The sequence below is a fragment of the Gillisia lutea genome (assembly GCF_021568705.1).
GTDB lineage: Bacteria > Bacteroidota > Bacteroidia > Flavobacteriales > Flavobacteriaceae > Gillisia > Gillisia lutea.
Genome location: NZ_JAKGTH010000006.1, coordinates 807,400 through 865,070 on the forward strand (window position 1 = coordinate 807,400; position 57,671 = coordinate 865,070).

Annotated in this window: 37 protein-coding genes and 3 tRNA genes (2 of these 40 only partly in view); 33 read left to right on the forward strand and 7 right to left on the reverse strand. The window is 36.5% G+C overall.

Translation table 11 applies throughout. The features are described from left to right. Positions 1 to 301: the 3' portion of an RIP metalloprotease RseP gene (gene rseP, locus L1I30_RS03715; protein ID WP_236132904.1), read on the forward strand. Its footprint begins 1,016 nt before the window's first position; the window shows 301 of its 1,317 coding nt (coding positions 1,017-1,317); the start codon falls outside the window, past its left edge; it ends in the stop codon at positions 299 to 301. 154 nt (positions 302 to 455) lie between these two features. On the opposite strand, the gene L1I30_RS03720 is transcribed toward rseP, so the two are convergent. The 3 genes from L1I30_RS03720 to L1I30_RS03730 all read right to left on the reverse strand — a co-directional run bounded on the left by L1I30_RS03720 (position 456) and on the right by L1I30_RS03730 (position 991). Continuing rightward, positions 456 to 737: a GIY-YIG nuclease family protein gene (locus L1I30_RS03720; RefSeq protein ID WP_236132905.1), complete on the reverse strand. Its 282-nt coding sequence runs from the start codon at positions 735 to 737 to the stop codon at positions 456 to 458. Positions 738 to 789: 52 nt separating this feature from the next. Further along, positions 790 to 863: transfer RNA gene (locus L1I30_RS03725), tRNA-Asn, on the reverse strand. A 54-nt stretch (positions 864 to 917) separates the two neighbouring features. After that, positions 918 to 991 (reverse strand) — tRNA-Asn (locus L1I30_RS03730). Positions 992 to 1,326: 335 nt separating this feature from the next. On the opposite strand from L1I30_RS03730, the gene L1I30_RS03735 reads away from it, so the two are divergent. The 3 genes from L1I30_RS03735 (at position 1,327) to L1I30_RS03745 (ending at position 5,039) form a co-directional block, all read left to right on the forward strand. Then, positions 1,327 to 2,730 (forward strand): nicotinate phosphoribosyltransferase, encoded by a 1,404-nt coding sequence (locus tag L1I30_RS03735; protein WP_236132906.1) that lies wholly within the window; start codon positions 1,327 to 1,329, stop codon positions 2,728 to 2,730. Position 2,731: 1 nt separating this feature from the next. Further along, entirely contained in the window at positions 2,732 to 3,340 is a 609-nt protein-coding gene (pncA, locus tag L1I30_RS03740; RefSeq protein WP_236132907.1) for a bifunctional nicotinamidase/pyrazinamidase, read from the forward strand. 145 nt (positions 3,341 to 3,485) lie between these two features. After that, complete coding sequence (locus L1I30_RS03745; protein ID WP_236132908.1) at positions 3,486 to 5,039, forward strand: M20/M25/M40 family metallo-hydrolase; 1,554 nt, start codon at positions 3,486 to 3,488, stop codon at positions 5,037 to 5,039. 66 nt (positions 5,040 to 5,105) lie between these two features. On the opposite strand, the gene L1I30_RS03750 is transcribed toward L1I30_RS03745, so the two are convergent. After that, positions 5,106 to 5,441, reverse strand: a complete 336-nt coding sequence (locus L1I30_RS03750) for a hypothetical protein (RefSeq protein ID WP_236132909.1) — start codon at positions 5,439 to 5,441, stop codon at positions 5,106 to 5,108. Between the two features lie 34 nt (positions 5,442 to 5,475). Further along, the gene (locus L1I30_RS03755; RefSeq protein WP_236132910.1) at positions 5,476 to 6,390 is read right to left on the reverse strand and encodes a DUF1028 domain-containing protein; all 915 of its coding nucleotides are present in this window, start codon (positions 6,388 to 6,390) and stop codon (positions 5,476 to 5,478) included. Positions 6,391 to 6,631: 241 nt separating this feature from the next. Here L1I30_RS03755 and L1I30_RS03760 point away from each other — a divergent pair. The 20 genes from L1I30_RS03760 (at position 6,632) to L1I30_RS03855 (ending at position 37,170) form a co-directional block, all read left to right on the forward strand. Further along, positions 6,632 to 6,703 (forward strand) — tRNA-Arg (locus L1I30_RS03760). Positions 6,704 to 7,044: 341 nt separating this feature from the next. After that, the gene (locus L1I30_RS03765) at positions 7,045 to 7,647 is read left to right on the forward strand and encodes an RNA polymerase sigma factor (protein WP_236132911.1); all 603 of its coding nucleotides are present in this window, start codon (positions 7,045 to 7,047) and stop codon (positions 7,645 to 7,647) included. Positions 7,648 to 7,804: 157 nt separating this feature from the next. Next, positions 7,805 to 8,986, forward strand: coding sequence for a FecR family protein (locus L1I30_RS03770; RefSeq protein WP_236132912.1), 1,182 nt, complete (start codon positions 7,805 to 7,807; stop codon positions 8,984 to 8,986). 218 nt (positions 8,987 to 9,204) lie between these two features. After that, the gene (locus L1I30_RS03775) at positions 9,205 to 12,579 is read left to right on the forward strand and encodes a SusC/RagA family TonB-linked outer membrane protein (RefSeq protein WP_236132913.1); all 3,375 of its coding nucleotides are present in this window, start codon (positions 9,205 to 9,207) and stop codon (positions 12,577 to 12,579) included. Between the two features lie 10 nt (positions 12,580 to 12,589). Further along, positions 12,590 to 14,053 (forward strand): RagB/SusD family nutrient uptake outer membrane protein, encoded by a 1,464-nt coding sequence (locus L1I30_RS03780; protein ID WP_236132914.1) that lies wholly within the window; start codon positions 12,590 to 12,592, stop codon positions 14,051 to 14,053. 18 nt (positions 14,054 to 14,071) lie between these two features. After that, a complete protein-coding gene (locus L1I30_RS03785; RefSeq protein WP_236132915.1) occupies positions 14,072 to 14,824 on the forward strand; it encodes a DUF4843 domain-containing protein in 753 nt (250 codons plus the stop codon). 67 nt (positions 14,825 to 14,891) lie between these two features. Continuing rightward, a complete protein-coding gene (locus L1I30_RS03790; protein ID WP_236132916.1) occupies positions 14,892 to 16,442 on the forward strand; it encodes a PKD-like family lipoprotein in 1,551 nt (516 codons plus the stop codon). A gap of 167 nt (positions 16,443 to 16,609) precedes the next feature. After that, positions 16,610 to 18,877, forward strand: a complete 2,268-nt coding sequence (locus L1I30_RS03795) for a DUF4350 domain-containing protein (RefSeq protein ID WP_236132917.1) — start codon at positions 16,610 to 16,612, stop codon at positions 18,875 to 18,877. A gap of 25 nt (positions 18,878 to 18,902) precedes the next feature. After that, entirely contained in the window at positions 18,903 to 19,868 is a 966-nt protein-coding gene (locus L1I30_RS03800; RefSeq protein WP_236132918.1) for an ABC transporter ATP-binding protein, read from the forward strand. Between the two features lie 12 nt (positions 19,869 to 19,880). After that, positions 19,881 to 22,145 (forward strand): Gldg family protein, encoded by a 2,265-nt coding sequence (locus tag L1I30_RS03805; protein ID WP_236132919.1) that lies wholly within the window; start codon positions 19,881 to 19,883, stop codon positions 22,143 to 22,145. A 74-nt stretch (positions 22,146 to 22,219) separates the two neighbouring features. After that, complete coding sequence (locus L1I30_RS03810; protein WP_236132920.1) at positions 22,220 to 25,036, forward strand: M16 family metallopeptidase; 2,817 nt, start codon at positions 22,220 to 22,222, stop codon at positions 25,034 to 25,036. Between the two features lie 324 nt (positions 25,037 to 25,360). Beyond that, a complete protein-coding gene (locus tag L1I30_RS03815; protein ID WP_236132921.1) occupies positions 25,361 to 25,945 on the forward strand; it encodes an RNA polymerase sigma-70 factor in 585 nt (194 codons plus the stop codon). Positions 25,946 to 26,037: 92 nt separating this feature from the next. Further along, the gene (locus L1I30_RS03820; RefSeq protein WP_236132922.1) at positions 26,038 to 26,976 is read left to right on the forward strand and encodes a FecR family protein; all 939 of its coding nucleotides are present in this window, start codon (positions 26,038 to 26,040) and stop codon (positions 26,974 to 26,976) included. A gap of 159 nt (positions 26,977 to 27,135) precedes the next feature. Beyond that, the gene (locus L1I30_RS03825) at positions 27,136 to 30,501 is read left to right on the forward strand and encodes a SusC/RagA family TonB-linked outer membrane protein (protein WP_308444042.1); all 3,366 of its coding nucleotides are present in this window, start codon (positions 27,136 to 27,138) and stop codon (positions 30,499 to 30,501) included. Between the two features lie 11 nt (positions 30,502 to 30,512). After that, entirely contained in the window at positions 30,513 to 31,946 is a 1,434-nt protein-coding gene (locus tag L1I30_RS03830) for a SusD/RagB family nutrient-binding outer membrane lipoprotein (RefSeq protein WP_236132924.1), read from the forward strand. A gap of 8 nt (positions 31,947 to 31,954) precedes the next feature. After that, entirely contained in the window at positions 31,955 to 33,529 is a 1,575-nt protein-coding gene (locus tag L1I30_RS03835) for a calcineurin-like phosphoesterase C-terminal domain-containing protein (protein WP_236132925.1), read from the forward strand. A 71-nt stretch (positions 33,530 to 33,600) separates the two neighbouring features. Continuing rightward, entirely contained in the window at positions 33,601 to 34,509 is a 909-nt protein-coding gene (locus L1I30_RS03840; protein WP_236132926.1) for a glycerophosphodiester phosphodiesterase family protein, read from the forward strand. Between the two features lie 134 nt (positions 34,510 to 34,643). Beyond that, a complete protein-coding gene (locus L1I30_RS03845; protein ID WP_236132927.1) occupies positions 34,644 to 35,213 on the forward strand; it encodes a lipid-binding SYLF domain-containing protein in 570 nt (189 codons plus the stop codon). 162 nt (positions 35,214 to 35,375) lie between these two features. Then, on the forward strand, positions 35,376 to 36,389 hold the full coding sequence (locus tag L1I30_RS03850) for a LacI family DNA-binding transcriptional regulator (protein ID WP_236132928.1): 1,014 nt from the start codon (positions 35,376 to 35,378) through the stop codon (positions 36,387 to 36,389). 106 nt (positions 36,390 to 36,495) lie between these two features. Continuing rightward, positions 36,496 to 37,170, forward strand: a complete 675-nt coding sequence (locus L1I30_RS03855) for a haloacid dehalogenase type II (RefSeq protein ID WP_236132929.1) — start codon at positions 36,496 to 36,498, stop codon at positions 37,168 to 37,170. 26 nt (positions 37,171 to 37,196) lie between these two features. On the opposite strand, the gene L1I30_RS03860 is transcribed toward L1I30_RS03855, so the two are convergent. Then, positions 37,197 to 38,570 (reverse strand): FAD-containing oxidoreductase, encoded by a 1,374-nt coding sequence (locus L1I30_RS03860; RefSeq protein ID WP_236132930.1) that lies wholly within the window; start codon positions 38,568 to 38,570, stop codon positions 37,197 to 37,199. Between the two features lie 13 nt (positions 38,571 to 38,583). After that, positions 38,584 to 42,195 carry a metallophosphatase gene (locus tag L1I30_RS03865; RefSeq protein WP_236132931.1) on the reverse strand — a complete coding sequence of 1,204 codons (3,612 nt, stop codon included), beginning with the start codon at positions 42,193 to 42,195 and terminating at the stop codon, positions 38,584 to 38,586. Between the two features lie 352 nt (positions 42,196 to 42,547). Between L1I30_RS03865 and L1I30_RS03870 the strand changes: the two genes are divergently transcribed. The 9 genes from L1I30_RS03870 to L1I30_RS03910 form a co-directional block, all read left to right on the forward strand. Continuing rightward, positions 42,548 to 45,331, forward strand: coding sequence for a triple tyrosine motif-containing protein (locus L1I30_RS03870; protein WP_236132932.1), 2,784 nt, complete (start codon positions 42,548 to 42,550; stop codon positions 45,329 to 45,331). A gap of 254 nt (positions 45,332 to 45,585) precedes the next feature. Beyond that, positions 45,586 to 48,606: a SusC/RagA family TonB-linked outer membrane protein gene (locus L1I30_RS03875; RefSeq protein WP_236133052.1), complete on the forward strand. Its 3,021-nt coding sequence runs from the start codon at positions 45,586 to 45,588 to the stop codon at positions 48,604 to 48,606. A gap of 12 nt (positions 48,607 to 48,618) precedes the next feature. Beyond that, positions 48,619 to 50,082, forward strand: a complete 1,464-nt coding sequence (locus L1I30_RS03880; RefSeq protein ID WP_236132933.1) for a RagB/SusD family nutrient uptake outer membrane protein — start codon at positions 48,619 to 48,621, stop codon at positions 50,080 to 50,082. A 12-nt stretch (positions 50,083 to 50,094) separates the two neighbouring features. After that, the gene (locus tag L1I30_RS03885) at positions 50,095 to 52,170 is read left to right on the forward strand and encodes a hypothetical protein (protein WP_236132934.1); all 2,076 of its coding nucleotides are present in this window, start codon (positions 50,095 to 50,097) and stop codon (positions 52,168 to 52,170) included. Positions 52,171 to 52,182: 12 nt separating this feature from the next. Continuing rightward, entirely contained in the window at positions 52,183 to 53,820 is a 1,638-nt protein-coding gene (locus tag L1I30_RS03890; protein WP_236132935.1) for a glycoside hydrolase family 16 protein, read from the forward strand. 145 nt (positions 53,821 to 53,965) lie between these two features. Continuing rightward, positions 53,966 to 56,242, forward strand: coding sequence for a beta-glucosidase BglX (bglX, locus tag L1I30_RS03895; RefSeq protein ID WP_236132936.1), 2,277 nt, complete (start codon positions 53,966 to 53,968; stop codon positions 56,240 to 56,242). Between the two features lie 25 nt (positions 56,243 to 56,267). Further along, positions 56,268 to 57,029 carry a glycoside hydrolase family 16 protein gene (locus L1I30_RS03900; RefSeq protein WP_236132937.1) on the forward strand — a complete coding sequence of 254 codons (762 nt, stop codon included), beginning with the start codon at positions 56,268 to 56,270 and terminating at the stop codon, positions 57,027 to 57,029. Positions 57,030 to 57,147: 118 nt separating this feature from the next. Continuing rightward, complete coding sequence (locus L1I30_RS03905) at positions 57,148 to 57,507, forward strand: MmcQ/YjbR family DNA-binding protein (protein ID WP_236132938.1); 360 nt, start codon at positions 57,148 to 57,150, stop codon at positions 57,505 to 57,507. A gap of 16 nt (positions 57,508 to 57,523) precedes the next feature. Then, positions 57,524 to 57,671, forward strand: the start of a protein-coding gene (locus tag L1I30_RS03910) for a MutS-related protein (protein ID WP_236132939.1). 1,622 nt of this gene lie beyond the right edge of the window; only the first 148 of its 1,770 coding nucleotides appear in the window; it begins with the start codon at positions 57,524 to 57,526; its stop codon lies beyond the right edge, outside the window.

The following is a 57,671-nucleotide window of genomic DNA, read 5'->3' on the forward strand; positions in this document are numbered from 1 at the left end:
TAAAGGCGCAACACAAGTTGGTGGATTTGGGGCTATTGGAGGCTTGTTTCCGGACGCTTGGAACTGGCAAGGTTTCTGGTTAGCAACCGCTTTGATCTCCATTATATTGGCTTTTATGAATATACTTCCAATTCCGGCTTTAGATGGAGGGCATGTTATGTTTTTGCTTTATGAGATTATTACAGGAAGAAAACCGAACGATAAATTTATGGAGTATGCTCAAATGGTAGGATTCTTTATTCTTATTGCTTTAGTGCTCTTTGCAAATGGAAATGATATTTATCGCTGGTTATTTGAATAGCGAATACTTTAAAATATAAAAAACGGCCACTTGTTCAAGTGGCCTTTTTTTATGAATATTATTATAAAGTGAGTTTCTTAAAAACAAGAAAGCCTGATATTGCTATCAGGCTTTCTGCTCCTCTCCTGATAGCTATCGGGAGGGCTCGAACATTTTAATATTTGGATAGGAGTTTTTCTGTCATTTCTGGATATTTTGAAAGATTGATGAAATAGCTTTTACTTTTCATAGATTTTATATGTTTTTCAATTTTGCGAGCTTGTATTGAATTTTCACAGGAAATCAGATGAAAATAAATCCAGTCCTGAGCTATTTTAGTATAAGCATTTGTAAAGTGACCTGTATTATGTTGGATGATTCTTTCTTCTATATCTGAGGTTTCTCCAATATAGAAAGCATTTTTATTAGAAGAATGGAGTATATATACGTAATGCATATCTTGAATATACAAAAAACAAGAAAGCCTGATATTGCTATCAGGCTTTTTGCTCCTCCTCTTGGGCTCGAACCAAGGACCCTCTGATTAACAGTCAGATGCTCTAACCAACTGAGCTAAGGAGGAAAATACCAATATGTTTTATCGTTTTTGAAAAGGTGATAATTCCTTTTTGTTTTGCTCCTCCTCTTGGGCTCGAACCAAGGACCCTCTGATTAACAGTCAGATGCTCTAACCAACTGAGCTAAGGAGGAGTTTCGCAAAGCATTTTTGCGGATGCAAATATAATATTTATTTTATTTTTCACTAAACATTCTATAAAAAATATCAAATTTCTTCTAGAATGATTTCAACAGTCTTGGTAGTCAAGGTTTAATAATTACAACATTATACCTTTTACCTGCTGTTGAAGGCCAAAGTTAGCTTTTATTTGGGTTAAAATAGAAAGAGATCAAAAAATCTTTTAATAGAATTTTACAATGCATAAAAGCCGATAAGCTATGGGAATCATTTAAATTTGTGAGAACAATGAATAAAAATGACTGGCTGTAAGCCCTTTGTGTGGTAGCTGGTTAATCTACTTTTGCTTATGATCAATTTTACTGCAACTTATACCGACCAGTATCAACTGGCAATGGCTCATGTTTATTTTGAAAACGGTCAGAAAGACCATACAGCGGTTTTCGATTATTATTTTAGAAAACTTCCCTTCGATGGAGGATATGCCATTTTTGCTGGATTGGAAGATCTATTATCAAAACTGGAAAACTTAAAATTTAGCGATGACGATCTTAAATATTTAAGAGAGCAGGATTTTTCGGAAGCATTCCTACAATATTTGAAAGATTTTAAATTTAGCGGAAAGATATATTCGGCTCAGGAAGGCGATGTGGTATTTCCCAACAGGCCAATTTTGCAAGTGGAAGCCAATATCATTGAGGCGCAGCTTATTGAAACCATTCTTTTAAATTTATTGAATTTTCAAACTCTTATAGCTACTAAGGCTAGCCGAATGAGATTAGTAGCCGGCAATCGGAAGCTTTTGGATTTTGGCTTACGCAGAGCCCATGGCCCTGGAGGTTACTATGCTTCTCGAGCAGCTATAATTGGTGGATTTAACAGTACGAGTAATGTGGTTGCGGCAAAAGATTTTAATATTCCTGTCTCAGGTACCATGGCGCACTCATTTATTCAAAGCTACGATAGTGAAATTGCCGCTTTTAGAGCATTTGCAGAAGGAAGACCAAACGATTGTGTGCTGTTAGTGGATACTTATAATACCCTTAAGAGCGGACTCCCAAATGCTGTTACAATAGGAAAGGAAATGGAAGAGCGAGGAGAAAAATTGATGGGAATACGATTAGATAGTGGGGATCTGGCCTATTTAGCAAAGGAATGTAGAAAAATGTTAGATGAGGCTGGATTAGAATACGTCAAAATTGCAGCCTCCAATCAGTTAGATGAGTACGTAATTAAAAGTTTGTTAGAGCAAAAGGCTCCCATAGACGTCTTTGGAGTAGGAACTAACTTAGTGACTGGGAATCCTGATGCGGCACTAGATGGGGTTTATAAATTAAGTATGTCTAATAACATTCCCAGATTAAAGATATCTGAGAGTCTTTCTAAAGTAACTATTCCTCATAAAAAACAGGTCTTCCGACTTAAAAATACTAATGGAGAATTAATTGGAGCTGATGCCATTACAATGAGAGAGGAAAATGGAATAGATAGAATGTACGATCCTCAGGAGATCTTGAAATCCCTTCCAGTAGAAACCTGTGAAACCGAAGCTTTACTTCATTTAGTCATGGAAAAAGGAAAGCGAACCTCGCAAGAGCGGAGTCTTACTGAAATAGCTGAATATTCTGCGAAGAGACTTAACAGTATTCCAGAGGAATATAAACGATTTGATAATCCGCATATATATAAAGTCGGCATCAGCAAAAAGCTGAAAAAAGAACGGGAAATGTTATTAAAGAAATACAAAGTTTAAAATGAAGGCACTTATAATTATCGATATGCAAAATGATTTCGTCCCCGGTGGAGCCCTTGCGGTAAAAGAGGGAGATATAATAGTCTCGCTTATAAATAAATTGCAGGAGAAATTTGATCTTGTAGTAGCAACTCAAGATTGGCATCCTCGCGATCACTCCAGTTTCGCTGTCAATCATGCAGGTAAAAATGAGTTTGAAACCATCACTTTTGAAGGGCATTCCCAGGTGTTATGGCCTGTGCATTGTGTTCAGAATTCAGAAGGAGCTGAATTTCACCCGAAGTTACAGACATCTAGAATAGAGGCTATTTTTAGAAAAGGAACAAACCAAAATATAGATAGTTATAGTGCGTTTTATGATAATGCACATTTAAAATCTACGGGTCTATCTGGGTATTTAAAGGAAAAAGGGATTTCTCAACTTTATTTTTGTGGATTAGCTGCAGAATATTGTGTGTATTTCTCTATAATGGATGCGCTGAAAGATGGTTTTAAGGCAACTCTTATTGAAGATGCTACACGAGCCTTATCACATCCAGATTTTTTAGAAGCCAAACAGCAAATTTTAAAGGCTGGCGGCCACATTATTAATAGCGATGAACTAAGTTAAACACTTTCATAAAAACTTATTGGTGCAAAATTGATAAACCTGATAGAACATTATGAAAAAAATGTGTAAAAAGCCGGTTATTTCATGTTAGAAAGGAATGCTATATTTGGTACTTACGGTAACCACATAATTTTAATTTTTATACATGAAAAAAACCTTATTACTAGTATCAGCTTTTCTGATTATTCAAATCAGTCCTGTGGTAGCACAGGAATCAAATGTAGTTGTTGAAAATATAATTGATGAAGCCAATGACAATTCCCAACTAGAGCAATTAGCACATGAACTAATGGATGTAGTTGGTCCACGTTTGGTAGGAACCCCACAAATGAAGAACGCTCATGACTGGGCTGTAGAAAAATATAGCTCTTGGGGAATTTCTGCAGAAAATGAGCTATGGGGAAAGTGGCGCGGATGGGAACGCGGGATTACTCATATAGATTTAATTGAGCCAAGAGTAAGGACATTAAGCGGAATGCAGTTAGCTTGGAGTCCGGGAACCGGAAAGAAACCAATAGTGGCTGAAGTTGTTATTTTGCCTATGCTTAAAGATTCCAGTAATTTTAACAAAATAGCTTCTCAGGTAAAGGGAAAACTAGTAATGATCTCTATGCCTCAACCTACAGGAAGGCCTGATTATAACTGGGAAGAATTTGCGACTAAGGAATCTTTTGAGAAAATGAAATCTTCTCGTGAAAAGCAGTCTGATGCTTGGGAAGAAAGAATTAAGAATACAGGGTTAACATATAGAACTCTACCTGAAGCTTTAGAAAAGGCAGGTGCTGTTGGTATTATAACATTAAACTGGTCCCGTGGATTTGGTGCTAATAAGATATTTTCTGCGAGTACTAAGAAAATTCCCACTTTAGAACTTTCTTTAGAAGATTATGGAATGGTTTATAGACTGGTAGAATCTGGAAATACACCAAAGCTTAGAATAGTTGCTGAATCAAAAGAGCTGGGCGCAGTACCAACTTTTAATACCATCGCCACAATTAAAGGGACAGAAAAGCCTGAAGAATACGTTATACTTTCTGCCCATTTTGACTCCTGGGATGGTGCTACCGGCGCGACAGACAATGGTACTGGAACAATTGTTATGATGGAAGCAATGCGCTTGTTAAAAAAGATGTATCCTAATCCTAAGCGTACTATAATAGCCGGACATTGGGGAAGTGAAGAACAAGGCTTGAATGGCTCACGTGCATTTGTTAAAGACCACCCCGAGATTGTAGCTAATTTACAGGCATTATTTAATCAAGATAACGGAACAGGAAGAGTGGTGAACCTTTCTGGTGGTGGATTTTTACATTCATATGAATATCTAGGAAGATGGATGGAAGCTGTTCCGGAAGAAATTTCAGGACAAATTGAAACAACTTTTCCGGGTACTCCGGCAGGGGGAGGTTCAGATTATGCTTCTTTCGTTGCAGCTGGTGCCCCTGCGTTTAGTTTAAGCTCACTTAGTTGGTCTTATTGGAATTATACCTGGCACACTAATTTAGATACCTACGATAAAATTGTTTTTGATGATGTTAGGAACAATGCTATTCTCACGGCAATTCTTGCTTATAAGGCAAGTGAAGATTCTGAAACTACTTCCAGAGAACGCAGTGTATTGCCTATAAGTAAGCGTACCGGCGAACAAATGACCTGGCCAGAGGCTAGAGATGCCGTTAGAGCAGGGGGTATTGATTAAGCTTTTAAAACCTTAAAAATAAGTCTGGTTACTATAACTCATAAGTTTTGGTAACCAGACTTATTACTATAGTTTAGCTCCAACAGGCTTGCTGCAATCATGACCCGGTTGCCCATGTGCTGGATTTATACTAGGGGAAGGGGTTTCTGCCCACACAGGTGAAACAGAAGGGTTTTTTTGTTGGGTTTTTACCGGTTGGTTCAAAGAAGCGCCCACAGGAATGTCGCATCTATGTCCGGGCTCTCCGTGAGCAGGATTTACAGTAGCTGTAGTTTTCGGATTAGTAGCCTGTGTCTCAACTTCTGGTTGTGAATTAGCGGCTTCTTTTTTATCCTCTTTGCACCCAATTAATGTGCTTATACAAAGAGATAGAAAGGCTATCTTTAAAATGATGGTTTTCATAATATTTTCTTTTTTTTCAATAAGCTGAATTGCTTTATTCTACAATCAGTTTCAAATCTGTTTTCGATACATTCAATAAACCTGAAGCAGGTAACCTTAAGGTCATCGTTCTCCAGTTCTCGTCCTCTTCAAATATAGATTTAAATACCGGAATAGCTTCTTTTATTCTTCCGCTATTGGCCAATGCTACGGCTTTCCAATATCTCATTTCTAAATTCTTCGGAAACATTTTTTCTGCATTTCCGTATTCTTCCAGCGCTTTTTCAACATTTTCTTCTTCCATAGCTAGATCACCTCTATTCATATACTCATAGGCTCGAGCAACTTTCAACAACCTCTCGAGCTCTGCAAGCGGATTATCACTGTCGTCTACCCGGAGGTCAATTTTTTTATCTTCCCAGGAATTCTCCACCTTGTTAGGGCCAACAACGATCAATGCGGCCGACTGTTTTCCACGAATATCCCCTCCGGCATCCTGCGCAGCCTGCAAGGCCATCACAACCCTTTCAGCTAAAGGAAGTTTTGGGTTGGTTATAAATGCCTTTTTCATTGCGGGAATAACATCGTCATTCAGCATCATATTCGCCTGTACCGAAAAATTCTCACCCACATAATGAGAAGCCGATTCTACGCAATTAGCCCCCGTGAAAGCTGAGGCTTTTCCATTTGCATCTAAAAAAGCTACTTGCCTATATTCCCGACCCTCATCTTTTGAAATTAATTCTTTTAATGCATTCACGGCTGATTTACCTTTTTCCATTAAAGCTAAGCCATTGGGCCCATATGCCGGGTTAACAAATGACTGGGTGGCAACTACGCCAACCCCAGATTTCCCCCATGGTACCAGGGCTCCTACAGAGAACCAATGACTTTGAACGCCAACCGCCATTTCTCCCGTAATAGAGTCTCTGGCAACAATCGAAAAAGTATGGGCAAATGGGTCTTTCATAATTGAGGGATTTTGAGCAGTAGTGGTATTTATCATTATGAAACTTAAGCAGAATAGTAATAAGTATCGGGATTTCATGAGGAATGGCTTTAAGTGAATTTAAAAATAGGTAATTTCTCATTACGATCAACTATTTCAAAATAGCTGATGTTTTTATAAAAAAAACCAGCTTTGAGATCAAAAATTAAAACTGTAATGTTTGTAACATCATAGAAGTTTATAAATTTACGTCACAATAACTGGCCTCGTAGTTCAACGGATAGAATAGAAGTTTCCTAAACTTTAGATCCAAGTTCGATTCTTGGCGAGGTCACAAATAACTTCAAATCGTATAAACTTTTATTGAGCTGGTAGGCTATAATAAAGTTTCTTATTTTCTAAATTTTGCCGATTTCGAAATATAAAGATGAACTTATTTGTTTTTGTTAAGAAAATCGTTTTCTTCTTTAAGAATTTTCTAAAAATAAGTAAATCAAGGTCTTTCGTGTAGAATTTCTTTAATTTTTGTGAAAAAAATCTTAATATTGAGCAAAAATATCACTTAAACGTCTTTGCGACAATTTCCCTACAACTTGTTGATATTTTTAATTTTGGTCTAATCGACTAGAAAATTATATTAGATAGGGGAATAAGTGTGAAAATTAATTATACCCTTTGAAAGAATTCGGAACAGGAAATACTGACAAGCTACTTGTAGGGCAACTTATTTCGGGTGATGAACATGCGTTTAGGCAATTATATCTAACATATAAGAACGATATTTATGCTTTCTGCTTTGCTATGCTTAAGTCTAAAACATATGCAGAGGAGGTTGTTCAGGAAGTTTTTCTAAGGGTTTGGCTTAATAGAAATGATTTGAATGTCGATCTATCATTTAAATCTTTCATATTCACTATTGCCAGAAATCTTACCTTCAATTTTCTAAATAAAGCCTCAAACGAAAAAGATTTACATAAAGAGATTTTCTATAAAGCTGAAAAGTTTTCTTATTCCACAGATCAGTTCATGGATGAAGTCGATTATAATCACATAAAAAATCAGGCCTTAGACCTATTACCTCCAAAACGAAAAATTATTTTTCAAATGTCTCGAATTGATGGTCATAGTTATGAGGAAATAAGTACTGAATTAGGAATATCTCTCAGTACTGTAAAAAACCAAATGAGTAAGGCCCTTGCAACCATCCGTCAATATCTTGAAGTAAATTCGGATATAACTACCCTAATATTCCTACTTCTTTCAGATTGGGTACATTAACTCAATTTATTCATTTCTTCTCCTTCAAGCCTTTTAAATTATGCTACCTAATGAGGTGTTTTAACATTTAATTTAAAAAAAGTTAAAAATAATTTAAAAGAGAGTAGTACTAAAAGACTTTTCAACTGTATTATATATAGAGATCATCAGAAAAGATTTGGAAAAAGATAAGTACATACAGGAATTGCTTCGGAAATATATTCGAAATGAGTGTTCTCAAAAAGAATTACAAGAGATAATTAATTTCTTTCAAAAGAAAGATTCTATCTCCCAGTTTCCTAATTTGGAAGAGGTCATGGAAATGATGCCAGAGAAGGCTGAAATGGATGACCGAACTACAGATCGCCTTTTTGAGACTATATTATCTGTATCGAAAGAAAGAGACTTTAAACCGCAAAATTCATATTGGGGTAAAAAGAAATTTTACAAGTATGCTGCTGTGGCCGCTATTTTTATTGCTTTCTTATGTTTAAACTTCTTTTATGATTTGCCAATTTCATTTACAAAGGTAAACAGTGATGTTAACATCCCTGAAAGCTTAATCACTCTTCAATTAGAAGATGGTTCGGTAAAAATTTTAGAAGAGGGTGAGCAATTGGTTTTAGTAGATGAACAAGGAAATTTCCTGGGTTCACAAGACAAAAATCAATTAGTTTATAAGCCTAAAAGGCAAACTGAAGAAGTAAAGTTTAATACTCTTAGAGTTCCGTATGGTAAAAGGTTTGAGATAGAACTCTCAGATGGTACACATGTACACTTAAATTCTGGTACCTCTTTTAGATACCCCGTACAATTTATTCCAGGAAAAATTCGTGAAGTTTATTTGAGCGGTGAGGCATTTTTTGATGTAGCGAAGGATACAGAGCATCCATTTATAGTAAATTCTGAGAACTTAAATATTAAGGTTTTAGGAACTCGTTTTAACGTTGCCTCATATAAGGAAGATAGTCGGGCAGATATAGTTTTGGTAGAAGGTTCAGTAGGAATGTATCCAGATGGAGAGAATTTACAGTCAGAACATTCCTTAATGCTTGTACCAGGGACCAAAGGTAGTTTTAATAAGAGTGAACTTTCATTAACAAAGAAAAAGGTAATTACAAGTGTATATACCTCTTGGATTAAAGGTGAGTTGGTTTTTAGAAATATGACTTTTAAAAATATTCTAAAAAAGCTGGAAAGGCATTATAATATTGAAATTGATAATAGAAATGAAATATTAGAAAATGAAACATTTAATGCGAATTTCGGAAATGAGCCTATTGAAAAAGTTATGGAATATTTAAAAACCATGTATGGAATAAAATATTCCATTAAAAACGATAAAATAATTATTGAATAATAGTAATTAACAGTAACCAATTAAAATATCATAATCATGATTGAAATGCCACTAGTGCCTGATTAGGAGTGGAGATAAAAAAATCGGAAAATGGTGACGCATTTCCCGATTAAAAAAGTGTGATCAATTACATAACCACAATTAAACATTACAAAAGTATGAAAAAACTTCTTTACTACACAAGAAGCTCACACCCCTTGCTTAAATTTAACCTAAAGATGAGGTTGACACTATTGTTTGCTTTTATCACATTATTCACTTTACATGCAAATTCAGCATACTCTCAAAAAACAAATGTTACTCTAAATCTAGAAAATGTTAGTATTGAAAGGCTTATTGATGAAATTGAGACAAAGACCGATTTCAGATTTGTATTCAAGACTAAGGATGTAGATCTCAATAGAAGAATTTCTATTAAGGTTCAAAAAAAGCCTGTAACCCTAATTTTAAATGAGGTTTTTGGCCAATCGAGAACTTCGTATAACATTATCGATCAACAGATATTTTTAACTGAAAAATCAGGTAAAGGTGAGGGAGCTAATAGTTCTGACCAGAAAGTATTTCAATTAGACCAGAGTCAGATAAAAGGACTTGTTACCGATGAAAATGGTAACTCTTTCCCTGGGGTATATGTAATTATAAAAAATACTTCAAGTGGAGTGATTTCCGATCTCAATGGAAATTTTTCCATAACCGCTGGTCCTAAAGATATCCTACTTTTTAGTCATATTGGCTATAGAACTCAGGAAGTGACGTTACAAGGCCCGGACTTTATCAACATTAAAATGGAAACCGATATGGCAGAACTGTCTGAGGTAATTCTAACTGGTATTTACCAAAGAAAGGCAGAAAGCTTTACTGGTTCTACAATTAGTGTTACCGGAGAGGAATTGAAGCGTGTTGGTAATTCCAATTTGTTTCAAGCTATTCAAAATATTGATCCGTCTATAGTTATAATGGATAATTTCTCTACAGGGTCTAATCCTAATGCTTTGCCAGATATGCAAATAAGAGGGACCTCTACTTTTCCTGCACAGGAAACAGATCTGGGAAGTGAATTAAAAGGCAACTTCCTGAAGGATCCAAACCAACCTTTGTTTATTTTAAATGGGTTTGAGGTTTCTATAGAGCAAGTATATGATCTTAATATAAACAGGATCGAAATGATCACGGTTCTTAAAGATGCTGCTTCAAAGGCATTATATGGTTCCAAAGCAGCTAACGGGGTTGTAGTGATAGAGACTAAACAACTTTCTTCTGACGAAGCTCTAATCACCTATAATAGTAGTCTTGATCTAGAATTTCCTGATCTTTCAAGTTATAATCTAACTAATTCAATGGAGAAGTTGGATGCCGAAGTAATAGATGGAATGTATGTTCCTTCCCTTAATGATTCTGATAACTATGTGGAGCTTCAGCAACTTTATAACTCAAGAAGGAAACTCGCATTAGAAGGATTGGATACCGACTGGATGGCAAAACCACTTCAGAATGGTATTGGTCAGAGACATGCTTTTTCTGTGGAACTAGGTAGTAATGATTTAAGAATGCAAGCCAATCTATCTTACCGTGATATTCAGGGAATTATGAAAGGCTCGGGTAGAGAAAATATAGCGGGAGGTATAACGGCTTTCTATCGTGTTAAGAACCTTTCCTTTCGTAATATTATTAACGTTAATAGTAATAAAACTACCGATTCCCCCTATGGAGAGTTTAGTGAATATGCTGTAATGAATCCTTATTGGCGGGCCGAAAATTTAGACGGGAGTATTCCTTATTATGCTGAAATCGGTCCTAATAACGTTCGATACACAAACCCGCTTTATAATTCAACACTAAATTCCCGTATAGAGTCAAGCTACTTCAACTTTAGTAACAATTTCTATCTGGAATGGAATATTTTATCAAATTTAAAAGCAGTTACTAGGGTAGGTATTGATGTGAAGAAGAGTGATGGTGATGAATTCTATTCTTCAAAACATACAAAATTTGAAAATTATTTAACTCAGTCAGATATTCAGCGTAAAGGTTCTTATCAAATCAATAATGGTGAGAGCACTTATTTGTCAGGAGACTTTAACCTCCAGTATTCAAAAAATAGAAATAAGAGCTTCTATTTCGCCAATGTTGGTTTTAATATAAGTGAAAGAAAATTTGAGGAAATTGTTCATAAAGCTGAAGGTTTTCCAAGCAGTAGAATGGACGATATCATTTTTGCTCGTGATTATGCACTTGATTCACGCCCTACTGGGATTAATGGAATTACCAGAGATATAGGGTTTTTGGCTGTTGGCTCTTATGTATATGATAATCGATTTCTTTCTGATTTTACTCTTAGAACCAGTGCTTCCTCACAGTTTGGTGCAGACAAACGCTGGGCTAATTTCTGGAGCCTTGGTCTTGGATGGAACCTTCACAACGAGAAATTCTTTAGAAGTTCTTTTCTTGAACAATTAAAAGTTAGGGGTTCCATAGGATCTACCGGTAACCAGAATTTTAATACCAACGAATCTATTGCAACGTATGCTTACTATCTTAATTCAAGATATCAGGGATTTCCAGGGTCTTATGTTTTAAATATATCTAACCCATCACTACAGTGGGAATCTAAGTTTGATTATAATGCCGGATTGGATGCCAAGATAGGCCACCTTTCTTTAAGATTTGATTATTACGAAAGCTACACAGAAAACTTAATTACTGATATCACCATCCCATATTCTACAGGTTTTGATAGAGTAAAAGATAATTTGGGGAAAGTGAAGAACTCTGGAATAGAGGCAAATATTTCCTATTTATTATGGTCTAAAGGAAGGGATTTTGTGAGTATTAATGGAGGTGTTTCAACTAATAAGAATGAAATCGTGGAGCTGTCTAATGCAATGAAGTCTTATAACGAGGCAATGGATGAGCAGGCGGCTGATAGAGGAAATAGTGAACCTGTACATAAATATGAAGACGGTATGTCTATGAATGCGATCTGGGCGGTACGTTCATTAGGGATAGATCCTTCAACAGGTAACGAGATTTACTTAGACAGAAATGGGAATACTACGTATGAATGGAGTGCAGAAGATCTTGCGGTAGTAGGTAACTCTAATCCAAAATACAGAGGCATATTTGGAATTTCGGGAGAATATAAAGGCTTCGGAGTTAACGTAACAGGCCGCTACTTAGGTGGTGGTCAGTTATATAATCAAACTTTGGTTGATAAGGTGGAAAATGTAGATATGAATTATAATGTAGATCGAAGAGTTCTTACCGGTAGATGGCTTTATCCTGGGCAAGATGCCCTTTTCAAAAGACTTGGAAAGTTTACCGTAGATACAGATGGTGATAATGTGGTAGAAAGTTACCAGGAAAAAACACGTGCAACCTCTCGATTCGTTCAGGATAGGAATGAATTAGATATAGCGGCTGTAAATGTTTATTACGAATTCCAGAAACAGGTAATTGACGCCTTGAAATTAAAAAGACTGAGACTTAGTTTTAATATGAATGAGGTTGCAAAATTTTCTTCTATAGAAATTGAAAGAGGAACCTTATATCCATTCTCGAGATCTATGTCATTTTCATTAACAGCAAACTTCTAATCGCATAATTATGAACAAAAAACTTAGAAATATCCTTTTGGGATTATCGATAGCAGTTACCGCTTCTTCTTGCGAAAAAGAATGGCTTGATGTTACTGCTAATACACAAATTGAAGCCTCGGAACAGTTTAATTCTGAAGATGGATTCAAAGACGCCCTAATGGGGGTTTATATTGGAATGACTGCTCCAGAACTTTACTCAAAGGATCTAACCTGGAATATCGTAGACCTTTTAAGTCAGCAATATGAAACCTTGCCAATAGCTTCACAATATGACCAGATACAGCAATTTAAATATGATGCAACAAGCTCTATAGACAAGCTAGACGGAATCTGGAAAAAATCGTATAATGTATTGGCCAATATAAATCTGGCGCTGGCTTATATAGATAAAGATGACAGTGTACTTCAGGATATAGATCATTCATTAATAAAAGGTGAGTTACTAGCGCTGCGAGCATTTGTACATTTCGACTTATTGCGTTTATACGGAATAGGCGATTTGGGAAATAGAAATGTTTCTGGTGAATACGCCATTCCGTATGTTACACAATATGGAAAAGAAGTTACACCGCAGCTAGATTATATTGAGACCTTTGCCTTACTGGAAAATGATATAGAAACTGCGATGGAACTTTTAAAAGAAGATCCAGTGTACCCAAACTCCAGCAGAGATGAAAACTATTTTACGGAAGCTAATCGAAATGGTTTTTATAATCATCGTGAACAGCGTCTGAATTACTATGCTGTGAAAGCTTTACAAGCCAGGGTGCTACAATGGCAGGGAGGTGAGAAACTACAGGCTGCGGCTATGGTAGCAGAGGAAGTGATTAACGAGTCTTTTACTTCGCTTATCGCTTCAGAAAATTACCCAGTAAGCAGTGACCCTATATTTTATCCGGAAATATTATTTGGACTGAACGTGGAAGGTTTTGCAAACATAGTTAATCCTCAGCTGAACGCGGAAAGCAGTACCAATTATGATGCTTTATATTACACCCAGGAAAGAGCTACTGATGTTTTTGAAACCGATAGTGTAAATATTGGTCTGGCAGATGTTAGATTCAATACTTTGTTACAATCTCAATCTAGAGGTCTTATAAACATCAAGTTGCTCCAGAGTACTGATTCCCGAAATATTATGCCTCTTATAAAACTACCGGAAATGTATTACATCGCTGCAGAATATCATCTCGAAAAGGGTAATGTAGGAACTGCTGTTAATTACATAAATACAGTTAGAAGTAGTAGAGGAATTATTCAACAAATCCCGGAGAATTCTGAAGTAGAGCAGGTTAGAGAAGAACTAATGAAAGAATACCGAAAGGAATTCCTGATGGAAGGCCAATTATTCTTCTTTTATAAGAGAAAAGGGCTTAGTAATATACCCGGTCTATCGGATGACACGGTAGTGGATGATGACATATATGTATTGCCTTATCCGGATAATGAAGTTGAATTTGGAAACAGATAAGAACCAAAAAAAATTAAAATGAAAAATTTTAAGACAGCCCTTTTCGCATTGTTTGCCACTATTCTTTTAACTACGGCATGTGAGAAAGATGAGATAACCTCTTTTGAGGCAAAGCCAGCGGTAAATTTTACTGTTGTAAGTGAAAATGATTATAAGTACAACAAACGATACAGTTTCCTAGGAAATACCGATGGAGAATTCTTAATGGAAATCCCGGTTAGAATTATGGGAAATTCAACCAATTATGATAGGTACTTTAATGTAGAGATTATTCAGGATTCTCTTAGTACAGCTTCTGAAAACCTTTATGAAATTCAGAAAGGTGTGGTAAAAGCAGGAGAATTTGATGGAAAGCTATATATAATAGTTTATAATTCAGAGGAATTGAAAAATGAAGAAGCTTCCTTACATCTGAGGTTTACTAACTCTGATGATTTCCAAGCAGGAAATAAGGAAGCAGTAGAGTATACTGTTATCTGGACAGATAAAGTAATAGTTCCAAACTGGAGATGGTATTCTTATTTCTTCACCCGAACATCAAGTACCGCTGCCTATAGAGCAGTAGTAGAATCAACAGGTTATACAGACTTTACGCTGAATGACTATAGGGCGTTAGGACCAACCGGTGCTCAGGCAGTCGGTACCCAGTTTGGGGATTACGTGAAACAATATAATCTCGATCATCCGGACGCACCTCTTCTCCACGACGATGGAGATATGGCTGGCGAAGAGATAGTACCTCTATATTATACTCATTCTCTTTACGATTAAATTAATTAAAGCGTTCAAACCTCGCGTTAGTAGCTAGGTTTAATTTTAAACGTGCTAAATAACTATTATGAAAAAAATCAAAAACATATATATACTAGGCTTAGTCATCATAATTGGTCTGTTCTCTTCATGTTTTAAGGACACCACTATTATGGACCTAATGGAAATTGAAGGTGTGGTTATTGACACGACTGGAATGACGGATTTTTCTGTGTATCAGTTTGAGCACCTCATTGTAGAACCAAATTTGAATACTTCTTTAACTGAAGAAAACTTGAGTTTTGAATGGAGGATCAATCTGGAACCGGGAGATACAATTTATGAAACTATTGGAACAGAAAGGAATTTAAATTTTGAGGTTGACTTTAAACCCAATGTGTCAGGCAAAAAACATCAGTTGCTATATACAGTTACAGATGAAAATACCGGTTTAGATTATATCATGGCGTGGCCCCTTACAGTAAAAAATAATATTGGAGAAGGTCTTGTAATTGCAGAGACTAGTGACGGTATAACTACCGACATCAGCCATATAATGTCTCCACAGGTTACAGCTGACTATTCGCAAGTGAGCGTTAAACATCATGTCTATTCTTCTATAAATGGAAATAGGATTCCAGGCTTGATTAAGCAAATGAGATTTGGTAATATATATGGCGTTGATGCATTGATAGGAATAACAGATAATAGTGTTGTAAGAATAAATACATTGGACTATACATTTGCCGGAGAAAACGATGATCTCTTCTTCACCAGTACTCAAAATTATCAGCCACAGGCATTAGGTGTTTCTGTTCAAGCCGATATTTATATTGGTAACGGTAAGCTAACGTCAACTTACATGGGTGCTTCTAAGAAATTCGGATTACCTTTTGATGCGGATTATTCTGTTCCTGATCATGTAGCTATAAATCCTTTCAATTACTACCCCTTACCGGTGAGGGTAAGTTTTTACGATGAAGAGATTGAGAAATTTATTTACATCCCTTCCCTTTCAAGTTGGGGAGATAGGAATTTTTATGAAACCCCTGGGGTAACAGGTGGGGTTTTTAATCCTTCCAATCTGGAAAATAAAATAAATCTGGTTTCTGGAGTAAGTACAGAAGGAGACTTTAGGCACCTGTTAAAAGATACCTTTACAGGTGAAATAGGCTTGTACGTTTTAACTGGCGGAGTAGATAACTACCCTGAAGCATTGATCCCCCCCGCTCCAAAAGCGTTCTATGATATGTCGAATGCCCCTGGAATTAATGAGGCTACAGAGTTTGTTTTCATGGATAATCAAAAGGTGCTTTATTATGCTACCTCCACAAAGATCTATGCAATGCTCTATAGCTCTGATTCTCCTGTTTTTGAGGAGAGGTATACTGTCCCTGCTGGAGAAGAGATCACAACCCTTCAGGTGTATACTCAAGCCGATTATCCTTTTAGAGCTGAAGGAGGAGACTCCCCATATTTGGAGACGAATAATAAGCAACTTATATTATCTACTTACGGTAGTGAAGGTAAAGTTTACCTATTACCGTTAGTAAATACTGGTGTTGGAAATATTGATGATTCAAATATCAAGGTGTTTACTGGATTTGACCGTATAACGGCCATTACTACTCAATTATAACGATTAGGTTGGGGTTTCATTGGTTATCGGGGGCCTTTTAGGTTCCTGGTATCCTCTGGAAGTGATAAGAGAATATTCTTTAAAATGAAAATTGTATTAAAATACTGCTTGCATTAAACTTGACGGGCCTGCTGTAGCCTGCTCTAAATTGAACAAATATTATTTAAATGAAGAAGATTTATAAGATAGCGAAGCTTGAGTTGAGTATATTATTTTACTCTCCAATTGCCTGGATTGTATTGATAATTTTTATCGTCCAGTGTGGGGTGACCTTCACAGGTTTAATTGATGTAAGGGAAACCAGTCAACAATTAGGTCAAAATTTAAAAGGCTTAACAGTAGATGTTTTTGGTGGGAATCAAGGATTTTTTGCAGCAGTGCAGAATAAGTTATATCTATATATCCCCTTGTTAACCATGGGCTTAATGAGTCGCGAAATAAGTAGTGGGTCTATTAAATTATTATATTCTTCGCCTATTACCAATCAGAAAATCATTTTTGGTAAATTTTTAGCAATGATGCTCTATGGGTTATTATTAGTTATAATATTAGGTAGCATTGTCGCTGCAGGATTAATTTCTATAGAGTCTCTTGATGTAAAATTCGTATTGGGTGGAGTATTGGGATTATACCTTTTAATATGTGCTTATTCAGCTATAGGGCTGTTTATGTCCAGTCTTACTTCATATCAAGTAGTTGCAGCCATAAGCACCCTTGCCGTTTTAGCCGCTCTTAACTTTGTAGGAAATATTGGTCAAAGTATCGATTATGTTCGTGATATAACCTATTGGATAAGTATAACAGGTAGGGCAGATAATTTTATTAATGGTCTTATTAGCAGTAAGGATGTAATTTATTTCCTATTAGTTATTGGGTTATTTCTAGCTCTAACAATAACGAGGTTAAATAGTGGGAGGGTTTCGCGCTCAGGAATCATTAAGACAGGGAAATATGCAACCTTCGTGATTGCGGTTCTTCTAATAGGATATATAAGCTCTTTACCTGCTTTTGATGGCTATTATGATACAACTCGTTTTAAGGATAGAACTTTAACAGAAAATAGCCAGGAGCTAATTAAAAGACTTGATAAACCTGTAAGTATAGATACTTATGTAAACGTAATTAATAGTTTTTCACATTTAGGATCACCGAAATTCAGAATTTTCGATCTGAATAAATTCAATCAGTACACTCGTTTTCTTCCAGATCTTGATATAAAATATACCACTTACTACGATTCAACTCTTAATGCTAGAGATAATACTCCTATGACCTTGCCTGAAAGGGCCAAAAGATCTGCCACTGCTTATGGTTTTGATTATGACAAAATCTTAAGTCCGGAGGAACTTAGGGCCAATGTTGATTTAAGGCACGAGGAGAATATGTTTGTCCGGAAAGTGCGTTATGGAAATAAAGAGACCAGTCTTCGAATGTTTTATGATATGTTAACCTATCCTGGAGAGGCAGAAATTTCAGCCGCTCTCAAAAGGCTAATAACTTCCCCGGCGGTGGTTGGTGTATTAACCGGAAAAGATGAAAGAGATATTAACAAAACGGGAGATAAGGGATATAAAGATATTTTCAACTCCCTTAACTCAAGAGGTTCATTGATTAATCAAGGTTTTGATGTTGTTGAGGTCAAAATAAATTCCCTTTCACAATCCTCTACTAATCTCACAGTATTAGTAATAGCCGATCCATTTGGAATATACTCGGAAGAGGAAATAAGCAAAATTAATACCTACATTGATAATGGAGGTAACCTTATAATAGCAGGAGAACCGGGAAAACAAGACAACTTCAATCCCCTCTTACATCAACTTGGTCTCGCATATACAGGGGGTACACTCCTTCAGGAAAGTGAAGATTATGAGCTGGATTTATTACAAACACATATTACCGAAGAAGCTACTTCCCTAGATTTTAATCTCTCTGCAAAGGATATAATTAGTTTTTCAGGTGCCGTGGGTATCTCTGTAAATGAATCTTCACAATTTGACATAATTCCAGTCATTACTACTGAGGAAGATAAGGTGTGGAATAAAGAGGGGGAATTTGATCTAGAAACCGATGAAATTAAATTCGGAAAAGGGCTGGACACGAAAACAATAGTCCCCGTCGGGATGGCTTTAACAAGAAAGCATTCAGAAAAGCAACAAAAAATAATGGTATTCGGGGATGCAGATTTTATGAGTAATGGAGAATTGGGAAGATTTAATTTGCGCACAGAGAATTATAAATTCATTATTCAAATGTTCAAATGGTTTAGTGGCAATGAGTATCCTATAGACACTTCACGCCCTGACCCGATTGATAATAGAATTTTGCTTTCAAGAAGTCAAATTTCGTGGATGGAAACTTTCTTTTTAGGCTTATTCCCGGTTTCTATTGCATTGTCTGGAGCATTTCTTCTTATAAGGAGAAAACGAAAATAAAAAAATAACAGTAAAAATATTAGAGATGGAAGGAAGTATAGCACAAATAAAACACCTCTCACATAGATACAGTAAAGACTGGGCTATTAGAGATATCAATTTTGAAATATCAAATAAAGGAATTTTGGGATTGCTAGGATCTAACGGTGCTGGTAAATCAACTACCATGAATATTCTTTGTGGGGTTATTAACCAAACAGAAGGTGAGGCTTTTATAGATGGAATTAATGTTAGAGAGAATCCGGTAGAGGCCAAGAAATTAATTGGATTTCTGCCTCAGAAAGCACCTTTACATTTAGAATTAACAGTAGATGAATATCTAACTCATTGTGCTCATTTAAGATCAATCCCAACAGAAAAAATTAAAACCGCTCTAGAACTTGCAAAGGCGAAGTGTGGGATTAGTCATTTCAGTAAGCGGGTTTTGCGCAATCTTTCAGGAGGGTATCAGCAAAGAGTTGGCTTAGCACAGGCTATAATTCATAACCCTAAGTTGGTAGTTCTAGACGAACCTACTAACGGGTTGGACCCAAATCAAATACTGGAGGTAAGAAAATTAATTAAAGAAATTGCAGAGGACAGAGCAGTTATTCTCTCTACACATATACTGTCAGAAGTTCAAGCAACCTGTGATAATATAGTAATGATAGAAAATGGCCAAACTGTATTTTCTGATACGCTCTATGCTTTTAATAATTATATAGAGCCAGATACACTCATTATGGAAATGGAAAATGCTCCATCTAATGATGAATTGCTTTCTATACATGGTGTAACCGGAGTAGAAATAATAAATAAAAATAAACTTAGAATAAGGTTTAGCACTGGCCCAGAAATTACGAAAACTTTAATTGCTACCTGTGTAATGAAAAATTGGCCATTAACTGAGATTTATCTTGAAAAAACCTCTTTGGACGGAGTATTTGCTCAGCTATCAAAAAAGCCTCAAGATAAATTCACTGAGACTATTTCTGAAATTTCCGGAAATTAAAAAGAACTAATAATGAAAAAAATATTTAGAATAGCCCGGTTAGAGCTAAGCATTCTTTTTTATTCTCCAATTGCTTGGCTTATACTTATAATTTTTATCGTTCAAACTGGCCTAACGTTTACAGAGCTTTTGTATTCTCAGGAAACAAACCAGCAGTTGGGAAGACCTCTTAATGTACTTTCTAAAGTACTGTTTGCCGGTGAGGATGGTATTCTAGCCACGGTTCAAAGAAATTTATACCTATATATTCCATTGCTTACTATGGGGCTGTTCAGCCGGGAAACTAGCAGTGGCAGTTTTAAATTGTTATTGTCCTCACCGGTAAGTGTTTCTCAAATAGTATTCGGTAAGTTTTTATCAATGATGGGATATGCCTTTTTGTTATGTCTTATTCTGGCAAGTTTTATAATTTCAGGACTAATCTCCATTGAAGCTCTAGATATTAAATTTGTATTGGGAGGTGTATTTGGTATTTATCTATTGATTTGTGCGTATTCGGCTATAGGCTTATTTATGTCCAGTCTTACAACATATCAGGTAGTAGCGGCAATTAGTACTCTTGCTATTTTAGCCGCTCTTAATTTCGTAGGGAATTTGGGTCAGAGTTATGATTTTGTGCGAGATATAACCTATTGGTTGTCAATATCGGGTAGAGCAGATAATTTTGTCAATGGTCTAGTTAGCAGTAAAGATATTATTTATTTCCTACTTGTAATAGGACTTTTTATTAGTCTTGCCATACTTAAACTTAAGGATGAAAGAAAATCAAGAACGAAGCCTGTAAAAATCATTCGCTATACCTCGCTTATATTGATGGTTGTTGCCATAGGCTACATTTCTTCCTTACCAACAATTAACGTCTATTATGATTCTACTAGATTTAAAGATAGAACTCTTACTGAAACATCACAGGAAATTGTAACTAAGTTAAATAAGCCGGTAAATATTACCACTTATGTTAATGTGGTTCATTATAGCGCTGGGTACGGAGCGCCTAAAAACAGGATAAAAGATCTTAACCAGTTTGAGCAATACAGAAGATTTTTACCAGAAATGGAAATGAAGTACGTTACTTATTACGACACCTTGGTAAGGTACAACGATACAACTAAAACTTTATTGGAAAAAGCTAAAAGAGCTGCGTCTGCTCATAAATTCAATTTTGATGATTTATTAAGCCCTGTTGAAATAAAAGAAAAGATTAATCTTATTCCTGAAGATAATCGATTAGTGCGTATACTAGAATATAATGGTAAAAGTACTCCATTAAGGATGTTTGATGATATGTTGGTGTATCCTAAGGAAGCGGAAATTTCAGCAGCTTTAAAGCGTTTAGTTGAAAAGCCTGGCCTAGTAGGGGTTATTTCTGGAAATGGAGAACGTGGTACGAATACCATGGAAGATGGATCTTATAAGATAATAACAAAAGGTTTAAATGTTAGGGGCTCATTGCTAAATCAGGGGTTTGATATTGTTGATATCCCCCTTAATTCTACTAAAGAAATCCCTGAAAATCTTGATGTACTAGTACTAGCTGATCCAAAAAAAGAATATTCTCCAGCACAAATTGATAAAATATCCCATTTTATTAAAAGCGGAGGGAACCTTATGATTGCAGGGGAGCCTGACAGAAGGGAGCTTATAAATCCAATTCTTAAAACAATAGGGCTAAAATTGATAGAAGGGACTTTGCTTCAGGAAACTGAAAATTATGAATACGATCTTATTCAAGGAGATTTTACATCTTATGCTCCAAAATTTGGACAGTCGTTTTATGAAAAAGCCATTGTTAGTTTTCCAGGAGCTGGTGCTATAATTTATAATGATAGTACCGATTTCGATATTTCGCCCATTCTCGTTTCAGATCCTACAAGTGTTTGGAATAAGCTTGGGGATTTTGATCTGGATACTCAAAAAATAGAATTTGATCCAGCAACAGATCAAAAAAATACCGCTGCTTTAGCCGTAGCGCTGGAGAGACAGGTAAATGGAAAGAACCAAAAAATCATGGTATTTGGAGATGCTGATTTCATGGGAAATAGCGAAATGACAAGGAACAATTTGAATACCGTCAATTCTTCTTTTGTAGTACGGATGTTCAGATGGTTTAGTAATGGGAAATATCCTGTTAATACTGCAAGACCGGCAGCTTTAGACAAGACTATTCTGGTTTCTCGTTCAGAGATAGAGATAATGAAAGGAATTTATGCAGGATTATTCCCTGTGCTTATTGGTGGGCTGGGAATGTTCATATTAATTCGACGAAAAAGACAGTAATAAAATTTTCCAGCTACCTATTTTCTGAGTTTATCAGTAAATGGGAATGTATTAATGAATGCAAAATAAAAATTATGCAAAAAATAATAATTGTACTATTTCTTTTTCTTATTTGTGGGATAAGTGTTTTTTCCCAAGAAGAGAACAGCTTAAATAGAATCCCTTTAGATACAGCCGTAAAAATTGGGAAATTGCCTAACGGAATAACCTATTATATTAGAAAGAATTCAGAGCCACGAGAACGGGCAGAGTTAAATTTAGTTATAAAAGCAGGTTCCCTACAGGAAAATGACCTTCAAAAAGGTTTAGCTCATTTTACCGAACACATGGCATTCAATGGTACAAAAAGTTTTCCGAAGAACGATCTTATAGATTATTTACAGAAGTCTGGAGTGAGGTTCGGTGCTGATCTTAATGCTTATACCGGATTTGATGAAACGGTTTATCAACTCCCTATTCCCACAGATGATCCAAAACTTTTGGAGTCAGCATTTCAAATTCTTTCTGAATGGGCAGGAGATATCTCTTTTGAAGCAGAAGAGATAGAGAATGAAAGAGGGGTGATTATAGAAGAAGAAAGACAACGAGGAAAAAATGTTTCAGAAAGGCTTAGTAAGAAATTAATGCCCATTTTGCTTGCAAATTCCAGATATAGGGATCGTCTCCCAATTGGGGAAACAGCTGTCATTAATAATTTTGAACATAAAACGCTAAAAGCTTATTATAATGATTATTACCGGCCAGAACTTCAAGCTGTTATTGCTGTGGGGGATTTTAAAATAGAGATGGTAGAAGAGCTAATAATTAAAAACTTTTCATCTTTAACAGAAAAAGGTAATTCTCCGGAATTAAAGGAATATCTCATTCCGAATAATCTTGAACCATTAGTTAAAATTGCCACCGATCCAGAGTTCCCTTACACGGTAGCTTCAATTATTTATAAGCATCCTGAAACAATTACGAGAACAGAAGGCGATTTTAGAAATGCTATAATTCGCAGTGCTGCAAGTAGTATGATCTCTAATAGGGTGCAGGAAATGGTTAAAAATGGAAATGCTCCATTTTTAGATGCCGGCGTTGGTTACGGCCCGTTTCAAGGAGGTATGGTTAAAATGGATGCTTTTTCCATTCAGGTAGTTGCTAAAAAACCTGAGGAATTGAAGGAAGCTATAGATGGTATTATGAATGAGATTGATAAAATGCTAAAGTTTGGTTTTACTGAAACAGAGTTTGAGAGAGTGAAAACAACCTTTATGACATCCATAGAGAAGAGCTTAATGGAAAAAGATAAGATATCGTCTGCAGGATACCTTAAGCAATATTTAAAACATTTTACCTCCGGAGCGGCTATAATGAGTTTGGATTATTCTTATGATTTCTATAAGAATAATTTAGAAAAAATTACTCTTAAGGAAGTAAATGAAATGGGAGCTAGCTTTATTACTGCAGAAAATCAGATCATTCTGGTGCAAGCTCCTGAGGAAAGCAAAGATGCTTTACCTAGTGAAAAGACTCTTAGTGCTTGGGTAAACAATAAAAATAGAAGTGTTTCTGAATATATAGATGACATAATAGATGCTCCGCTAATAGAAGATAAATTACTAGGGGCTAAGGTGATAAAGTCCAAAGTTCATAAATCTATAAAAACTACCGAGGTGGAACTTTCTAATGGGGTGCGTATTGTATTGAAACCCACAGATTTTAAGAACGATGAAATTCTGTTCACCGCATTTAGTCCGGGAGGGGTATCCCTGGCGAAAGAAGCTGAAATAACATCAGCAAAGATGGCTGATAATATTATAGCTTCTTCGGGAATAGGAAAGTTTAATTCTAACCAACTTAGCAAACTTCTTACAGGAAAATCTTTGGGAGTGGGTCCATATATTGGTACATATTCGGAAGGTATTAAAGGCTTCTCTTCTAAAAAAGATATCGAGTCCGCTCTTAAGTTGATCTATCTTTATTTCAGCCACCCCAGAAAAGATACTGTTGCATTTAATAGAGTAATGGAAAATACCAGAGTAGCTATTGAGGGTAAATCTTCTAACCCAATGTCCGTTTTTCAAGACACAATAAATACCGCAATGAATGGTTTGGGGGCCTGGGCGGCAAGTACTACCTTAAAGAGTCTTGAAAAAGTTTCTTTAGATAAATCTTATAATTTTTATCAGGAGAGATTTGCAGATATTGGAGACTTCACATTTTTATTTGTAGGTAATTTTAAGACGGAACAGCTTCTTCCTCTTTTAGAAAAATATCTTGGATCTTTGCCCTCTAAAAATAATAAAGAATCGTTTAGAGATATTGGCTTAAAACCTTTGCCCGGTAAAGTAGTTAAAAAGGTATATAGGGGTTTAGAAGATAAAGCAGTAGTAGTTCTTTCTTATCACGATAAGTATAAATATTCAAAAGATAATAACTTAAAATTAAAAGCGCTTAAATCGGCGTTAGAAACTAGATTATTAGAAAGGCTCCGAGAAAAGGAGAGTGGAGTTTATAGTCCATCGGTAAGTCTTAGCTATGTTAAAATACCTTCACCATATTATTCGCTGGCCGTTTCTTTTAGTTGTGCAAGTGATAGAGTTGAACAGCTGGTTGAAGCTACCCGACAAGAAATTGAAGCTATGCGTGCTGAGGGGCCTACGTCGCTAGAAATTGATAAGTTTGTCGCTCAGGAAAAAAGACAGCATGAAGTGGCATTAAGAACTAATAATTTTTGGCTTAGTTACTTAAAGAATGTTTATGCTAAAGAAAGTGATATTAATAGTGTTAATACTTACTCTAGACGATTGGATAATTTGAAGGCACAAAAAATGAAAAAATCTGCAAGAAAATTGTTGGATACCGAGGGAAGTCAGGAGTTAATACTTTTACCTGAGAATAAAAAATAAGTATTACAGCTTATATAATTGATTAGCCAACATAGATCAATTTTTGTGATACTCCGCATTTTTTTTAATGTGGAGTATCGTCATTTCTAAGAAGCATAATTATATTTTCTACTTATACTACCGTTACAGGAGGTAATTGAAATTATTTAATAACCCCTTGCCAATCAATTTTTAAGTTAGTGTACTATTTCAATATAAATACCTAATTTTCTTTGCAGTAACCCTTTTGAGGTTCCAAAATTTAAAAATTACTTAACCAAAGCTTAAACAAGATTGAACGGTTTAAGTTGCGGGATTGTTTTCATTTGTTATACCTGCAAACAAATGGAAAAAGAACTTGCTACATTAACCGATACAGAACTTTACTGTCTTTTTAAGGACAATAATTCTTTGGCTTTTGAAGCGATTTTTGATAAATACTGGAAAAGGCTCTATGGTTATGCCTATCGAATTTACCAGGACGAACCAATTTGTGAGGATATTGTACAGGAGGTCTTCATCAGTTTATGGGAAAAGCTCTCCAACACTGAGATTCTTCACTTAGAAGGTTATTTATTCCGAGCAGTAAAATACAAAATCGCAAATCATATTCGAGATCTTAAATTCACCGATCTGCATGAAAAGATCATTCTCGAAATTCCCCATTCCTCAGCTGCTTCAAGGAATATGGAATTTCAAGAATTTGAAGGACACATAAAAAATCTAATTGATAAACTTCCTCCTAAATGTAGAGAGGTTTTTACTTTAAGCAGGTACGAGCAACTTTCTAATATGGAAATTGCTGAAAAATTAGACCTTTCCATTCGTACTGTAGAAACTCATATTAGCAAAGCATTGAAATTCCTTAAAAGCAATATTGATGCTTCCCATATCTCCATCATTATTACCACAATGTTTCTTGAACGTTAGGCCGCTTCCTTTTCTATTACCAAAACATTAACCTTGTTTTTTTCTCTACGTGTGGTAGGTCATTTATGTGACTTACTGGTAAAAGACACATTTTGAGATTAGAAGAATTCAAAAATTTAGCTGATAAATACGGAAGACAAAAGGCAAGTAGTCAAGAAAAACTATCTATGGATATATTTCTATCAAAAGTACAAAAAGCCAATAGTAGTCTTGTCGTTCCACTTTCTTCAGAAAAAAGAGAAAAGCTATTAAATACAATCAATAACAGAATTCATAAACCATCAAGAAACAGGTTGTGGGTAAAAAGATCCTATGGCATAGCCGCTATTTTTGCGGCAATTATCACACTCGCTTTTTTCACCGACTTATTTTCATCGAAGGTCACCACGATTATTGCTGAGAAGGGAGAGAAAAAAGAAATAAAGCTCGACGATGGAAGTGTTATTTTGCTTAATGGAAATAGTCAGTTGTCTTATAATCACGACTTTACTGAAGCTCGTTTGGTTAAACTTAAAGGGGAAGCCTTCTTTAAGGTGGCCAAAAATCCTGAAAAACCTTTTATAGTAGAAAGTTCAAGTCTTCGTACTAGAGTTTTAGGAACTTCTTTTAACATAAAAAATTATGAAGGCGAACGGGCCGTAGTGAGTGTGAACACCGGAAGAGTAGAAGTAACTCCCAAAGCTTACCCGAAAAAGAAAGTTATACTGACTAAAAATGAGCAGGTAACGTATACAAGAAATTTTAGTGCCAGGGTAAGCAAGGAGAATAGTGAAGATTTCAATGCATGGACACGTAAAATGATAATTCTTAAACAAGCCAGTTTAGGGAGCACCGCCACGATTCTGGAAAACTGGTACAATGTTCATATCAACTTTGCGCAGGATAGCCTGAGAACTTTAAAAATTACCGGAAAATTTAAAGATGAAAAACTGAAGAACATCTTAAAAAGCATTGCCTTAATAAAGAACCTACAAATAGATTCTACCAATCAAAAACACATAATTATAAGAACAAAACCAGCTGCTGAATAACAAAAAAATCCACCGCTGTTGCCGCAGCAGTGGATCTATAAAAATCAAGACTACAAATATTAATCTATAGCCAAAATAGTAATGAATACTAAACTACGATTTTTTAGAAAACTTCTTAAACAGAGAAACATTTATATTCTTAGTTGTTTTCTAATATTTATGGGAACCAGTAAAACCCAAGCAAAAAATCAGAATCTAAATGAAATTTTAATAGAGCTTCAGGTAAAAGAAGTCCTTCTTCCTGAACTTTTTCAAGCAATTGAGTCAAAAACCGAAGTCACATTCGTTTTTGATGAAAAAGTTTCAAAATCAAAAGAAACCTTCACTTTTAGCGGGGAGAACTTACAGCTTTCCTCTATTCTACAAAACGTAAGTAAAAAAACTAATTTCAAGTTTAAGAAGATCAACAATACCATTACCGTAATAGAGAATGATCAAATTAGTATAAGTGGTAAAGTGCTAGATAATTACAATCTTCCATTACCAGGCGCGACAGTAGTAGAAAAGGGAACTTCGAATGGCACAAATACTGATTTTGACGGGAATTTTAAACTGAATGTCTCTTCCTCTCCGGCCATCGTTGAAATCTCGTTTATGGGTTTCGAAACACAGGAAGTTGAAGCTACTGCCAATACATTTTTAGAAGTTATTTTGAAGGAAAACACGAATTCCCTTAGCGAGGTAGTTGTAACAGCTCTTGGAATTAAAAGAGAGGAAAAAAAATTGGGATTCTCGCAAGCCACTGTAGGTTCTGAAAGTCTTGCCCAGGCCATGCCTACCAACTGGTCTTCAGGTTTAAAAGGAAAAGTGGCCGGATTAAATATTGTTTCTGCGGGATCGGGACCCTTAAATTCTCAGCAAATTACACTTAGAGGAAATAATTCTTTGAACCCGGATGGAAATTATGCCCTTATCGTGGTAGATGGGGTTCCTGTTAATACTGAAATGACTACTTCTGGTGCAACCTCAGCCTACACTGGAGATTCCTCACCGGTAGATTATGGAAATGGGATTTCCGATCTTAACTTAGAAGACATCGAAAGTGTATCGGTATTAAAAGGTCCTGGGGCTACAGCACTTTATGGGAGTCGTGCCGCTAATGGTGCCTTGATAATTACTACTAAATCGGGTAAGAAATCCAACGGATTGGGAATAACTTATAACAGTAGTATTAGCATCGATAATATACAGCGTTGGCCAGACTGGCAATATGAGTACGGTCAAGGAACCGGTAAATACTTTGACGATGAGGGAAATCCTTATTATTCCTATGGAAGCTCGGAAGATGGAAATAATACCGGAAGTACAAGTAGCGCCTGGGGGCCTAACTTCGATGGACAGTATTATTATCAGTACGATCCTACGGTTGAAGGTCAGTCTGTAGAAAGACAACTTTGGAGAGGATACAAAGACAATAGAAAAGCCTTTTGGAGAACCGGAGTTACCACCAATAATAATGTTTCCCTGCAAGGCGGAGACGATAACGGTTCGATGAGAGCTTCGGTAGGATATCAAAAAAATGAATGGATCATGCCTAATACTGGCTATGATCGTATTACGGCATCCATCAATGCAAATTATAAGATATCCGACAAGATCAAAATTGGTTCGGTAATCAACTATAACAATCGTCAAAGTGATAACCTTCCCAGTACAGGGTATAATAATGGAAGCATTGCATATTTTATGATCTTTCAAAATCCAAATGTCGATCTAGACTGGTACCGTCCTATTTGGCAAGAAGGACAAGACCAAATTCAGCAAATTCAACCATTTAGTTCTTATATAGATAACCCTTATTTAATTGCTTATGAGGCAACAAATGCCTTAGCCAGCGATCAGATAGTTGGAAATATCTATAGCAATGTTGAACTAACTCCACATTTAAATTTGATGCTTAGAACATCATTGAATACCTATCATCAAGATAGGGAGCAAAGACGACCTTACAGCATTAACCGCTATGCTCAAGGATTCTTTAAAACTCAAGATGTATGGAAGCAGGAAGTGAATTCAGATTTTTTACTGACTTATGAAAATACTTTAAGCAAAGACCTTGATCTTTCAGTTTCGGCAGGAGGAAATGCGATGGACTATAAGTACAGAAGAACAGATGCTTCGGTTGATGGTTTGGTGGTTCCGGGAGTATATAAATTAGCAAATGGCATTAATAATCCGCAAATTAAGACCTACGACCGTAACAAGAAGGTAAACAGCTTATATGGATTGGCTACACTTTCTTTTAAAGATCAAATATTCCTTGATATAACAGGAAGAAATGACTGGTCAAGTACATTACCCGTAGAAAACAATTCATTTTTCTATCCTTCGGCAAATGCAAGTTTCATTCTTTCTGAAATGATGAATCTTCAGGGAGCAGTGAACTATCTAAAATATCGCTTTTCTTTTGCTGAAGTAGGTAATGATACCGACCCATATAAAACCAGTAAATACTATAGCCAGAACGAATTTGCAAGTTCAGCAACAACTCCATTAACACTATATAATGCCAACTTTAAACCTGAAATAACCACGAGTTATGAAACAGGAATCGAAGCTAAATTATTTGATGGTAGAATAGGCTTGGATGCCACAGTATATGAAACTTCAACCAAGAACCAGATCATTTCAGTGCCCTTAGATATCACTACCGGATATAGCTCGGGAGTACTCAATTCAGGTGAGGTTCGTAATCGTGGTGTAGAATTGACTTTAAAGGCTAAGATCTTAAAATCCAGTAATTTCAGTTGGACTTCGAGCTTAACCTGGTCCAGAAACTGGAATAAAGTAATGGAGCTGGCAGATGGTATCGAGGGACAACAGGAAATAGGCTCCGGAGGAAACGCTACCCTAATTGCTAAGGTAGGAGGAACCACTACCGCCATTTATGGGTATGGATTTGTTCGTTCTCCCCAAGGAGAGATTGTATATGATAATAAAGGTTTACCTGCCTACCCAGATGAGATACAGTATATAGGAGACGCCAGCCCCGATTGGAAAGTAGGACTTTATAATAGCTTTAAAATTGGGAAGTTAGGTGTAAATGTGATGTTAGACGGGCAGTATGGTGGAATTATCTATTCACAAACACATCACAAACTCACGCAGCAGGGGAAATTAAGATCTAATTTCGAAGGTCGTGAAGATGGCTTTATAATAGGTGAAGGTGTGGTAATAAATGAAGATGGTTCCTATTCTCCTAACACTACTGAAGCTGTTACCCCAGATTGGTATAATAGATATTACAGAAGAGCAAATGTAGAATCCAACTCTTTTGATGCCTCCTGGATGAAGTTAAGAGAAATTAGTTTACAATACGATTTCTCTAAGAAAACCCTTCGTAATACGGGCATACAGGGCTTAAGCCTATCACTATTTGGAAGAAATCTGGCAACGGTGAGCGATTTTCCTATCTACGATCCTGAGACTGCCGCCCTAAATGGGGACACTATTTTACCGGGAGTAGAGATGGGGCAAATGCCATCTCCGGCTACCTACGGATTCAATTTAAAACTGAACTTATAAGTCAATTTATAATGAGAAAATTAAAATCATTTCTATTAAGTATAATCGCTGTAGTTGCTGTTGTGGCATGTACCAGCAATTTTGATGAGATCAACGAAGACCCTAACCGCATTGCTCAAATTAGTCCGGGAACGCTTATTAACCCTATCATTTACGGGTTAGCAGCACATAACGCAGATAGAAGTGCCAGCATCACTTTCGATCTAATGCAGGTTTCCCTGCCATTTCCAAGTGTTTCTGGGGGTTTGCACAGGTATGATGTAAGCCAAAATATTGGAAATTCTTCCTGGTACCATTATTACAAATGGGCCAATAATATTCGCGAAATGCGCATGGCTGCTGAAAAGGCGGAAGATGAAAATTACCTTGCCATTGCTCTAACATTAAATGCATGGGTGTACAGTAATTTAACCGACATATTTGGTCCCGTGCCAATGATGGAAGCATCAACTGGAGAAGAGGGAAATTTTTATCCCGCATTCGATAGTCAGGAATTTATCTACGAGATTCTTTTGCAAGACCTGGAAAGAGCTAACGAGTTATATCAGGTAGATGAAAAAATGGTGTATGCCGAGGATATCCTTTTTCACAATGATGTTTCAAAATGGCAAAAATTCACCAATTCTTTACACATGCGTTTGTTGTTAAGAATTTCAGAGAGAGCTGAAACCAATGCTTTTCAGCAGTTAACGGCCATGGTTAATAACCCCGAGGTGTATCCCGTATTTGAGAGTACAGAGGAATCTGCCATTTTGAAAGTTACCGGGGTAACCCCCAATGTTTCGCCTTGGGGAAGGCCACAGGATTTTAGATTAAGTGTGAAAATGGCCGACTTTTTTGTAGAGAACCTTAATGAACTTGAAGACTCAAGAAGGCCGATTATAGCTACTTTGGCTAAGAATGAGGCCAATGAAAATATTGGCTATAAAGGGATTCCCAGCGCCTACGATGGGCCTGAATCTCAGTTTGAATACAATGCTTCAACATTTAATATCGAGCAGGTAACCAATCCTATGAAAATTGTACTATTGCCTTATTCTGAAGTTGAATTTATAAAAGCTGAACTTGCCCAAAGAGGTTTTATTGAAGATGCTAAAACTCATTATGAAAAAGGAGTGCAGGCGGCCTTTGAACAATTAGAAGCTGAATTTTCGGCAAATTATTTTGAAAATGAGCTTGCTGCCTATAATGACAGCCTTGAAAGAATTATGCTCCAAAAATACTACGCGCTTTATTTTGTAGATTATCAGCAGTGGTTTGAATATCGAAGAACAGGTTTTCCCGAGCTCCCTACAACTGATGCCATGTTTAATGATAAAAAGATGCCTGTAAGATTCTATTATCCTTCCGATATTCAGGTAAATAATAGTGAGAATTATAGTAAAGCGGTAGAAATGCTTGGTGGCAGCGATGATATTAATACAAAAGTTTGGTGGGACCAATAAAACTAGATATGAAAAAAATAATTACAGGAATTGGGTTACTACTCTTTAGTTTGAACATCTTAGGGCAAGATATTGCTAAAGGTTATGTTTTTGAAGATATCAACCTTAACGGAAAAAAAGACCGAAAAGAACAGGGTATCCCACAGGTTTCGGTTTCCAACGGAACTCAGGTAGTACAAACAGATAAGAAAGGAAAATATGAACTTCCCATAACCAATGATAATATCATTTTTGTGATAAAGCCGGAAGGATATGCTACAAAGCTTAATGAAAATAACCTTCCGCAGTTCTATTACATCCATAAACCGGAGGGTTCTCCCAAGTCTAAATTTTCAGGAGTACAACCCACCGGGAAATTGCCAAGATCAGTAAATTTTGCGCTAACTCTTTCTGAAGAAAAAGAAGCGTTAACAGCCTTGGTGTTTGGAGACCCACAGCCATACAATGTTCAGGAAATTGAATATTTTACGAAGGGGATTATTTCCGAAGTTGACGGAATTAAAAATATTCCTTTCGGATTAAGTTTAGGAGACCTTGTAGGCAATAACCTGGAACTTTTTGAGCCTTATATAAAAGCCGTGCAAAAAGTTGGGATTCCGTGGTATAATGTGATGGGTAATCATGATATGAATTTTGATGCCCCACAAGATCATTTGAGTGATGAAACCTACGAAGCTCACTTCGGACCGGCAAATTATTCATTTAATTACGGGAAAGTGCACTTTATAATAATGGACGATATTCTTTATCCCGACCCCAGAGACGAAAAAGGGTATTGGGGAGGTTTTAGAAAAGATCAGTTAGATTTTATAGAGAACGACTTAAAGTATGTTAACAAGGATAAACTGATTGTTTTGGCCTGGCATATCCCTTTGCTGGAACCTACAGGGGAGGATACTTTCAAAAATGAAGATAAACAGCGGTTGTTTACCATGTTAAGTGAATTTCCGCATACTTTGTCCTTATCGGCCCACACGCATATTCAGCGTCAGGATTTCTTCGGAGAGCAAGATGGCTTCATTAGAGATGTACAACATCATGAATATAACGTAGGAACTACCTCGGGCGATTGGTATTCAGGAAAGCTTGATGAGCAGGGCATACCCATTTCTGTAATGCGAGATGGTACTCCAAAAGGCTACGCTTTTATTCATTTTGATGGGAATAAGTATCAAACCGATTATAAGGTTGCGGGCAAGGAAAAGGATTTTCAAATGAAAATTTTTGCTCCCAAGGTAGTGGCAACGGGAAGGAATACACAGGCAGGGATATTTGTGAATTTCTTTATGGGAAAAGAAGATGATGAGGTATTATATAGAATAGATGGAGGAGATTGGAAATCTATGGAATATACAGCCACCAAAGACCCTTCTTATGAAATTCTTGTTTATGAATGGGATCTTGCCGAACAATTAATGCCGGGAAGACGTTCTTCTAATCCTATAAACAGTACACATTTATGGCGCGGAAATATTCCGACTAAACTGAAACCAGGGAAACATACTATAGAGATTAAGGCTACCGATATGTTTGGGAAAACATACACAGCTACCACTAGCTATCAACTGGAAAACCCACGATAATTAATTTGAGTTTTTGTTTAAGTCCGTTATAAGTTTAGATTTTATAGCGGACTTTTTTAAATCTAATACATATGAAAAGAATTAAATACCATGCGTTTTTGCTGCTTCTTTTACTTGCATCTTGCAAAAATGTAGAACAAAACGAGACACAAATAATTACTGAAGATTCAAAAATTGAAGTTCAGGGACATCGAGGTCAGCGAGGGCATTCCCCCGAGAACAGTATCTCCGGATTTTTAGCCGCTATTGAAAAAGGAGTAGATGTGGTTGAAATGGATGTTGTTATGTCTAAAGACGGAGAAATTGTAGTGAGCCACGAACCTTTTATGTCTTCATTATACATGTTAACCCCGGCCGGCGATACTATTGCGAAGTCGGAAGAGCTAAATTATAATCTCTATGCTATGACGTACGATAGCATTAGGAGATTTGATAGTGGTAGTAAGGGAAACAAACTATTTCCGCTGCAACAAACAAAGAAAACCTATAAACCTTTGCTTACAGAGGTGATAGATAGCATCGAGAGTTATGTGCATTCAAACCGTTTAAATGAAATAGGTTATAATATTGAAATAAAATCTGGAGAATCTGAATATGGGAAATCTCAGCCACAACCAAAAGAATTTGTGAAAGCGATAATGAATATTCTGAAGGGATCACCAATTATTTCCAGAATGAATATCCAGTCTTTCGATATAAACATTCTTGAAGAAATGCATAAAAGCTATCCAGAAGTGAAATTAGCTTATTTAGTGGGCCACGGTAATTTTGAAGAAAACATGGAGAGGATTAGTTTTCAGCCAGAGATATATAGTCCGCATTTTAAGCTACTTAATAAGAAAGAAGTAAATTCCATTAAAGGAGTTGGCATGAAAGTTATTCCCTGGACCGTAAACGAGCAGGCAGATATAGATGCGGTAAAAGCTATGGGAGTAAATGGTATTATCACCGATTTCCCGGAGAGAGTGATTTCCCAGTAAATTTAAATAAACCCAGCATAATTTTTTTAAAGCTTTAACGCAAATGCTAATGGAAAGTGAAATAACAAGGGGTTAACAGCATCGTAGTGGCTTATGGACTAATTTTGTGGTAAATCAATTAAAAATTATTTATTATGAAAGCAATGAAAAGTTTCTACAAACCGGCTATAGCACTTATGTTAGTGATGTTCACCACTAATTTAATAGCTCAAACCGATGATGATGCTAATGAAGATATGCAGGATCGAAAAGAATTAGTGAGTGATGCTCAAAAAGCCAAAACCAAGTTTATAGCCAACAAGGGAAATATTGCCGAATTATTTACAAATGCAAAGGGATATGTTATTTTCCCAAATGTTGGTAAAGGTGCTTATGTTGTTGGAGGAGCTGCCGGAAATGGAGTTGTCTATGAAAATGGAGAGGTTATTGGCCTTGCTAAGCTTAGACAGGTTGATGTTGGATTGCAAATAGGAGGACAAGCCTTTAGACAGGTTATCTTTTTCCAAACAAAATCGGAGTTGGAAAGATTTAAAAAAGGAAATTTTGAGCTATCCGGAAATGCATCGGCCGTTGTACTTGAAGAAGGAAAAGCAAAGAGTATTGAATTTAGAGATGGAATTGCCGTAGTTACCATGCCTAAAGCAGGTGCGATGATAGAAATTTCTGTGGGAGGTCAAAAATTTGAATACGAAGATTGGGAATAATTTCTAAACTTTAGAAAATTTAAAAAGCCGATTCTTATTTCAAGAATCGGCTTTTTCTTTAATATCAGCACTAAATTATTATAAAAGCTAAAAAAACACATTCAAAAGCTGATTATATAAGAAACTTCTTTAATTTTAACGTTTACTCTAATTTGAGCCGTTATGAGATCTAAAATAACCCTAAAGGAACTTGCAAAACTATTGAACGTATCGGTTTCAACGGTTTCAAAATCGCTAAATGATAGTTCAGAAATAAGTCCCAAGACCATACAAAGGGTAAAGGAATTAGCAAAACTTCATAATTACAAGCCTAACCCCATGGCGGTGAACCTGAAGCATAAAAGAACCGGTAATATAGCGGTAATAGTACCCAATATTTCCAATCCTTTTTTTGCGAAGGTTTTGGCAGGAGTAGAGACAGAAGTGAGAAGCCTAGGTTTTCAGGTTATTACTTACATCTCAAATGAATCTCTTCAGTTAGAGCAGCAAATTACCGAACTTCTTTCCAACGGGATGGTAGATGGGTTGTTGATATCGGTTTCTGAAGAAACTCAAAGAACGGGAGACTATGAGCATTTGCACAGGCTAAAGGAATATGAGATTCCTGTAGTATTATTTGACAGGATTAATGTTGATATCGAATTGGACAAAGTGGGAGTTAATGATATGCGAAGTATCTACAACGCCGTTTCATTTTTATATTCGAAAAACATCAAAAAAATAGGATTGGTATGTGCTATTGGAGAAATTGGATTAGGGAAGCAGCGAATTGAAGGATATCTTTCAGCTTGCAAAGATCTAAATTTAGAGATGAAAGATAACTATGTGGTGGTCTCTGAAGATTATGCAGTTTTAAAGAAGGACTTAAAAGAATTGTTGAGACAGGAAGATATAGAAGCAATTATCGGGTTAGATTATATAAGTACGTTACTTGCTTCCAGAGTAGTTCAGGAATCCAATTTGAAAATTCCGTACGATATAAAAATTATTGGTTATGCAAATGCAGAGTATACAGAGTATTACTGGCCATCTATTAGTTATATAGATCAGCATCCAATGAAAATGGGAGCCACCGCTACTAACTTGCTGGTAGAACGAATTAAGGGAGTAGGAGAAAAAACCTATGAGAAGATATTAGAAACCGAATTGGTTCACTTTGATTCTACCGAATTTTAATCCATCCCCATTATTAAGCCAGAGTTAAACTTCTTTTAAATGAAGAGTAGGTGAATTTCAAGCTATTTCTTATTCGTAAATTGAAGCGATATTTAAATAGCCCAATATGTTACCAAAGCCTAAGTTGCTTATTTTCGATGTAAACGAAACTCTTTTAGATCTTTTCCCTCTTAAACAGGCGGTGAATAAATTGCTCGAAGATCCGGGAGCCTTCGATCTTTGGTTTTCCGGTTTACTGCATTATTCTTTGGTAGAAACTATAACTGGAAATTATCGAGATTTCGGAGAAATAGGAAAAGCTACTTTGCGAAAGATGGGTTTAAAATATAACAAACAAGTAAGTGATGCAGATTGTGAACATGTCTTGGAAAAGATTACGCGTTTACCTGCACATATTGATGTTGTAGAAGGATTGCAAATACTTAGGCAATGCGAATACAAATTGGTGGCTTTTTCAAATGGCGGTCTAAAAACACTTAAAGAGCAGCTTAAATTTGCCGAGATACATTATTTGTTTGATGAGGTATTGAGCGTTGAAAGTATCCAAAAATTCAAACCTCATCCTGAAACTTATCAATATGTATTAACTAAATTTCATTGCAAGCCTGAAGAGGCAATGCTTATTGCTGCTCATGATTGGGATGTAGCAGGAGCAATGCGAGCAGGTTTACAGGCAGGTTTTGTGAGTAGGCCGGGAAAGTTTTTATCCCCTACCGAAATGGAGCCTCGTTTGGAGGGTAAAACTATAAAACGGATAGCCAAAGATTTACTAATGTTATAAGCCCAGCGTAGCTATTCTGAAAAGTATTATTTTATACTTTCAAGTTTTTCCAGCATAGTTGGAATTAGTTCGCTAACAGTAGGGTGTATATGCACTGCATCTCTAAGAGCGGTATAGGAAGCTCCGGCATACATCATATCTATAATAGTGTGCACATATTCATCGGCACCTGTTCCTAAAAAACTTGCACCTAAAAATTTATTTGTCTCTTCTTCAACAAAGATCTTTAAAAGACCCTGTGTTTCACCTTTTTCCTTCGCTCTTGCAATTTCTGACATAGGTTTTTTTGCAAGCTTCGCTTTAATTCCTTTCCGGCGAATATCTTCTTCATTTAAGCCTACTCTGGCAATTGGCGGGTCGATAAATGCTGCATAACACAATATCCTATCCGACAAAAATCTTTTCTTCTCCTCAAATAAATGGGAATTCACTATTTGAAAATCGTTATAAGAGGTGTGGGTAAAGCCACCCTGTCCATTACAATCTCCCAATGCCCAGATATTATCTAAAGTGGTTTGTAGGCTGTTGTTCACTTTTATATATCCTCGCTCATCGGTATCAACACCAATTTTATCTAAACCTAAGTCCGAAGTATTTGGGATGCGTCCCGTGGCTAATAATAAATGTGATCCTGTGATGGAAGGGCTACCTTCGGCACAGTCTACATTAACTTCAATTCCTTTTCCAGATTTCTTAGCGCTGATACATTTTGAATTCAGTCTAATATGAATTTGTTCCTTTTTAAAGATATTGGCAATTTCCTGGGCCATGTCGTCATCTTCATGTTTCAGCAGTTTACTGCCTCTGTCTAAAATAGTAATCTTACTGCCAAAGCGGCGAAACATCTGTCCAAATTCCAATCCTATATAACCTCCTCCCACAACTATTAAATGTTCCGGGATTTCTTCAAGTTGCAAGATGGTCTCGTTTGTAAGATAATCGACCCCATTAAAGCCTTCAGGAATTCTTGGCCTACCGCCAACGTTGATGTAAATTTTCTCAGCAGTATAAGTAGTGTTATTTACTGCAATACTATTGCCATCAATAAACGTTGCCTTTCCATTAATAAGTGTAATATTTTCATTGCTCTCGAGCATTTCTTTAATACTGCTTCGGGATTCGCTAATAATATCCTCTTTACGCTGCTTTATTTGTTTCAAATCAATAGTGACGTCACCATTAATTTTAACACCCATATCGCTGCTGTTTTTAGCAATGTAAGCTCTTCGAGCATTCGCTACATAAGCTTTGGTAGGGGTGCACCCGTTGTTTACACATGTGCCTCCCACTTGTGACTTTTCAATAATACCTACTTTTAGACCGTTTTTAGCCATGCTAGCCGCGAGTGGAGTGCCCGCCTGCCCTGTTCCAATAATTATAGCATCAAAATCAAAAGTCATACTTTCCTTTTTTTTAGAATTTGAATCCAAATGTAAATACCACTCGAGCTCCTTCCGAGCTGGTATAATATCCAACATTTCCAGTAAAGGCACTGAATCCATTCACAAATACAGAACCTCCATATCCATTATGCCATTTTTCAGAATTATCATTCTCTGTCCATACCCTTCCGTAATCGAATCCTGCTGTAAGTCCTAATCTTAAAGGAATGAAATTGGTTTTAAGTTTCATGATTCCTACTCGCAGGTCGGTACTTTGATAAAATGCCGATTTTCCATTAAAACGTTCATTTCTATAGGCTCTCAGACTGTTATTTCCTCCTAAAGTTGCTGCATGATAAAACTCGTAATTATCACCTATAATAAAGTCGGCTCCAATTTTTGTTGCCAGCACAGCCACTCCGCTAGGGTGCAAGGGGTAATCTATTGATAAAGCCGGTTTTACATAGGCAAATTCATTATTATGTTCATCTATATTCGTTTTATACCCTGAAGTAATATCGAATTGCATCCCTAAATTGGGATATCCGGGATTATGCTCCTTATTAAGGTATTGGTAACTTGCTTCGATCCCTCCGTAGAGTTGTTCATCGAAAACATCATTATCCTCGTTAAAAGTATCGTTGATAAAACGGTCTTCGTTATTTGAAACTTCTAATGCTTCAATTATTGGTTTAATATAGAATTTACTTCCTCTATCGTTATTCCATATAAGTGATGGAGCGAACCTAAGTTGTTCTATGTTCACTCTATTATAATCAAGATCTACTTCGCCATCATCATAGCGGGTGTCATTTCCTGTTCCAAAATAATTCAGAGTGAAATTAGGACTGGAATAGTAAGCATCGATCCCTAAGTTCCAGTTGTAGAAGATATGAGCAAACTCTCCTTTATAATCCAATTCTAAACCTGAAGTTGCAAAATAGTAGTTTGCAGCAAGTGTATGCTGTGTGGTAAAAGGATTCTTTGCCAAACCATAGGTGGTATAGGTGTCTGAGATCCCTGCTTTAAGCCCAGCATCGGAGCTATATCCTAGACTCGGAAAAATGGTGTTTTGCGAATATTTACGTTTGGTGTAGTCGTAATTATTAATTTCATATGAATCTACTAACCACTTATGAGACGCTTTATTTTTGATGGTATTTTTCTTCGATTTATAATCATAAAGTTTGGCATTATGGGTGTTCTCAAAATCGTAAATATCATTTTCTTCTCCCCCCAGGATTTTTAGCTGAATAAGATTAGAACCCTTTCCTTCAATTTTAAATTCATCATCGCCATCAAGACCGTAGATCCAGATCTCTTTGGTTTTCTTAGCATCATATTCATTTGTAAAAACTACCTTATCATCTTTTGTAATAGAAATTTCTGTAATTCCGTTATCTTTTCTTGTAATAAGGAATTGGTCGTCCTCTTCGGTGCCAATCACTGTTTGAAATCGGCTTAAATAATTATAATAGTTCCTGGCGATCTCTTCTAAGTTGCCTCTTCGTAACTTCAGGTTTTTCTTTATCTGGGTGATGCTTTCATCTTTTACATCTTTGGGTAAATTAGCAAATGCAGCATCTATTTTCTCATCGGTTAAATTTTCCTGAATAAATGTGACCTGTTTCTTCCAATCTTCCCATTTAGAGGTTTTAATTAGCGCGTTATCCAGAGGGTAACCGGCAACGTTAAACCATTTTAATTGCTTCAATTCCGGGCCATAAGATTGCATCGCTCTAAAGGCCGGAACTCCTAGTTTTAAAAGATCTATTATGGGGCCATCATATTTTGAAAAGGCTTGGTCCCTATCTCGGGGGATAGGCTCATATTTCTTTTTGTTTCCATCTTCTGAAAATTCAGACCACCTCCACTGGTCCTGATGCCTGTCCCAATCTCCTACAAGCATATCGAAAAGCCTCGCCTTGATATATTCATCTTCATCTACATAGGCATCTTTAGATTCCTGTATTTCTTCCAACAAATCGGATGTGCTTAAGATATCATCGGGCTTGCCAAATTCTTCAAATTCTTTATTTTCATCTCCCACGTGCTTTTCTAGCATATAAAGTTCATCTCCATATTCATCATTATAGATACCAAGTCCTTTTTGCTTGGGTACGTAGAATATTTCAGGGTTGATATGATAGATATTAAGCGCCTCCATTAAATCGTTGGTAGCAAATTGAGCATATGGGTGTGCAGTTGTATAATAATCCATTACCACTCTTTCAGCTATTGTATTTTCTACAATATCTCCTACATAGTGCTCTTTTACGTTATTTTGAATAAAACGAATGGCGCTTTTTCTAAGAGCTCGAAGTGTAAATTCATTTTCATTATCATTTATAAGGCGTAATGATCTGGACTGATGCCCTCCTCCTTCAGAAATAGGCTTTACATTTCCGGGAAGGTCTTCTAAGAACAAGGTAGGAGCCGCGATCTTCTTGCTGTAAATTTCTCTGTAATGATCACCCCAAATCCATTTGTAAAATCCGCTTTTTTCGGTTTCTTCTTCAGTGTATATCGAAGACATTTCAGTTTTTCCATAATTGCTTCTAGGTTTGAAGGAAACTTCATCTAAACGAGTACGTTGTCTCTTTATGTCTTTAGCGAATAGGAGGTTGGAGCTGTTTTCTAAGGCTTCATAAAAATATACTTTTGAGCTTCCATCTTTATAAACTTCAAGCTTAGCATATCCAATTTTACTGGAAGCGAAATGCCCTTCTTTCTTAATTTTAGCAGATTGTGGAGAAATGGTTGCACCGCTAATAATTTGAGGCACCTCGTGATGATCTAAATATTGAAGGTTCCTATCGTTTCCCGATACAAAAATCACATCATCAAACTGCCGTGCAATGGTCTCTAGTCTCGAATGTAATTCTTTCTGACGGTCATTTTGATAGGTGTTTTTTGAAAAGCCTCCAATTTTATTGATAAAACCGTATTTGGTGTTGGTTAGAATAGGGTGATGTATGGCAACTATCACCGTTTTACCTTGATTATCTTTTATTTCATCAGCAAACTCAACAAAGAACTGCTCTCTGGTTTTAAGATCACATTTATTATTGATGTAAGGGTGTTCATCCCAATCTTCTAAAAACCATTGCGAATCTACCATTACTAACTCAACGTTGTCGCTCAAGCTTTCGTGCTCTAATGCACAACCGTCATTTGGCCAGAATTTCCCTTTACTATTATCTTGTAAAAAAGACTCCAGATCGTCTATATTCTTATGTCCACCTTTATTCCACTCATTTACTCCCGGCGTGTAAATTATAGATCCGTTAAAATCTTTAAGAGGAGTAAAAAGATGCTCTTTTATAAATTTTTCTTCTTCGTCTCTTTGCTTACCTTCTTTAGGATAACCGTTATTGCTGGTCAAATTTCCAAGGAGTACAAAAGAAGCGTCTTTATCTTTTTTTGAGGAAGCTACAATTTGTTTCAGTACACTATTAGATGTTCCTTCGTTCTCCAGACCTGTGTTGGCGGTAAAGTAAACTGTTTTGGAAATAGAATTTTCAGTCCCGCTTTTTTCTTCCTGAGCAAAAGCGATGTTGTTACTAAAAAGAAGCAATAAAATGTTAATTGTAGAAAGCTTCAAAAAGCCTTTAAAGTTAAAATCGGTAATTTGATTTTGCATATTTGAGACGTTGTTATAGAATGAGTTGGCTTAAAATTTTAATAATCACGTGATTAAGAATATTTTTAACAATCGTCAATATTAAAAAAGAAAAAAATATTTTTTATATATTTTAACTGACTATAACATTTGAACATCCCACTATTTAAGGAAACTATAAGAATTGGATCGCTTTATAAGTTAAATATAAAAGCACATTTAGGTGATTTGCGATTTAATGTAGTAAGTGAGTTTTAAAAGGTTAGTAGCTCATTTTAAATGAAGTATAACAGTGTGAAAAAATTAGCTGTAGTTAAACTGTTATTAATACGTATTATTACAAATAGTAAGAATTATTCTAAAATCCCTGTCTTTGAGTAAACTGATCTTTTTCTTTTTTTTATTAATCCCTCTGTTAGGCTATAGCCAAGATATGCCACCAGTAGTTAATTTTAATGCTACTCAATATGCGGCAGGCAATCAAAACTGGATGATTGCTCAAGGAGTAGACAAAGATATTTACATTGCCAATGGAAGTGGACTACTTGAGTATACCGGTGAGAAATGGTCTTTATATGCGGTACCTAATAACACAGTAGTGAGATCGGTAAAGGTTTCGGGAGAACGTATCTATACAGGGGCGTATATGGAAGTAGGATATTGGAAAAAGGATGATTTAGGAGTTTTAAATTACACCAGTTTATTATCCCAGTTTCCTAATAAATTAGAAGATGGGGAGCAGTTTTGGCATATTGAAACTTTAAGTGATTATGTGATTTTTCAAAGTTTTGAAGGCCTGTATATCTATGATGAAGGAGCTAATAGTATTAGTATTGCTCAGCTTTCCACTAATAACCCAATTATTAATCTTTTCAAAGAGGAGCAAAAAATCTATTTTCAGGTAGCTTCTGAAGGTTTATTCACGATAGAAAACGCACAGCCAAAACTGGTTATTCCTCATAAATTTTTAGAGAATATCGAACTGCTCTCTTTGCAGCGAAGAAATGCTGAATTAAAACTAGTAACTCAGGATGGTAATTTTTATAGCTGGAATGGAGAACAGTTAACAAGGGAATATATAGAGCTCACTAATAGCTTGAAGGGGAAAAGTATTTTCTCTAGCCTTCATCTGGAAAATGGGAATATGATATTAGGAACGGTTTCAGATGGTATTTACCAGATAGATCAAAACGGGATCATTCTTAATCATTTTAATCAGCAAAATGGACTTCAAAATAATACCATTTTAAGTCTGTTTCAAGATAATAGCAATAATGTTTGGGCGGGGCTTGATAATGGGTTAAGCCTTATAAATCTAGATTCTCCTTTTTCTATTTACGAAGACAGTAATGGCAAAATTGGCTCCGTATATTGTTCTTATCAAAGTAAAGAATACCTCTATTTGGGTACAAATCAAGGTTTATATTATAGAAAAAAAGGGAATAATAATTTTGAACTAGTTGCAGGAACGAATGGCCAGGTATGGAATATTCAGGAATTGGATGGAAGCCTACTTTGTGGTCATAATTACGGAACTTTTCTTGTAGAAGGGGTTAAAGCTACTAAGATTGCTGACAGATCTGGGACTTGGATAATTAAAAAGGTTGAGGGAAATTCAGAAATATATGTTCAAGGGCACTATAATGGAGTTAGCTTTTTAAAGCGAACCAAGGCTGGTTTTGAGGTGCTTCCAATGCTTAAAGACTTTCCTCATTCTTCAAAGTTCATCATTTCCAAATTCAATAATGAGTTTTGGATAGGGAATGAGCATAAAGGTATTTATCGAATTGAATTGGATGATTCCTTTCAAAATATACTTTCTATCAAGAACTATCCGTTAAATCATATTTCCGGGATTACTTCCAGCATCTTTACCTTTAATGACACCTTGTATTATGCAAGTAAAAATGTGTTGTTACAGTACAATAGCGTATCCGATTCATTTCAGGAAAATAGTAGGTTGGCAATGCTCTTGAAGGATGTCAATAGAATTAGTGGAAAGATCATAAATGAAAATGATTATAAGATCTGGGGTTTTGCCAACAATTCTATTTTTAATATTACAAAAGAGCCTTTAAATTCATCATATGTCTTAAATAACCTGTACTTGCCCAAAGACTGGCGCACAATTCCATCAGGCTATGAAAACATTTCCAAACTTGATAAGGGCGAATATCTGCTGGGTATAGCAAACGGTTTTCTTAAGCTCCATAAGCCTTCTAATCAAAATAGTGCCTATTCCATAAGAATAGATGAGATAAGGAATTTTAAAATTGATGAAGATTCAAAGTTGGTTAGCCTTACCCAACCCCCTAAATTTCACTATAAAGAGAATAATTTCTCGTTCAGTTTTAGTACGCCAGTATATAAGAAGTTTATTACTCCTTTATATAGTTATCGGTTAATTGGGCTTAGCGATAAATGGACTTCTTGGAGCGAAATCCCTGAAGCTAGTTTTAAGAACCTGTCTTATGGTAGCTATACTTTTGAAATAAGAAATATGATTGGAAAGGAACTTTCTTCAGCAGCTTCCTATTCCTTTATAATTAATAGGCCATTTTATTTAAGCTATTGGGCTTTTCTGGTATATCTGGTATTGCTGGCTCTTATAATGTTAATTATACATAGGTTATATAAGAAACATCATCAAAAACTTGGGGAAGAACGAGAAAGAGACTTACGACTGCAAAACATGGAGGCAGAACAAAAGATTATAAAGCTTCAAAATGAACAGCTGGAAAAAGATATGGCCGGTAAGAACCGGGAGTTGGCGGCTTCTGCTATGAGTTTAATTAAAAAGAATGAATTTCTTATTAGTATAAAGGAAATATTAAAATTATCAGAATCGACTAAAGCCAAAGCCGTTATCAAAACTATCGATAAGGATATTAGTGAAAAGGATAACTGGAATTTCTTTAAAAAGGCCTTTAACAATGCCGATAAAGATTTCTTCAAAAAGGTTAAGGCAATTCATCCAGATCTAACTTCTAACGATTTAAAGCTATGCGCTTATTTAAGGCTTAATTTGTCTTCTAAAGAGATTGCTCCTCTATTAAATATTTCGGTGAAGAGTGTAGAAATTAAACGATATCGTTTGCGAAAAAAGATGGACTTAGATCGAGACGTTAATTTGACCGATTATATTTTAGAGTTATAGCCTTTACAAACTATTCAAATAACTCTACATGTCCTCTACATGATAACTAAAAAGCTGTGTTTCAGCATTCGCAAAAAATAATAGTTATTATGTGATATTCTTAATTAGAGGGGTTAAAAATCACTTTTAATGCCATTTCTAAGCAATAATAAAATAAAATATTGCTACTGTATATATTTTGTAAAGGTGCTTTTCTCATGTACTTAACTTTCTATTGATATATTGCTAATGCAATTTTAACAATTAACAAGATGATGAGATTCACAAGTTTTTTAATTGTCCTTTTAGGGGGAGTCTTTTCTATGTGCTCGCAATCGTTTTCGGTTGAAGGTAATGTGGTAGATGAGAATAATATTCCGCTACTAGGAGTAAACGTACTCGTAAAAGGGGAAGCACGGGGAACCACTACAGATTTTGATGGGAATTTTTTAATAGACAATGTCTCTGCTAATGATATTTTACAATTTACCTATGTTGGATTCTTAACTAAGGAGGTCCAAGTGGGTAATCAAAGAACAATAAGTGTTCAGTTAGAAACGGACTCCCAATCTTTAGATGAAGTAATAGTAATTGGATATGGTACCCAGCAACGAAAGGATATTACCGGTGCTGTTTCCATAGTGTCAGAAAATACTATTAAAGAGCTAAACCCTATAAAATTAGAACAGGCTTTGCAAGGTACAGCAGCCGGGGTAAATGTTACACCTTCTTCTGGTGCTCCGGGTGCAGGAATAAATATCAACATTAGAGGAATCGCTTCAAATAGCGTGAATGGCCCCCTCGTTTTAATAGATGGGTATCAGGGAGATTTGGGCACGTTAAATCCCAACGATGTCGCTTCTATCTCCATTCTTAAAGATGCACAAGCTGCTATTTATGGGATAGCGGGCGCTAATGGTGTAGTTCTTATTACTACAAAAACAGGGAAGAAAAATACAAGTCCGCAAATACAATACGATTCGTATGTGGGCTTACAGGAAGCTTCTCGCATGATCCCTTTATTAAATGCTACAGAATATGCGTTGCTTTTAAATGAAAGCTATGCTAATAACGGGCAGGACATTCCTTTTCCAGATGTTAGTGAGCTTGGAAAAGGATCCGATTTTCAAGATGAGGTATTGGAAACGGCCCCTATCTACAATCATAATTTAACTTTATCGGGTGGTTCTGAAAAAGTTACCTATTCTATAGGTGGTTCACATCTCTATCAGGAAGGAATTATTGGTTCAGAAAAATCAGATTTTACCAGAAGTACAGCCCGATTCAATTTGGGAATAGCTATTAGCGATCAATTCGATCTAAGTGCAAATTCCATTTACACCAATATAGACAGACGTTCTATAAATGAGAATGGTTTAGGTTCTGTGCTATTTAATGCCCTAAACATAGCACCCACTTTTGCCTTAGATCAGGAAGATCTGGATGGAAAACTAGGAAACGAAATAATTAACCCTTTATCTCAAATCGAAAATACTTTTAATGAGTACAACCTTAATAAATTCAACGGTTCTTTTAGTTTGGATTTTAAACCTATTGAAGCATTAAAATTCACTTCCAGATTGGGATATAGTGTTTCAAATAGTAAAGGGAAAGATTTCGCTCCAATTATTAGTTATGGTCCCGGAAAGGTTTTTAATAACGATAGAAGCAGGGTGAATCAAAATAGGATAAATGATAATAGTTATACATATGATCTATTTGGAACCTATGATAATACCTTTAATGAAACACATCATGTAACTGCTACTGCCGGTATGACGGTTATCAAGAACTGGGGAGATGGTTTGTACGCTACAGGCTATGACGTTCCTAATAATTCCTGGGATTTTGCAGATATCAGTTTAACTACCGGTACTAACGACGGAATTAATAATAGCGCCTATAAATATGATACGCGCAAACTATCATTTTTTGGGCGATTACAGTACGACTATAAAGGGAAATATTTAGTGTCTGGGATGTTGCGAAGAGATGCATCTACAAGATTTAGCCCTGATAATAGAGTAGGATATTTTCCTTCTGCCACTGCAGGCTGGATCCTGTCGGAAGAAGATTTTTTAAGTGATTCTCAACTTATCTCTTTTCTGAAATTAAGAGCGAGTTTTGGAATTTTGGGTAACGATGAAACAGGAGGATCTCAATTTTACAGGTCTTTGCTTAATGGGGAAGCCACCTATGTTTTTGACGGCGCGTTGGTAAATGGAAAAGCTCTAGGAAGCCTAGCAAACCCTGCCGCAGGTTGGGAAGAGGCTGAAAAAACTAATATAGGAGTAGATATTAGATTGTTAAAAAATAAATTGGATATCACTGCTGATGTCTTCCGGGAAGATAGAAAGGACTTACTTATTGCAGGGATTCCAGTTTCAGGGATTTTTGGAGGCGGAGCTCCGGGCTCTGGCGCTCCAACAATCAATGCAGGAACCACGAGAAATGAAGGGTTAGAGTTTTCAGTAAAATATTCAGATAACAAGGGAGATGATTTCAATTATAGTATTGCCTATAATGCTACTATTCTGAATAATGAAGTTACAGAGGTTAATGGAACCGAATTTCTTTCCGGAGGTCAATTTGCTGTAGGGCAACCACAACCTTCCAGATTTCAGGCTGGCTTTCCAATAGGGTATTTCTACGGATATAAAACCGATGGTGTTTTTCAGACTCCTGCAGAAGTGGCGGCACATCCTTCTCAACTTGCATTAGGTGCTAATGCCTCTCCAGGCGATATACGGTATGTAGACATAAATAACGATGGGGTGATAAATACCGACGATCGTACCAATATTGGAGACCCCATTCCAACTGCTACAATGGGGCTTAATATCAATTTGAATTACAAGAATTTTGATTTCACAGCGTATATCTATGCATCTTTAGGTAATGACATGGTTAGGAATTACGAGCGAAATCAACCAAATGTTAACAAATCTGCTTACTATTTAGAACGTTGGACAGGTCCCGGTACGAGTAATGAAGTTCCGCGGGTAACAACAGGGGCAACAGCAAATACCGCTTTTTCCGATTTCTATGTGGAAGATGCATCGTATGCAAGAATTCAAAATGTGCAATTAGGCTATAGCCTTCCGGGAACTTTCCTATCAAAAACAGGGCTAGACAGATTAAGGATTTACGCTTCTGTAAACAACTTGTACACATTTACTAAATACAAAGGTTTTGATCCTTCGGCATCTACCGGAGAAGCAATTGGAGGAGGAATAGATTACGGGTTCTATCCGGTTCCCAGAATATTCTTAGCCGGAGTAAATCTTAACTTTTAAAATATTGAAAAAATGAAAATACTTAATTCAAATTTTAAACATATTCTGCTCCTGTTTTCAGTAATGATACTTGCGGGCTGTAGTGAAGACTACTTAGATAAAACAGAGGAGTACAGCATAGATTCTGAAAATTATTTCAATTCAGAAGAAGATTATTATAATGCGCTTATTGGGGTATACGATATTCTTCAATCTACTTACGTTAATGTACTTCTTGGAGAGATCGCTTCCGATAATACTTTAAGCGGAGGAGAAAGTGCAAATGATGTTATAGGATTTCAACAAATTGATGTAATGCAACATACTCCTGTAAACGATAACCTCGATGATATTTGGGATTGGAATTTTGCAGGGATTCAGCGGGCAAATTATATTTTAGAATTTCAGGATAAAACCGATTTTGATGGGAAAGAAAAGATATTAGCTGAAACCCGTTTTTTAAGAGCCTATTTCACTTTTGAATTACTGAAATGGTTTGGTCCAATTCCTTTGAAAGGAGATGAACGCTTTAGATTAGGAGATGAGAAAACTATTCCCAGAGCATCTAAGGAGGAAGTATATGCTCAGATAGAAGCCGATTTAACCTATGCTATCTCAAATTTAGAATATACCGCACCACAAGTTGGAAGGGTGACCAAAGGAGCAGCGCAGGCCTTATTAGGGAAAGCGTATCTGTATCAAGAAAAGTTTGATCAGGCTGCAACAGTATTTACAAGTGTTATTAACGATGGACCTTATCAGCTTTCCGATTTCAATATCCTGTTCGAACAGGTAGGAGAAAATAATGAGGAATCGGTGTTTGAAGTACAATATACTGGAGAAGAAGGAGCTGGTTTTGACTGCTTGCAATGTAGTGAAGGGAATGTTGCAGTCGGTTTTCAGGGAATAAGAAATTATACAGGTCCTAAATTTGAATCTGGTTTTAGCTTTAATGTTCCAACTGCCGAGGTTTTTAATGCCTTTAGTGAAAACGACTTACGTAGAGATCTATCAATATTAGATATCGATGCCTGGGCTTCTGAAACAGGCGCAACCTATGCAGAAGGCTATAAACATACCGGGTACTTCAATAGAAAATACCTTCCAAGACAAAATGATAATGTTGGAGATGCTAATCTTACACAGCCTAATAATTATCGAGCTATACGATATGCCGATGTGTTGCTTATGGCAGCTGAAGCCTTGAACAGAGGTAATATTGATGATGCAAGAGCGAGAACTTATCTCAATCTTGTTAGAGAAAGAGCAAATCTCGACCCCGTTACCGAATCGGGGAACAATCTTACCGAAATTATCTATACCGAGCGCAGACTTGAGTTGGTAGGGGAAGGACATCGTTTCTTTGATCTTGTAAGAACAGGACGGGCAGCTCAAAATATTACTGGTTTTACTACCGGAAAAAATGAACTCTTTCCAATTCCACTGGAAGAAATAGAATTTTCTGAAGGCAACTGGGAACAAAATCCGGGATACTAAAAAATGAAACTTATGAGAACGTATTTAAAAATTCTTTTATCCGCCTTTATAGCTATTACATTTTTTAGCTGTTCTGATGATGATTCTTTAGTGGATCTCGACTATTTGGAAGCTCCCTCAAATTTAGGAGCAACTTTTATGATAACTCAAGACAATTCGGGACTTGTAACGGTTATACCAACCGGAGATGGTGCCGCATTATATTCAGTGAATTTTGGAGATGGCTCTGCAGCTTCAGAAGATATTAAACCAGGGGAAAGTGTAGAGCATGTATATCTCGAGGGAGAATATGATGTGGTGGTGACTGGTAAGAATCTAACAGGAAAAGAAGCACAGGGAACTCAGAAACTGGTAGTTTCATTCTTAGCTCCTGAAGATCTGCAGGTTGATGTAGTCAAGGATGCTGTAAATAATTATAAGATTTCTGTTTCTGCATCTGCCGAAAATGCTGCAATGTTTGAAGTATATTTTGGAGATGTTGATGATGAAGAACCAACACCTTTAATGATTGGCGAAACGGTCGATCATATATATGAAAATGTTGGGTTATATAATCTTCGTGTTGTTGCGTTAAGTGGAGGAGCTGCCACTACCGAGCTTGTACAGGAAGTCTCCATTACCGACCCGCTCTTTTTACCTATAGATTTTGAATCTACTACCCTTAACTACGGTTTTTCTAATTTTGGTGGAGGTGAAGGCGCTGGTGCACCGATTATTGATAATCCTGATCCTTCTGGAGTTAATACAAGTGCTAAGGTGGCTTCTTATATCAAAGTGGCAGGTTCTGAGGTTTGGGCAGGAACAACCATCGCTTTAGATGAGCCTATAGATTTTTCAAGTAAAAGATATGTAAGTGTAGATGTGTGGTCTCCTTCCAGTGGCACGCCAGTTTTATTCAAAATAGAAAATTTAGAAGATTCTAATAAATTCGTTGAGTTTAGTGCGACCACAACTGTTGGAAATCAATGGGAAACATTGGTGTTCGATATGAACGCAATAGACCCGGCAATTGAATATGGTAGAATAGCTTTTTTCTTCAATTTTGGAACTCCTGGAACCGGAGAGACCTATTATTTCGATAATATCAAGACCACAAGATTAGAGCTGGTAAAACTTCCTCTTAATTTTGAATCGGAAAGTCTTACCTATTCTTGGGGCGGATTTGGAGGAGCAGGAGGAGAGGTTATAGATAATCCTGATGCTACCGGAATTAATACCAGTACAAAAGTGACAAAACTTTCTAAAGGTAATGGCGCTGAAACTTGGGCCGGAATTTCTTTGAATCTTGATGAAAAAGTAGATTTTTCTGCAGGGACTACTATAAAAATGAAGGTTTGGTCTCCCGAAGCAGGAGTTCCTATCCTCTTCAAATTTGAAAACTCTCTATCTGCTCCCGACGGAAATGGAAATCCTTCGGTAGTTGTAGAAGTAATACAAAACACAACCGCTTCCAATGCATGGGAAGAGTTGAGTTTTGATCTCACCACTTTTGAAGCATTTAGTGCTGATATAAATTATGACAGAGCGATTGTTTTTTACGACTTCGGAAATTCGGGAGAAGGAACCGATTTTTATTTCGATGAACTAAGAGTTAGTTCAGATGAAGAACCAACAAGCGTTGTTCTTCCTGTAAATTTCGAATATCCCGACCTCGAATATAAATTAACAGCCTTTGAAGGAGCCGAATCTGTAGTAGTAGAAAATCCTTTCTCGCAGGGAATAAACACCAGTAATATGGTCGTGAGATCAACAAAAACCGTGGGAGCGCAATTTTATGCAGGTACAACTTTAGAATTGGAAGCTCCAATAGATTTTTCATCTCAACAAAAGATCAGCATAAAAGTATATTCTCCAAAAGCTAATATTCCCGTTCGGTTAAAACTGGAGAATGGAACCGATGGGAATATTTTCCTGGAAGTAGATGCAAATACTACGGTTACCAATGAGTGGGAGGTATTAACCTTCGATTTTTCCGGAATGGATACCTCTCGTGATTACAGTAAAATGATTGTTTTCTTTGAGTTTATAGCAGATTTACCGGGAGACGGTGCCATATATTATTATGATGATATTCAACTTACTAATTAAAAAGAACTAGAAATGAAGAATTTAATAAGTATAAGTCTTTCGCTACTTCTACTGGTTATTTGTAATAGCTGTGTAGACGATGATTATAATATAGGCGAGATTGTCACCCCTACAAATTTGACAGTTACAAGTGAAGTTGTAGGTCAGACTGAAGAAATGCCTGATGGAGACGGAAGCGGAATGGTGAAATTTACAGCTACAGCCAATAATGCAATGACATATAAATTTATATATGGAGATGGGTTTGAAGAGACCTCTGCAACGGGCAGCACTTCTCACAATTTTAATAAGAACGGAGTGAATGATTATACGGTCACTGTTCTTGCTTCAGGAACTGCCGGGGTTGCAGCTACCGCTACTACTACGGTAAGAGTCTTTAGTGATTTTAGCGATCCGGAGGCAAAAGAGTTGCTTACAGGCGGTAGCACTAAAACCTGGTTTATCGCTGCTTCTCAACCGGGGCACCTAGGGGTAGGACCTGCAAATGGCGAAGGTTTTGACGGTCCTATTTATTATGCTGCAGCTCCTTTTGAGAAGGCAGGATCTCCTACTAGTTCGTGCTTCTATACAGATGAAATGACTTTTAGTCTGGTTAATGATGAGATAGTATATAATTATAATAATAACGGACAAACTTTTTTCAATGTGGCGAATTCAGCTGATTTTGGAGGAGATGGTTCAGAAGATCAATGTTTAGAGTATGATGGTTCCGGAGACAAGAATGTTTCACTATCGGCTGCTACTTCTGGATTATCGGGCGAGCAAAGCAGAGGTACGGTTCTTAACATTTCCGGTGGTGGTTTCTTAAGTTATTACATTGCAACCAGCTCCTATGAGATCCTTTCTATTACCCAAAACACGATGTACGTTAGAGCTATTCCGGGGAATGATCCGGGATTAGCCTGGTATCTGAAACTTACCACATCTCAGGGAGAACCGGAGCCGGAAGAGTTTGTTTCAGAATATGAAACCCTAGCTTGGTCTGAAGAATTTGATGTTGATGGGGTTCCTAATCCGGAGATCTGGAATTTCGAAATTGGCAATAATGATGGCTGGGGAAATGAAGAGAAACAATATTATACCAATGAGAATGCTGTAGTGAATGATGGTAATTTAATTATCACGGCCAAAGCTGAAAGTACCAATGGGTTTGACTATTCTTCTTCTCGAATTACGACAAAGGATAATTTTGAATTTACTTATGGAAGAGTAGAAGTACGAGCAAAATTACCGGAAGGGGCGGGAACCTGGCCTGCAATCTGGATGCTGGGTGCCAATTTTGAAGAAGTTGGATGGCCCGCTACCGGAGAAATAGATATTATAGAACATACCGGAAATGAACAGAACACTATTCATGGAACGCTGCATTATCCTGAGAGGTTTGGTGGCAATGCTGATGGAGGAACTACTGTAGTTAGTAATGTGAGTTCTGAATTCCATCTATATACGGTAGATTGGTCGGCAGAGCGTATCTGGTTTTTAGTAGATAATGAAGTATATCATACTTACGAGAATAATTCAGCCTCACCTTTGAATAAAGACTTCTTCTTCATTTTAAATGTCGCCATGGGAGGAACATTTGGGGGAGAGATTGCTCCTGATTTTGTAGAGTCGTCTATGGAGGTCGATTATGTTCGCTTGTATCAATAATTTAATCTGCTTACATAACTATTCAGTTTAATTAGCCCCGCATTTTATATGCTTTTAGAGAATTAACTCACTTATGAAATATTCGAGTGAGTTAGTACTCTATTTTAATTAAAAATTCCCTTTATGGCCTACCAATTCGTTTAAAATGAAAAAGATACATTTAATTATATGCTTCTTTCTTCTTAGCAATTTTAACTCCTTTGCTCAGAAATCGAATATTTTAAGTTCTGTTGAAAATATAGAAATCAAAGTCGATTCTGTTTTGGCAATGATGACACTGGAAGAAAAAGTAGGACAGCTAGTACAATATAACGGAAGTTGGGATCTTACCGGGCCCGCCTCCGAAATGAATAATCAGCTCAAAGTTGCCAACCTGAAAAAAGGCTTGGTAGGTTCTATGTTGAATGTACTCTCTGTAGAAGCAACTCTGGAGGCACAGAAGCTGGTCATGGAAAATTCAAGGATGAAGATCCCGCTTATGTTTGGGTATGATGTTATTCATGGCTACAAAACCATATTTCCTGTTCCTCTTGGTGAAACTGCAAGTTGGGATCTTGAACTTATGGAAGAAACAGCCAGGGTTGCCGCTTTAGAATCTGTAGCATATGGTGTTAACTGGACATTTTCACCTATGATAGATGTTTCCAGAGATGCCCGTTGGGGTAGAATCATGGAAGGATCGGGAGAAGATCCTTACTTAACAGCTCAGGTAGGAGTGTCTAAAATTAAAGGCTATCAGGGAGACGATCTTGCTAAAAATACTACAATTGCAGCTACAGCTAAACACTTTGCAGGATATGGCTTTGCCGAGGCAGGAAGAGATTATAATACTGTAAATATTGGGGAGAATGAGCTGCAAAATATGGTGTTGCCTCCGTTTAAAGCTGCAGCAGAAGCAGGAGTAGCAACTTTTATGAATTCTTTTAACGATCTAGACGGTACCCCGGCCACAGGAAATAAAATGTTACAACGAGATGTGCTAAAAGGAGATTGGAAGTGGGATGGCTTCGTGGTGTCTGACTGGGGTTCTATAACAGAAATGGTAAATCATGGATTTGCTACTAATAAAAAACATGCAGCTGAAATAGCCATAAAAGCAGGTAGTGACATGGATATGGAAGGAGGAGCCTATGAAGTCGGTTTGGCTGAATTGGTAAAGGAAGGAAGGCTGAAAGAAGAGTTAATAGACGATGCGGTGAAACGCGTTTTAAGAGTGAAATTTAAACTCGGACTTTTTGAAGATCCTTATCGCTATTCTAAGCCTGAGGTTCTTAATAATATCAATTTTGAGGATCACAAAAAACTTGCAAGAGAGGCGGCTAAAAGATCTATAGTCTTATTAAAAAACTCAGATAAGATTCTACCAGTTAAGTCATCAGTTAAAAAAATTGCGGTAATTGGACCGTTGGCAAATGATAAAGATTCACCATTAGGAAATTGGCGGGCTCAAGGTGAAACCAATTCGGCTGTTTCGGTAGTGGAAGGTTTAAAAAATGGAATAGGTGAAAGCACAGAGATCACCTTTTCAGAAGGTACAAAACTGGGAACAGGAGAGCGCAGCTTTTTAATGCCTCTAGCTATTAACACTACAGACAGATCGGGCTTTCAAGATGCTATTGAAAAAGCCACTAACGCCGATCTTGTAGTAATGGTGTTGGGAGAAGATGCTTTTCAGGCCGGTGAGGGAAGAAGTCAGGCGAATATTGGCTTAGCAGGTTTACAAATGGAACTATTTGATACAGTTCATAATGTAAATTCCAATATCGTATTGGTGCTTATAAATGGTAGGCCGTTGGAAATTTCAGAAATATCAAAAAAGGCCACAGCAATTGTTGAAGCATGGCAACTGGGCTCGGAAAGCGGTAATGCCATTGCAGATGTGCTTACCGGAAAATATAATCCTTCAGGGAAATTACCTGCTTCTTTCCCTAGAGCAGTAGGGCAGGAGCCTCTATATTATAATGAAAAGAATACTGGAAGGCCTTATAATGAGGAACATGTTACCTACTCGCATTATACTGATGTTAAAAAGGATGCTTTATACCCCTTCGGATTTGGATTAAGCTATGCTACTTTTCAATATGGTGACATTCAACTCTCTTCAACACAAATGGATATGGAAGGGAATATTAAAGTGAGTATACGAGTTACAAATACCAGTAAAATTCCCGGGAAGGAAGTGGTTCAATTATATCTTAGAGATCTTGTTGCCAGCACCACGCGACCGGTAAAAGAATTAAAGGGCTTTCAAATGATAACACTAAAGCCGGGAGAAACCAAGTCTGTTACTTTTAGTATCACAAAGAAAATGTTGGAATTCTATTCAGCAAATAAAAAATGGGAAGCAGAGCCCGGGGATTTTGAGCTATATTTAGGGGGGAATTCTGTAGATGTGAAGTCTGCGAGATTTAAACTGAAATAAGAATGAATTACTATAACTTCAAGAGATGAATTTTTTAAAAAATTACAGCTGTTTATTATTGACGCTCCTGCCGTTACTTACAACCGCGCAAGTAATCTTTGAAGATAACTTTGATGGAGAGCAATTAAACATGAATTCATGGAGTTATGAAGAAGGGGATGGGTGCCCAAACCTATGTGGTTGGGGAAATAATGAGCGCCAGGTTTATAACCGAGATTATGTAAAGGTAGAAGATGGAAATTTGGTGATAACTGCCTCTAAAAAAGGTGACCAATATTTTTCTGGAAAGATCAATTCCAAAGAAAAAGTAGAATTTAAATATGGTATTATTGAAGTTCGGGCAAAATTAGCTACAGGAGAGGGGTTATGGCCTGCTGTCTGGATGCTAGGCGCCGATATAAGTGAAGTGGGATGGCCTGCATCGGGAGAAATAGATATCTTGGAATATGTAGGGAGAGAACCTCATACTGTTTTTACTTCCCTCCACACGCCCGCCAGTCACGGGGAAACCATCAACACGAAAAAAACCTTCATTAGTGACATTGAAACCGGCTATCATATTTATAAAACAGAGTGGACCGAGAAATATATTAAATTTTTTGTGGATAATGAATTGGTATATACCTTTATTCCTGAGGTCTATGATGAAAATTACTATCCTTATAACAAAGATTTTTATCTTCTAATCAACATGGCTGTAGGCGGCAATTTTGGAGGTCCCAAAGTAGATGATGCTGTTTTTCCTGCTAAATTCTATATAGACTACATAAAAGTTAGCAAATTATAGCAAGTACAATCTTCTTAGAATTTCCTTATTCCTAATTATTTGAGCTATAAGTTTGTGGAACATACTTATCTTTACTAGCTATGCACGCTATTAAATGCCGGTGTTTAAAACAACTTAAATGGATATTGAAAGTTTTCGTGAATATTGTCTTTCCAAGAAAGGGGTAACTGAAGGACTTCCATTTGGACCTGAGACCTTGGTGTTAAAACTGATGGGAAAAATGTTTGCTTTAGCAGCATTAGATGAATCTCCGTTACGAGTAAACTTGAAATGTGACCCTGACAAAGCAATCTTACTTCGAGACGAATATCCAGAGCATATCCTACCGGGATATCACATGAATAAACAACATTGGAACACCTTAGTGCTTGATGGTCATCTTCCTAATTCAAAAACCCTAAATTTGATAGATCATTCTTATGATCTGGTGAAGAACGGACTCACAAAGAAATTACAACAGGAGCTAACGGCTCTTTAAAAGCTTCAATAGTTAGATGACAGCATTCGAATTTTATACTCAGGAAAAACAACTTCAGGAACAAAATTTAAAAGCGGCAAATAAGCAATTACAACTTTCCAGTATGCTGAGGTTGTTAATATTTTTGATTCTTGCATGTGGAGTGTATTACTTCTTTTCTACCT

Excerpts from the sequence above, each read along its gene's own strand:
- L1I30_RS03720 (WP_236132905.1), bottom strand. The coding sequence starts at position 737 with ATGCATTACGTATATATACTCCATTCTTCTAATAAAAATGCTTTCTAT.
- L1I30_RS03735 (WP_236132906.1), top strand. The coding sequence starts at position 1,327 with ATGATCAATTTTACTGCAACTTATACCGACCAGTATCAACTGGCAATG.
- pncA (WP_236132907.1), top strand. The coding sequence starts at position 2,732 with ATGAAGGCACTTATAATTATCGATATGCAAAATGATTTCGTCCCCGGT.
- L1I30_RS03745 (WP_236132908.1), top strand. The coding sequence starts at position 3,486 with ATGAAAAAAACCTTATTACTAGTATCAGCTTTTCTGATTATTCAAATC.
- L1I30_RS03750 (WP_236132909.1), bottom strand. The coding sequence starts at position 5,441 with ATGAAAACCATCATTTTAAAGATAGCCTTTCTATCTCTTTGTATAAGC.
- L1I30_RS03755 (WP_236132910.1), bottom strand. The coding sequence starts at position 6,390 with ATGAAAGACCCATTTGCCCATACTTTTTCGATTGTTGCCAGAGACTCT.
- L1I30_RS03775 (WP_236132913.1), top strand. The coding sequence starts at position 9,205 with ATGAGGTTGACACTATTGTTTGCTTTTATCACATTATTCACTTTACAT.
- L1I30_RS03780 (WP_236132914.1), top strand. The coding sequence starts at position 12,590 with ATGAACAAAAAACTTAGAAATATCCTTTTGGGATTATCGATAGCAGTT.
- L1I30_RS03785 (WP_236132915.1), top strand. The coding sequence starts at position 14,072 with ATGAAAAATTTTAAGACAGCCCTTTTCGCATTGTTTGCCACTATTCTT.
- L1I30_RS03790 (WP_236132916.1), top strand. The coding sequence starts at position 14,892 with ATGAAAAAAATCAAAAACATATATATACTAGGCTTAGTCATCATAATT.
- L1I30_RS03795 (WP_236132917.1), top strand. The coding sequence starts at position 16,610 with ATGAAGAAGATTTATAAGATAGCGAAGCTTGAGTTGAGTATATTATTT.
- L1I30_RS03800 (WP_236132918.1), top strand. The coding sequence starts at position 18,903 with ATGGAAGGAAGTATAGCACAAATAAAACACCTCTCACATAGATACAGT.
- L1I30_RS03805 (WP_236132919.1), top strand. The coding sequence starts at position 19,881 with ATGAAAAAAATATTTAGAATAGCCCGGTTAGAGCTAAGCATTCTTTTT.
- L1I30_RS03810 (WP_236132920.1), top strand. The coding sequence starts at position 22,220 with ATGCAAAAAATAATAATTGTACTATTTCTTTTTCTTATTTGTGGGATA.
- L1I30_RS03815 (WP_236132921.1), top strand. The coding sequence starts at position 25,361 with ATGGAAAAAGAACTTGCTACATTAACCGATACAGAACTTTACTGTCTT.
- L1I30_RS03825 (WP_308444042.1), top strand. The coding sequence starts at position 27,136 with ATGGGAACCAGTAAAACCCAAGCAAAAAATCAGAATCTAAATGAAATT.
- L1I30_RS03830 (WP_236132924.1), top strand. The coding sequence starts at position 30,513 with ATGAGAAAATTAAAATCATTTCTATTAAGTATAATCGCTGTAGTTGCT.
- L1I30_RS03835 (WP_236132925.1), top strand. The coding sequence starts at position 31,955 with ATGAAAAAAATAATTACAGGAATTGGGTTACTACTCTTTAGTTTGAAC.
- L1I30_RS03840 (WP_236132926.1), top strand. The coding sequence starts at position 33,601 with ATGAAAAGAATTAAATACCATGCGTTTTTGCTGCTTCTTTTACTTGCA.
- L1I30_RS03845 (WP_236132927.1), top strand. The coding sequence starts at position 34,644 with ATGAAAGCAATGAAAAGTTTCTACAAACCGGCTATAGCACTTATGTTA.
- L1I30_RS03850 (WP_236132928.1), top strand. The coding sequence starts at position 35,376 with ATGAGATCTAAAATAACCCTAAAGGAACTTGCAAAACTATTGAACGTA.
- L1I30_RS03855 (WP_236132929.1), top strand. The coding sequence starts at position 36,496 with ATGTTACCAAAGCCTAAGTTGCTTATTTTCGATGTAAACGAAACTCTT.
- L1I30_RS03860 (WP_236132930.1), bottom strand. The coding sequence starts at position 38,570 with ATGACTTTTGATTTTGATGCTATAATTATTGGAACAGGGCAGGCGGGC.
- L1I30_RS03865 (WP_236132931.1), bottom strand. The coding sequence starts at position 42,195 with ATGCAAAATCAAATTACCGATTTTAACTTTAAAGGCTTTTTGAAGCTT.
- L1I30_RS03875 (WP_236133052.1), top strand. The coding sequence starts at position 45,586 with ATGAGATTCACAAGTTTTTTAATTGTCCTTTTAGGGGGAGTCTTTTCT.
- L1I30_RS03880 (WP_236132933.1), top strand. The coding sequence starts at position 48,619 with ATGAAAATACTTAATTCAAATTTTAAACATATTCTGCTCCTGTTTTCA.
- L1I30_RS03885 (WP_236132934.1), top strand. The coding sequence starts at position 50,095 with ATGAGAACGTATTTAAAAATTCTTTTATCCGCCTTTATAGCTATTACA.
- L1I30_RS03890 (WP_236132935.1), top strand. The coding sequence starts at position 52,183 with ATGAAGAATTTAATAAGTATAAGTCTTTCGCTACTTCTACTGGTTATT.
- bglX (WP_236132936.1), top strand. The coding sequence starts at position 53,966 with ATGAAAAAGATACATTTAATTATATGCTTCTTTCTTCTTAGCAATTTT.
- L1I30_RS03900 (WP_236132937.1), top strand. The coding sequence starts at position 56,268 with ATGAATTTTTTAAAAAATTACAGCTGTTTATTATTGACGCTCCTGCCG.
- L1I30_RS03905 (WP_236132938.1), top strand. The coding sequence starts at position 57,148 with ATGGATATTGAAAGTTTTCGTGAATATTGTCTTTCCAAGAAAGGGGTA.